The following is a 52,168-nucleotide window of genomic DNA, read 5'->3' as shown; positions in this document are numbered from 1 at the left end:
TTCGCGAAATTATTATATCACAAAGGGATGACTTATTTATTTTTTACAAATTCTGTTTATTCAACAACCTATTTATATTTAAAGATAGATATGAAATTTTACCCCAATTCCATTTTATAATAGCATCCATATTAGTAAAAAACAACTTTAAATCACTTTAATTGGATGATATAATGTACTTTGTTAACTACTAAACTTAAAATGATAGGGGTAAAAAATAATGAAGAAAAAAAGAATAATTAGTTTTTTAGTATTGGTGGCGTTACTATTTAGTTTTTTATTTAGTGGATGCTTTGATAGTAATGCAGCAAAAAATTCAGCTGACATTTACTGTTCACTAATATTTAAATCTGATGCTAAAGATCTTCAAAAGATAGGGGTATCTGACTCCGAGAAAGACAATATAGTAAAAGAATACGAAGATAAAATTAAGGATCAATTAAGAAAAAATGTTCTTTTGATGCAATATTCAGCTTCAGATGAACAGTTAAATTCTATATGCGAAGCATATAAAGAAGCACTTTCAAAGATTACCTATGAAACAAAGCAAATTTCTAAATCTGGTGACGAAGCCGAAGTAGAAATTTCAACTACTAATTTTGATATAAAAAAAATCGATGAACAAGCAGCAATGGATGCTTTAGACGAAACGGATAAGATGGAATTTACAAGTAATGAAGAGGAAAATAAAAAATTTGGTGAAATATATTTAAACAAGCTTACAGAAGGATTAAAAAATGCAGAAGTGAGCTCTGATAAATCTTCAAATACATTTAAATTTAAAAAAGTTAATAGATATTGGATTGCAGATGATCAAACTAATTTCGGGTACAAGTTAGTTGAATTAGCGGTAAATAAAGATAATCCTAATCTTAATATTGATGAAGAAAGTATCTCACCAAAAGAAAGTGCTGAAGTTCTTTGGAACTTAGTAATTAAGGAAGATAGTAGCGGCATGGAGAAACTTGGTTACAGCAAAGCTTTTGGCGAAAGAATAATTAAGAATATAAATAAGAATGATTTTAAAACTTTTAAGAAAGAATCTGAACAATCTGGTATTTCATTATCAGATGATCAACTTCAAGGAATGATAACTGCTCTAAGAAGTGCTATAAGTAAAAACTCAGTTAATTTTGAAGAAGTGTCTAAAACAGATAATTCTGCACAAGTTAAAGTATCATCAACATTTATAGATAGAGATCAAATCTCTAAAGATGCTGTAAATATTACTACATCTCAGGCACTATCAAATGGTATTAGAGATAAACAAAAACTTACAGAAGCTTACGTTGCAAACCTAATAGATTCAATTAATAAGGGCCAAATAAGCTCAACAACAACTGAAAATACATTCAGCTTCACCAAAGTCGGAAATATATGGTTGCCATCAGATACAACTAATTATACTGAAAGCATTTCTAAAATGGTTATGAAATAATAAAATTTATTGAGTGATCTATCAAGATTTTTAAATATAAATAGTCCTATTCATTAGGGCTATTTATATTTTGTATATGCATTATTTTCATATAATAAAGGAACACATATTTTTTCAATTAAAAATATATATTCCTTTTATTTTTTAACTAATCAATACAGTGATATATTTTTACTCTTTATTCTTACTAAAATAATTATAAAATAAAGTTCTTTCTTCTATATATTCCTCATATAGAACTTAGATTTGTATATCTATTTGCTCACCATTTTTGATTTTAACTCTAACATCTAATATTCATTTTCAATGCCTACTTCTTTAAACTCCACCACTTACATGAAATTCCGTTTTATATCCTTCAAAGCTTTCTAGCATATCAAATTTATGAATCATATTATTTATTACTTTTATTGGTACGCTTCTAGCTCTAGTCCTATTCCTAGAAATAAGTTCGTTATATGGCACTTCAATATAAATAAATTTGACTCTAGCTCCATAGGATGAAAATAAATCACATAGCTTCTTTCTAGTATCACTTAAAATATTTGTTGCATCCCATACAAAGGGCTCCTTTAATCGCAGATAATCCTTTGCTCTATCTTTTGCAACCATGGCAATCTTACTTGAATTATCCCTTGGTGATACATTAAATTCTTCTCTTATATCGTCTAAGGAAATCACATGCATATGACTCAAATTTTCTTTTATATAAGTATCCTTACCTGCAAGTGGCAATCCAACCATTACTACAACTTCAAAGCTTGTGATATCAAACACTTCATCACCATACCAAATATTTTTACTATTAAAATATTTGAACCTCGTATATTCATTTCTAAATTCTTTTTTAGAATAAAAACACCCTATTTCAATAGAATATTCCCTAAAATACTCTATCTTATTTAAAAGCTCTTGTTTATCGCCACATTCTCTTCCTAACAGATCTGCCTTTGACAAAAGATATAATAAATTCATATCTAAGCATTCACTGGCTTTAATCAAATTATATTCTAAATCTTCTTTCTCCATAAAGAGTAGTGGCAAGCCATGATATTTTATTAAGGCTGCAATTTGTTCTCTAGTTTGAAAGTCAATTTCATATTTTTGTGCATATTCCTTATAAACTAGTTCTCTAAACCTCTTTGCCCCTTTTATGGCATGCTTTGGAGATACTATTTCTTCATCTTCAATTTTGGTACAGCTTATTTTCCCTATATCATGGAACAAGGCAGCTAAATATAAAATCACCCTTTGCTTATTAGAAAGCTCCTTCCACTCATTTAACTTCAAAAGCTCACCACACACATTTTTAGTGTGGATATAAACATTCCCTTCACCATGATATTTTGGATTTTGAGGTATTTCAGTAAGGTTATTTATAACTTGAAAGCTATCGGCTATACTCTGAAAATCAAATTGTTTATTAATTATATTTTCAAATAAATTAATCTTCATTTCTTACACCTCTTCTCCTAGAGAAAATAAATCTAACCCCTCTTTAAGCTTATTAGGAATAATAGGTCTATTAATCCAATGAGTTTCAGAATCTAATATAGTATTCAAAAAAGAGTTTCTTACATATTTAAATCTATCTGTAACCTCATTTTCACTTTCAACCTTAATATATAATCCTTCCATTAAGTCTGATGCATCTGTTTGCTTTTTTGCAATTTCATAAGACAAATTTAATTCTTCACATTGCTTTTTAAAAACTTCTTGGCAGTTTTCAGATTTAAAATTGGATCTGCCTAAAAACGAAGTTAACTCTTTTAATTTGCTCGATTTTCCTTCATAGAGTACTAAAACTGAAGTGATAAATTTATGTCCTTGAAGCATTTCCTTCCTTCTTTTAGTACTTAAAAATTTGTTTTCTAACTTATCATAAATATCAAATTCCATAAAATAATGAGTGAGTTCATCATAGAAAACAGTGTGTTTTGCATATAACCATTCCCCATACATTACATATCTATTTCCTAGTATGCTTTCAAGTTCATTTTTATTAGAATTAGCCCACATTTTAAATAGTGAAAACTGCTTTTCACCATATCCTCCATTTAAAAAATGACCTCTACTCTGCAAAAGTAGATTTCCACTTTTGTCAAAGCTGATTCCTGTGTTCGCTCCATCAACTTTTTCTTCTACAACTATATATTTATCTTTAGTAACTTCAAATTTAACACTTTTTAAATCCTCATCGCCAGATTGGAGCCTCGATCCCTCAATGTGGCGAGTTCTTGGATATTTAAACATTCCGTCCATATTATCTCTTCTTTCTTAGCTTATTTATTTGATGTTTAGCCACTGTGGCACTCCCATCTTCTTTTAAGTTGGAGATAACTGTGGCTTAGGCCCTAGACATTGTGCCCATGATGATATAAGTTCAACTTATTATTTTCAATGAGAAATTTATATTGAACACCTACAATCACAAACTCTCTCTACGCACCAATATTTTTACAAAATAAAAAGTGCTGCGAATTTAACTTTTCACAACACAAATAAACTAAAAAAGATATTGCTTTTTTAGAGAATTAAGCCTTTAAAAGAAAGTAATAATAAAACATCCCCTCTTATAATTGCCTTTGCTATGTTATTGAAAAGTATATTCTAATTAGGCACATCCAAAAAAATAGCAAGTCCATCTGCCATTTTATTTTCATGCGACTTAAATAAGAGCATCTCAAAAAAGAAGTTTTCTTTAATATAAAAACTTTTATTTATCATACTTTTAATAAATCTCTTAATTTTATATCAAATATTCTTGATATAATCGACTACCTAATAAAATTAGATATAATCTATTAGAATATACACATTACATAGTTCTCTTCCTCTCAAAATTACAATTTATATAAATATAACATTTTAATATTTATATGTCAAATTAATCCATATCGTAACTTGTTTTGGCTTCTTTTATAACTTTTAATATGATATACATTTCCATGCATTTTAACAATTTGACAAAAATGAGGTTCCATCTATATTGAAAATTTTCAGAATTTGATACACATTTTAAATCTCAAAAGGTTCCACTGATACAACGTTCCATGATTTAGACGCTAAATTGCTGTGATTAACATAAACGCTAAAAATACATCTCTTAATAATAATGTTATTAAAATAAAATTCTACTACCATTTTTCACTTAATATTTCCTTTCTTTTTGCTTCATATTCTTCTTCACTTATAATTCCATCTTCTTTAAGACCTTTAATCTTTCTCAACTTTTCATCAAAGTTCTTATATTTTCCTTCATCAGATTCATTATCTTCAAAATCAATCTGAAATGATGCAACTCCATTTTCACTAAAAACATTGATAGCATTAGCTACTCCTATTCCGATAGCTACTAGCGTCCAAACAACACCAAATGCACCTGTATCTGGTATAGCCTTAGTTATTCCAATATACACCATACCAGCTCCCGCAACCATCCCAATAATTGATATACTTTTATTTGGTTTTACTCTTCCCCTCTTTGACATATTACATCCTCCTTAAACAATTTTGTTTAGACTTTATACATTTTCACAACTATATTTTGACTTATCATTTCTAGCTTACGCAACACTTATTAATACTACATTATTAAAATCTAAATTATCTATATATCGTAAATATAGCCTTTTGTATAATTATAAATATTTTTACTAATTTTTTCCACTGATCCTATAAATATTTTACTAAAAAAAACTCAATATTAACTGAAATATTAGTACCTATATCTTGAAATATATCTATTACAGAGTTATTCTCATCTTTTAAAAGTAATGAAATGTTTGAATCTTCATCTGCTCCTTCAACATAATTATCAATTCCAAATTCATAAAGTATTTTTCCTCATATTCTACTTCTTTACATAATAAAAGAGCATATATTTCTCCAACTTGAAATATACACTCCTTCATTTATTACAACATTTAACCAATAACTTATCATACTATCCTTATTTTTATTAATTTAATTCTCCCTTAATTTTTAAAACCTCATCAACACTTAACCCTGTTCCCTTAGCAACCATCTCAACATCTAATCCCATAACCAAAAAATTCTTAGCATTTTTTATTGTAGCTTCTTTTATCCCTTCTTCTCTAGCACTTTTAAGTCTTGTCATTTGATCATGAAGTTCTGCTTCTCTTGCTTCATATGCTGCTCTTGCATTATCATCTTTACTTATAACTTCAAGAATATTATATGCTTTTTTTATTTTTTCGTTTTTTTCTGCTAACATTTCAAACGCCTCCTTATTTCTTGACTGTAAGAACATCATCCATTGAACCAGTGGTTCAGATTCATCTTTTGGAATATTGTTATCAAACAATTTGGGTAATTCTAAATAATGAATCTCTAATACATCTGTTAACTTTTTATTTGTTTCATCTTCTGTAATATGAAAACTTGTATGAAGTTTATTTATTTCTATACAATTAAAATCAACTATATTTATTGTTATACATTTCTTTAGTTTATCATATGTATATCCTGATTTTATCTGACCATTATACATTTTACTCCAATAAAATAATGTTCTTTCAGCCATGTAATAGGTATATAAAACTTGGATTTCTATATCTATATGCTCACCACTTTTAGTTTTTGCTCTAACATCTAGAATTCCTTTTCTATCTTCAGCAAACTCTCTTAATAGTTCTGTATTAATTAGCTCTATATCTTCTAATTCATCATGTGGCATTTTTAATATTGAATTTAATAATTCTATTATTAAATCTTTATTTTTCTCATCTCCAAATAATAATTTAAAGACAAAATCATTTTTAGGTGAAATTATCAAACCTTATTTCAGTTAATAGCTTAACAAAAATAAGGTTTGATTTATAGTTAAAATTCTCCGAATTTGATACACTTTTTAAATTGCTAAAAATACTACTGATTTCAATAGTTTTATGATTTAGAAGCTAAACTTCTGTTCCCATCTATTTTACTTAGAATTCTTCCATAAGAATCATATGTGAATCTTTGAGTCTTCCAATTTCCAACTGAAATCTTTGTTTTCTTTTCTAATAAATTACCTTGGCTGTCATATATTTTTCAATTTTTGTCTTACAATATGTGTTTCTAAATCAGCTAACCTTGTTGGTATTGGAATTCTACTATCCATGCTCAGCAAATTTAATATTATATCTGTACTTGTATCCAAATCGATATAATTTCCACATGAAATAAATATTGGTTTGGTATTTTTTCTGCTTCTTAATGCTCTTCCATAAACTTCATTATCTATTACTATATCACTATATGCACCTACTTCATCTTTAGGCATTTCAAAGTCACTTCCTTTAATTTTAAGATAACTTTTTGCTACACCTATTGTTGGGCTGTTCAAGAAAAATGATGCGTGTGTTGCAACTCCCATATGATTAAAGTGTAAATATCCGTTCCCATCAAACATAAAGATATTAGGCTCAGTTTCTAGTTTTTCAACAGCTTTTATAATTAAAGGTAATTCCCTAAAGGCTAGATATCCTGGTATATATGGCTCATTAATCTTTCCATAGCTGTACACTTTTTCAATTACTTCCTTGGAAATATAATTAATTACTACTATACAACATGCTGCATATTCTTTTTCTTCTTCCATCCAATATGCAAGATCTACTCCTGCACATGTTTCTATATGCTTAGAATTAAAACTATTTTTTAGTATAATATTTTTTGCTAGATCACTTTGAATCCTAGAAAATTCTTCTTCGGTATTTATATTAAAATCATGAACTAAATTAATATTCATTTTATTTATTCCTGCCTTATATATTTATTCTTTTGCAAAACTTTAATTCTATTTTTTAGTAATTTTAATTCCTTGTAATTTTATTTATTTAGTGTTAATCCCATCCTGTCTCTCCATATTATCTCTACTTGCAAGATTCTTATATACTTCTTTAACTACTTCATTTTCAAAGACTCTACTCAACTCTGCTTTATATAAAAATATGCCTCAAATTAGGCTATCTCTTTTTCATGATGATGCTAGTTTTCTTTAAATTTAAACCTGAAATCTTTTGAATTTCCTTATACTTCTTATACTTTTCTATTTCTTCTAGATTAAAAATATTTTTCAACATATTAACATTCACTATAATTAAACATAGTAATTTTCCTTTGTAATGCTTATTCTTAAAATTAAAATATTTAGAACTATTATCATATTATACATTTAAATTAACCACCTGATATAAAAATTGTGTCATCTTGCAAATGACACAACCTATTTATATCAGATTTTCTTCATTCCACAAAAAATCCAAAACCATTTACTATGGCAATGCTTATCTAAAAAATTTATATAATAAACTGATTTTCTACAACTATTTGAACTTTTAATCTATTCTGTATTACTATACATTAATTTTCATTTATCACGTCATATAACCAACCATTCACTTTTTCCAATCAGCTTATTCATTCGCCTTATATCATCTCCTGTAGGTTCTTTTTTCTCATCGATTAAATTTCCATTTTCATCCCATATTTTATATTCCAAACAAACATCCCCATCATATTTCCCCATACATTTTAATATTCCATTTTCATAAAATTCTCTAGCTTCACCCTTTCCCATATCTCTTCTAAAATTATTCCATGATCTTACTTTTCCATTTCCGTAAAATTCCACCTGATCCCCATCCTCGTATCCATCTTTATAAAAACAATACGATGCCATATCACCATCATCATATTTTGAATATACTATTCCAGTATATGGTATATCAGTATCCATTATTACGTGAGTTCCATATACTATATCATACCCTATTTCTTCACTATCTTTACCATATTCATAAACATATTCTTTTGATAATATTTTCATTCTTTTATTCCCCTTTATTTATCAAATACTAAATTCGGAAAGTTATTCTTATAATGTTCCGTTTCTTGCTCAATAATTTCTGGTAATACATCCGCCTCTAATGTAACATATTTGCAATGAGGACACCTTGGCATTGGACTTCCAGGTGTAGCAAGATTCCTATTATTTAGCTTCCATGAATTAACGACATTTATTATTGTATCATTAGGCTTTTGATTAAATATTCCTGGATTTTTTTCATATAAATCATCCACTAAACTCTGAGTAATCTCTTCTCGATTTATATGGTTTTTTATACAAAATTCATCAAGCATTGATTCATTTAATGAAAGACATTCTGCATGTGTACCTGCTCCATTAGTGAATTTCTCATATGATTTAAATATTTCATCCTCATCCATTTTAAGTTTATTAATTCTTTCCTTGGTATATGGATGGTATACTGTTTCCATTTTCTTTACTTGATCTTTCGTTAAATTTGTAAAGTGATAATATTTATCTGTATTTACATTATACGATGTGGATAATGCAGGTTTAATATCGTTCTTTACCAAACTGTCCTTTTTATCATTTACTCTATCAGTCAATTCATCAAGCTTTCTTTGAGTTTCTGATCTAACATTTTCATAAATTTTAGTTCTGTCACTTCCTAAGTTCAATCTTTCATTATTGAAAGCTTGAGCCTTATTTTTACAATCCATATACCCACTAGGGTCATAATAAGCTACAGGATTATTCCCACAATAAGCATAAAGATTTAACCCATCGCCTCTATAAATATCTTCCTGAGTAAACCTACCAATAACAGGATTATAGAATCTAGCTCTTAAATAATATTGCCCTGTTATTCCATCAAATTGTTGTCCTGCATAGGTTATTCTATTATGAACTTGTTCTTGTGATTCCAGAACATTACCAAATGCATCATAATGGTATTCATTTTTGATATTCTGATATTTATCAGCAATAAATGTTGTACTACCATGTTCATCTACAGTATAGTAATACCTATTTAATTTAGATTCTATTTCTGAATCTTCACCTAAATCTGCAATATCAGCAGCAACAATCTCATATCCTCTAGTAAATCTAGAAATAGCATTCCAATCTTTATCAGCCTCAACTAAAACATTCTCTTTATGGAAAATAAACTTAGTTAGCTTTTCATTTTCTTCAATTTCTACTCTTAAACCTTCTGTATCATATCTACTAACTAAAGTATTTCCATCTTTAGTTATAGCCTTAACTTGCTGATTTAAAGTGTTGTACTCAAAGATATTATTTACATTTTAAGTCTCTTCTTTTATTGTATTTCCTTGTTTATCATATGTTAGATGATTTTATTTCACTATTATAAGTACTACGCGTCATTTTTTACGCTTAAGTATATTTATAATCTTCATAGAATAAAAACCATACAAATACCAATAATTCATAAAATCATGGTATTTATATGGCTAAATTATTTTTCTCTAAATACTCATTGAATCAATATCAAACATCTCTACATTACCATCAGAGAAAATAACAAATCCCCCTCCTTCGAATTCAAACCAATCACATTTACATGTTATTTGAATTGTATCTACAAGCACTCTCAATCTTATTAATTCTAGTGAAGCTAACTTTTCTTCTCTTGTTCTAGCCGCAAACAATCTTTTGGCTTTTTCCTTACCTACCATTTTAGAAAAAGTTTCCTCAGTTTCAGCTTCCATCAATTCTTCTCTTTTTTGTAATGCTGCTTCCTCTATGTTATAGATAGTTTTATCAATATTCTCTATTAAATGTTTTCTATATAATTCTTTTTGTTCTTTTTTTGTCTTCTCTGCCTTATCAGCATTAAGAAGTTGTGGATTATCTCTATGGAATTGCATTAACTCTTCACTTAATAATCCCATATTAAATTCTTCATAAATCATTGAATACACGCTTATCTCTGTTGCAATCGTCATTTCATTATTATTTATCTTCAATTTTATTCCATCCTTTAATTGCCAATATCCTCCCTTATACGTAATTTTCCCATATAACTCATCATTAATTGTTTTTTTTGCCATTGTACATATCTCCTTTTACTTAGTTTTGCACTTACTTTTCTCTAATTCTTGTCTTTTTGCTTCTGATGTTCCACCCAAATGTTTAAATTGAAGATTTATATCAGTATCAACCCATTGTGTTTTGTTTTTCTGCATTCCTTCTATTAAATTCTCTTCATGAATAGTCTGCTTAAAATCCCCTTGTTTTTCAATTATCATTCTATTCACAGCTTCTATTCGTGCACTTTCAGATAAAGCATTACTTCCAGCATATGGCTTGACAGATTCAATAACATTTTTTGCAATATCCTGAGATCTTTGTGACCCGCTAGCAATTCCCATTACATTTTCACTATACATCTTATTATAATCTCCATTATGCGCCACAATCTGCCTAGCAATTTCCTCATTAGTTTTAGGATGAGTTATTTTTCTATCAGAAGAAACTTCTACATCTACTGTAAATACAGCAAAATGATCAAAATCTACTTGCCCATCTTTATATGGAACATAAGTTGCATTATGTGCGTTCATTAATTTTTCTACACTATTGTGAAAAGCTTTATTATCAGTATTCGTAAATATAAAATTAGAATTACCTCTTTCTCCTGTCCAATGACCATAAGTTGCTTCCTCACTTGGCACTTTCTTTATACGTATATCAATATCATCCTGCGTATTATACAATAAATTATCTAAAAATGCATATCCACTAGGATCCCAATACCTAACAGGGTTATTCCCACAATAAGCATAAAGATTTAATCCATCACCACGATAAATATCTTCTTGCGCAAATCTCCCAATTACAGGATTATAGAATCTAGCTCTTAAATAATACTGTCTAGTAACACTATCATACTGTTGCCCAGTATAAGTTACTCTATTATGAACCTGCTCTTCACTATTAAGAACATTTCCAAAGGCATCGTAATAATATTCATTTCTAATATTGCAATACCCATCTGTAATTAATATTGTACTGCCTTGTTCATCAGTAGTATAGTAATATCTTTTTAAGTTAGATTTTACCTCCGAATCTGAAATATCAGCTGCAACAACCTCATATCCTCTAACAAACCTAGAAACAACATTCCAATCTTTATCAGCCTCAACCAAAACATTTTCCTTATGGAAAATGAACTTAGTTAACTTTTCATTTTCTTCAATTTCTGCTCTTAAACCTTCTGTGTCATATCTACTTACTAAAGTGTTTCCATCCTTAGTTATAGCCTTAACTTGTTGATTAAGAGTATTATACTTAAAGATATTATTTCCATTTTGAGTTTCTTCTTTTATTGTATTTCCTTGTTTATCATAAGTAAAGTAGTTTATTCCATTTTTGTTATGAAGTTCTTTTAAATGATTCTTTACATTATAAACATATTTTTCTGTGATATCATTTGTTGTCTTCGTTAATCTGTTTCCTACTTTATCGTATGTGAAGCTTTCGCGTCTATCATCATAACTTGCTTCTTTAAGCCTGTTCATGGAATCATAAGTATAGAAATTGTTATGCTTTGAACTTACTTTTTGAAGTCTGTTTCCATTTAAATCGTACGCATAATTATAATCTACTAATACTTCACCATTTGATGATATTGTTACTAAACTTTGAACATTGCCATCACCGTCGTAAGTATAATCTGTCTTTAAGCCATTTCCAACAGTTACTGATTTTATATTATCATTTTTATAATAGTCATAAATAGCAAGATTATTTTGATTATCATCTTGAATTAATTTAACCCTGTCATTTTCATCATAGCTATAAATACTGCTCTTTCCTGTGATATCTTTAATAGTTTTTATATTGTTATTTTTATCATAAGTATATTTTAAAAGATTTCTTCCAGAGGCACTCTTAGATTCAAGCATGCCTTCAATGTTATAAGAATACTCGTACTGCATATTTCCTGTATATGCGCTCTTTAAGGTTCCATCTGAGTTGTATTTAAATCTTTGATCTATTACATTTAGCTTATTTTTATTTGAATCCTCAGCTTTTTCTGTTGTATTTGTTTTATTTAATTTTTCTTCTTGTTCTTTTCTTTCCTTTTTATCTTTTAGTCTTTCAGTAAAGCTTCTTCTTCTACTATGAGTTTGGCTTAGTGGACTGCTTACAAAACCTTCTTTTCCTGATTTATTTTCAGCTTCTTCTATGGCTTTAATCCTATCTGCCTCAGCTCTTCTTGATTCTAAATCTATTGCTTCTTTATCAACCTGATATGCTTTTACTGAGACTATATTTCTATCTAAGTTATAAGTTCTATCTACATGATTTTCGTTTCTATCCACATGTTTTGTTAAGTTGCCTTCGTTATCATAATAGAAATATTCACTATTACCTTCTTGATCTTTAATTTCACATACTTGACCTAAACTGTTGTAAATATATTCTATAGTTCCACCATTTGCATCTGTAGTACTTGTTATATTTCCTGCATAATCGTAGGTATATTTTTCAACTCCGCCTTCTGGTGTTGTTATTTGAGTTATTCTGCCCCAATCATCTAAAAGGTAACTTGTTTCGTTTCCATTACCATCTGTAATTCCTGTAATGTTCCCTCTTGCATCATATTTGTAGCTTTGAGCTGGCTTATTTTCTTTCCTTGAGTTTGGAGTAACAATATCTTTAATTTGTCCAAGTAATGTATAAGTATATTCTACTTTATTATTTTCTCCATCTACACTACTTTTAAGATTGCCTCTAGGGTCATAAGTATTTTTAGTTACTGTTTCTCCTAAAGCATTCTTTACTTCAATAACTTGTCCTTTTAAATTGTAAGAATAAGTTGTTCCAACTCCATCGTCTTTAGCTTCATCGTATTGTTCTGGTAATACTTGTTTTATTATTCTATCGTTTTTATCATAGAATAATCTTGTTACATTACCTGAGAAATTTATAAAATGAGTAAGCCTGTTTTGAGAATCGTAAGTATATGCCTTTTTCTTTTGTTCTTCCTTAAATCCAATCTTCTCAAATAATTTCTCATTTTCTTTTCTATTTTCATATCTCTCAGACCAATGAACCATGTAGTTATTTTCACTAGTATATTTATTACTTATAAGCTTTGCTTCTTCTCCAGAATATTCGCTTATGCTGATTATATTATCTGATTTATCATAATTATAAACATAACTTCTAAAGATTCCATTAGCTTCATCTTTTTCATGCTGCTCTATGACTCTATCAGCTTTATCATAAACTCTCCCTATTTCATAGCCTTTTGGAGTTGTTATTTTTGTTATATTTCCGTTTTTATCATATTCATAACTTGTTATTGCCCAGACATTTCTGCCCTTTGTTTCTGGTGATACAAAACCTCCATTTATTTCTTCTTTCTTTTGAGTTAGGTTTCCTACCTTATCATAAATATAATGAATTGCTTTAGTTGTTGTATCATTAATCTTAAAGCTCTCATAGTTCTTTTTATTTAAGCAGTCATATTTATATCTTGCTTTTGCTCCATATTTGTCTTTAACTTCAATGAGCCTGTTTTCTTCATCATATTCAAAGTAGATTTCATGATAATAATTACAGATTTCATTTTCTGAGACTAAGTTTATACCATGTCTCTCTAAGATTTTATTGCTATTTTTATCATAAGCGTAGCAAGTCAAATTATATTTAACATTACCAATGTTATCTTTTTCTGCTGGAACTCTCTTTTCAATTAGGTTTCTTGCTAAATCATACTTAAATAATGTAGAATTTCCTTCAACATCTACTTCCTTAATAATATTTCCATGTAAGTCATATTCAAATCTTTTTTCAACTACACCATCTTCATTTATTATAGAACTCAATCTATTCATGGAATCATAAGTATAGCTGTATCCAAGACCATCATCAGTTTCTTCATTGTAATATTCTGGGCTTATGTGCTTAATGACATTTCCATTACTATCATAGAAGAATCTTTCTATACCTCCATCTGGATATATGGTTTTTATTTTTCTATTATCCTTATCATAAGCATATTCTACTCCAATTCCATCATAGGTTTCAGGATTATAATAATTCGGATTTATTTCTTTTATTATGTTTCCTTCGCTGTCTCTTATATTTTTTTCTATAATTCCAAGTGGATTTTTTATGCTTATAAGTCTATCCATATGGTCATAGGTGTATTTATACCCTTCATCAGAAATACTTCCTTTTATACATGCATTTGGAATATAGAGGCTTGTAAGATTTCCCATGTTATCGTAATTCTTTATTGTTACATTTCCATTGGCATCTTTAATACTTGCAACAAAGTTTAAGTTATTATAACCAAATTCTATTGTTCCATAATCTGTAGTTATTTCAGTATTTCTGCCCACTTTATCGTAAGTGTATTCATACTCATATCCACTATTTGTAATTACTCTTACTGGATCTTTTCCTTGTTTTCCTTCTAAGACACTTGCATTTTCATATTCATATTTTGATGCATTTCCATTCCCATCAGTTTTACTTAGAATTCTTCCATAGGAATCATATGTGAATCTTTCAGTAATCCAATTGGCTGCTGAAAGCTTTGTTTTCTTTTCCAATAAATTACCTTGGCTGTCATAAGCATAGATAATTTCTTTATCTTCATTATCTGTTTCTTTTACTAAATTTCCATTTTCATCATAAGTGTATTCTGTTATTAATCCATTTGGTAAAGTTTCTTTTAATAAGTTACCGAACTCATCATAGACCTTATGAGTCTCAAATCCATTTCTATCTTTTATATAAATCTTGTTTTGATAATCATCATATTTGTATTCTTCTATAGTTCCATCTTCGTAAAATAAATGTGTAATTAAGCCATCTTTATTAAATCTTGTTTTTTCTGTCCTTCGACTTTTAGTGTAATAAAAAGTCACTTCTTTTTCTGAATCATTATAAGTTATTTTGCAGGTATCATCATTTGGGAAGTCTTGACGCATCACTCTTCCCTTTTTATCAAAGAAGTTCTTAGTGTAAGTATGTCCATTTTGGTCTGTTATACTGCTTATATATCCCTTATCATTATAAGTGTATCTTGTTATTCCTTGATCCACATGTATAACATCTGTTAAACAATTTCCTTCATATTTATATTGAACTGTTCTTCCAAGCTCATCTTTTATTTCAATTACTTTTCCATCTTTATAGGTAAAGAATAATTTATAATTTGAGAAAGTAGTTAAAGTCTCAATATTTTCGCCTACATAAGTTACCGAAAGCTTATTTCCATGTTTGTCAGTTATATTTATTAATTTCCCTGAACTATTGTATTTATAAGTTTTCTTATCAAGTGAAGTTTTAAATATCCAATAATCCTTGTCTTGTTTTAGAGAATAAATCTTAGCTCCGCCTTTATCATTTACCCACTCATCATCACTTGAATAAAAGCTTTCAATATGTCCATCTGGGCAAAGTACATTTATTTTTTCCCCTTCAACTCCAAGGCAAGTTTCAAAATTTGTAGTCCAGCCAAGTCCAAGAAGTCCTATTCTGTTATTTACAGACTCATACTTTCTTTCTATCTTAAATTCTTCATGAATATCTGGAAGAACTATATCTGTTGCTGGAATATACAAACTTCCTGTTGCTCCATCTACAGGGTCAGAGAAACATAATTTATTACTAACATATTTTCTTATTAAAGTAGATGTTAGATTTGCATCTCCAGTTGTAGCCAATTGGCCTCCCATATCTACTGCCACATCTGTTGCTATTCTCAGCTTACTCATGGTTGGACATCCTAGCTCCAAGCCTTTCCCAATTTTTTCTACTCCTTTAAATGCAGTTGTACCTCCACCGCTTAAGCCACAACTTAAAGCAAAGGACTCTGCATAGCTTTCCCATCCATTATCAATTTTTCCATCATCCGCATAATCTGCAATTAATTCAAATCCTGTATTCATAGCTGAATCAAGCCCTATTTTTCCTAAGGTTTTAGTCATAGCCTCTATAGTTGCTCCACCTGTCAAAATTGCAGTACTTATTCCTGCAATCATAACTGATCCATATTTTACAACATTATAAAGAGTTTCATTTCCTCCACAGACAGTGTCCCTCATAAAATTATATGATTTTGAATAATCTCCACTTTGAGCCTTGCTATAATCTGACAAACCTTCACTGGTTTCAGATGCACCTACTGCCATAGCTGTAACACCAGATGCCACCGCAGCTCCAGCAACAGCAAGAGCTAATCCTCCAGTTGCAACTGTAGCTGCTGCAAGTACAGCAATTCCAACTCCAACTGCCACTGCTCCAATAACTGAAGCAACTACTCCAAAACCAATTTTACTCTTAGCTTCATCAACCTTTGCTTCCATATTAGCTTTAGCCTGGTTATTAATTTGCTCTATCGCCTCTGCATCTCCGTCATTTCTATGAGCTATTTCATCTGGTAGCTCTACTGGATCTTTAGCACTTCCTTCATATTTTATGGTAGATCCCTTTAAAAATGTGGCATCTTCCATTTGAATTCCAATACCGCCTTTAGCTATTTCTATTTTGCTCTTAGCAGAAATATTTATATTTTGTGGCCTAAACGGAGGTGCATCTCCACTTCCATCTCTAATACCGAGTTCTAAATTTTCAGTTGCTGTAAGATTTATATTTTGCCCGTTAAGAGATACATCTCCCGATTGGGCTAAGTTTAAACTTACACCTCCGCCACCTGGTGAAAAATTCATATCACTTGGAGTCAGCTTCATTTCACTTCCTCCTGTATGAGAAAATGACTTAATATCTGGATTTTGTGTTCTTGCAGAGCCTTCTCCAATTCTTACTGCATGAACTGCAATAGCTTCTTTCTCATCATTGGTTGGAAAATAAATATGCACCTGGCTTTCTTTTTCTGGCATGCAGTACCAAGCACTGCTTTCTATTGCATAAGTAAAATATTTTTGATTTGCGCACTCTTCATATTCTTGATCTATTTCAAAGTGAACTTTCATAGTATTCCCCTGTACGTCTTTAACTGTTGCAGGAATACTCATTCCAAAAATCTTATGATTTACCATATAGCTAGTTCTAAGTCCTCTTTCAAGACCTAATGTGTATATTGTTCTGATTTCTTCTTTATAGACCTCAGTATGAATTTTCTCTACTACACATTCAATTTGATTGAATAAAACTTTCTCACCAAGTATTAATTTAATTGGGCTTACAATATCCCATGTTGTATATTCTTGAAGATAATTTTCTTCAAACCCAATAGCTTCACGCTTATTGAAATTATCAATATCTTTTACTACTTCATAATCATCTATATTAATTTTATTATTATTGTTTAAATCTGGTATTCCAAAGTGAAATCTTCCATACTCTTCTGTGGTTTCAGCAAGTAATACACCATTAAAATGACTTGCTAACCTCTTTAAAAATTCCCAATCAGTTTCCTCATACTGAAGAATAAATTCCCCAATAGTCTTTCCATTTGTTATATTGTCTGTAAAAGCCTTATCAGCATAAGCATCTAAAACCTTTGTTATAACTTCCTGATAAGTCATATCTAAATTACAGAAGGTTCTGCTATTTTTCTTAATATCAAAATCCTTTGTATAAGACACAGCCCCTAATTCCATAACATGAACACTGCCTTCATAAGACATAAAAACTTCATTTATCTTTCCTACAAATAACTTAATTTCTTCACCAGTATCTTCAATTCTCGATACAGTTATTTTCTCATCACTTACATTTTTATTTAAATATTCTATTATTTTTCCTTCTTCTATTAACAATTTAATCTTTAAATATGCATGGTCATTTATAGGCTGTAATATATCTATGTCTTCTATTTGAATTGCTTCATAAGGTATTTCTACTTTTAAACTCTTATATGTCAGTATCATTTAATTCCCTCCTTTTCATTTATAAAGTGAAACTTAGCTTCAGGAAGAGTTTAATCTTCCTCTGAAGATTAGCTGAACTTATACCCTCAGGGGGCACAATGTCTAGAGCCGTTTCACTGTTATCTCCCACTTTAATAAAAGATGGGAGTGTTACAGTAGCTAGACATCAGATTAAAATCCAATTTTCTCCTATTCTCTCTGTCCACTTGTATATAATTTGATTTCTCCACCATATGCACACTGAAGTGTACACTTCCCTAACAACGCTGGTTTTCCATCAACAAGAACATCTTCTTTCCCATCTATCCATTCAGTCGCTATCATTGGAGTACATACACCTACACATTGAGCTAGTAAATCTTTTCCTATATCTTCAGCTGGTGGTTTTGAAAAGAAGTCCATAACTTTTTCTGTGAAACTTTTAGGCCTATTTTTAATCTCATCTGCTATTTTTTTAGCATTTGCTTGTACACTTGGATTTTGTGGACTATTACATATTCCAAAACTTCTTATATTTATTTCCGGTTTGCTATCTCCTATATTTAATTGTGGAATTCCATGTATAAATTCTCCATGACCAGTTGGAACTACCACATAACTTTCATGAAGTGCACAGCTGCAGGTAATAGCTGCCGTATGCACTATATAGCTTTTTTGAAGATCTTTTATTCTCTGTGCTTCAGCTTCAGCAGCTTTTGCTTCATCTGCTTTCTTCTGTTCCTCAGCCGCTTTAGCTTCTTCTGCCGCTTGCTTCTCCTTTTCCTTCTCAGCCGCTTTTTCTTCTGGAGATAGATTAAGCCATTTCCATTCGTTTGTAGCATCTCTCTTTAAAAAACCTCCAACTCTCTCAGCCATAGTACCAATTTGCTTTACTGTATTTACTGTATCTTTGGCACCTTTTTCAGCTTCATTTATTGCTGTTCCAGCTATAACACCATATTTCTCTTCATTTTCGCTTGCCATTTTTATTTCACCTCAACTTCCTCAAATTTAATTCCTACAAATAGCCCTCTTTTTAGCATGCTTTCAACTACATCAAGAGAAACTATAAAGTAATAATCTACACCAGCTTTAATTTGAAATATATTGTAATCACCTATTTTATCAGCATCTAAAACTATCTTATCAATCCAACCATTTTTAAAGAAAATAGCTTTATCACTTAATGCATCTAGTAATTCTGGCAGCACTAATCTATATACTTTCTGTTTCTTCCTTTCTAAATCTGAAAATACTGCTATTTTATAAACTACAGTGTTTTCATATAATTTAAAAAGTTTATGAAGATCATCTGAAATTAGTAATACAGGTGCTTGTATTAAATCTGGATAAATGCTATTCTCGTTTCCGTGGACAGGTACATTGGTGGAATCCTTATATTTGCCCTCATCTGCCTTAAGCAATGTCATTTTTTGACTATTATTAAAACCTTCTATTTTAATTGCATTTTCTAAATTTCTATCCTGCTTTAAAATGAAATACTTCATATTTCTTCGCCTCCATCTATATATATAGTTTGGAGCTGCTCTGATGTTAAATTAATAAACGGTATATCCTTAGCACTAAATATTGCATCTTCTAAGTCTGCTCCTTCAAAAGACACATTTTTAAGCTTTGCATTTATGAAATTAGAGTTTTTGAGATTTGAATTTGAAAAATCTACATATCTAAGATCCGCTTTTCTAAAATCCACTCCTGTGCAATCCCCACTACTAAAATCAGAATCTTCAATTTTAGAATTTTCAAAAGAACTTCCTATTAATCGGCATTTTTTAAATATACATTTTCTTATTTCTGTATCTTTAAACTGACCTCTTATTATGTCACTTTCTGATAAATTGATATTTTTAAGCTTACTTCCCTTAAAACTAATAAATAACATATTTTGTTTTGTTAAATCACCATCTTCTAAGGTGCTATCTTTCCAGACAGTATATACAAAAGGTAACTTTTCTTTAGGCTGCTTTTTAAATTCTAAAAGTTCTTTTATATTCTTTTCTCTGTTATCCATGGCAAATAGAGTTTCACTTCTTCCTTGATATTCACTCCACTTTACTAAATAAAAGTCCTCTAATGAACTTTCCTTAATCCACTTTTCTTCATCTAATTTCCAAAACCAATTCCTTACTGTCTTTGACATATCCTTATAACATTTCACTACAGATTCAAACATTATTTTTTGAATGTCATAGTCATTAACTTTACCCATATAAATTCTTTTTTCTTTAATTAACTTTTCCTTAAAGGTGATAAATGTTTCAAATAAAAATCTTAAATCTATTTCTTCGTATATGGATTTAGTATCTAAATACCAAGATGAGTTGTATCCATGAATTAATATCTTATAGGATTCATTTAAAATATTAATTCTAAGAAGCTCAAATTGGAAAACTGCTATTTTCTTTTCTTCTTTAATCTCATTTGCCTTGCTAATTAAGCTTTTCATTCCGTTTATTATTATCTCTTTAACTTTTTCTTCATCATCCTTAAATTTTTTTTCAAAAACTGATATACTTTCTTCTTCTAAGGTTTTAACTACTTTTTCTTTAAATTCTTTTAATGACTCTTCCCTATTCATAAAATCCCTTCTTTCTTACTAGGACTTATACCTCTTAGCTTATATACCTAAAAGTAAATAAAAACTTAATTATTATTTACTTTAGTACCTTTTTCTTTTATGTTTCCTGAATCATCAAACTCTAGACCTCCACCTTTATCACAAGCAAAATTTATCCCTTGCTTTGCACTTACTAAAAAGCTTTTTTGAGCTTGAATTTTGATGTTTTGCTCGGCACTAATATTTATATTATTTTGACTTGTTATACTAAGGGTTCCATCACTAGTAAGACTCATATCTGCCTGTCCGCTGTCACAGGAAATAAAAATACCACTTGATGTAAGCTTTACCTGTTTATCATGAGCTGTTCTTAAGTATTTGTCATCAGGATTTCCCATTCTATCTTCTGCCTCACCTGCTCCTTGCTGATAGCTGCTTACCGCACTAACTGCAAAAGCCTCATCTTCATCTTTTGTTGGGAAATACACTCTTACACTATCTCCTATTTCAGGCATACAATACCATCCACTGCCGTCACTTGATGCTGACATAGTAGAAAATTTAAACCAATAAGCTGTTCCTTGATCTTGCATTTCGTCTATTTCTAAATGAACTTTTACTTTATCAGCTTGAACTCCTATGATTTTTCCTTCAATTGAACTTCCTATAATTTTTGTATTAAAAATTCTTTCCTGTCTTAAACCATTTTTTATTCTTAGCTTATAAGTATTTGTTAATATTCCATTTTTCATTTCATAGATTCCCTTAAAAATGTAAAAATTCTGTTCTTGAAACTCTATATTATCTCCAAGCTTTAATACTTCATAATTATTTATTTCATAAGTTAAATAATCTATCTCATTGGCATCTTGTAGATAATTTTTAAGCATATATTTATATTCATCTAAATCTTTGTGTATTTTATAATTTATATTTTCTGATTTTAATTCTTTATGCTGATCTGGTATAGACATCACAAATTGTATTTCCTTACTATCCATAACTGGAAATAATCCTTGATTATATTTAGATGCTATTCTTTTTAAAAACTCCCAGTCAGTTTCTTCATATTGTATAAGTAATTCTTTTATTTCCTCATCAGGTATGTTTAAAATATAATTAGATTCACTATAATTCTTCATTATAGAATCTATAAGACCATGAACGGTTATGGATGTGTTTTGAAAAGATTTGGATTTTAACTTTATGTCCATTAGATAAGACATGCTTTTTGCTTCAATACTTAAAGTGTATACATCAAGTTCTACATTTATTTTTATATTTGTAACAATTCCATAAAATAATGTTATATTTTCATTTTCCCCATAACAAACTTCTATGGTTTTATTATTAGTTGTTGAAGTAATATCACTATCCTTAATTTCATTTTTTAATATTCCTGTCAGTTTCAAAACAGCATGCTTATTTATATCAGTTTCTATTTTTAAGCTTTTTATTGTTTCTAAACTATAGCCATTAACTTTTATTTCCTCATAATCAATAGCTTTAATGATTTGACTTTCTCCCACTTTAATTCCCTCCTTTTGAGTTTTATTCCATGTTAATTTAACTTGGACTTATTTTTATCAAATCTAAACTATAACTAAATTTTAGCTTTACCTAATTTTCATGAGCATCATAATTGCCTTCATTATAAGCTCCCAAGTCTTTATATCTCTTTCAAAGCAATTATAATTTCCAATTATCAATGTTCCTTTATGCTCTCTATAAAAAATCAAATTGTAAATATTTCCTCGTCCTGTAGGTGTCTTATAAGTTCCATAAAATATTTTTGAATGGCCTTCACCTAATTCTCCTTCTTCCATCCATTCTAGATAAAGATCCATATCTTTAAAATTCTTTTCCATGCCTTTCTTAAACTTAGCAAAACTTTGCTTTTGAGCTCCTTTATCTACATAAGCTAAAGTAAAACTCACTCCATCATTATCATTTACTAAGGCAGTATTTTTATCAGTATTTACTCTTTCTTCGAAATATGCTAGTGGTATTGGAATTTCTAACTTCTCACTTAAAAACATTTTTCTTTCAAATTTAAAGTTAGTATTATTTATATTTAAAGAGCCCTCATCTACTTGTTTCATTACTTCTTCAATAGTAAGCTTTCCTTCCTCTGAAATTAAATTTTCTTCTTCTGCTTCTTTTCTTTGCTGCTCTTCCTTTTCAAGCCTTTGCTGCATTTTTAATTTTGCTATTTTTTCATCTATGTTATCCATTGTTAATGCCTCCTTTTTTTAATAATTCTTCTTAAGCTTTTGATTTTCAAATTTCAAAACTCTCTGTTTCTATCCATTATTTTGAACTCTAGTTCCATTTACTAATATCTCATCCCCCTCTGATAATATAAGGTTACTTCCTGATTCAGATAAAATATCTACGCTTTGTGCAGCGCTGATTGTCATTTCATTTTCGGCTCTTAAAGAAAGGTTATTTGCACAAGCAATATTTATATTCTTCTGACCTACAACATCTACAGTTCCGTCATTATTTAAATTTATAGATGCTTGTCCTCCACTGCACGCTATAACTACTCCATTTGGAGTAAACTTAACTTCCTGTCCAGAACTAGTTTGCAAAGATTTATTATCAGGATTTGACATTCTATCATTCTCTGCTTCTGCTCCTGATTTTCCTTTATTAGTTCCTATTGCATTTACAACAAAGGCTTTGCTTTCATCTTTTGTTGGACAATTTAATCTTATTTTTTCTCCAACTTCAGGCATACAGTACCAGCCTCCACCATCAGGTGATGCCGCAACTGTAGCATATGGAAACCAATATGCAGTAGATATATCAGTATTGCTACTGATCTCAAGTTGAACTTTTACCTTATCTCTTTGAACTTCCAATATTGATCCATTAATTGAAATTCCTACTACATTCATATTATATAAGCGCTTTGATCTAAGACCACCTTTTGATCTTAATTCATATATATTTTCTAAATTACCGCCTTCCATTGAATACGTTGCTTTGCTTATATAAAATTGTCTACCATTAAAATCAAAATTTTCTCCAAGATTTAATATTTCTTGTGTTCTTATTTTATAAGTAATAAAATCTGTTTCTAATACTTCGGGTGCGTCATTATTTTTCACATCATTATATTCTTCAACTGCTTTAGAAACAGTGTAATTAATGATTTTTGTTTTTGGCTCCACATGTATTTCTGGTGCGCCAAAATATAAGTGAATATCCTTAAGTTCCATTTCACTTATAAGACTCTCATTATACCTGGACACTATACGCTTTAGAAATTCATAATCGGTTTCATTATATTGAAGTATAAATTCACCGATTGGCTCATTAGGAATATTGATGGTATAATTTGCATTAGGATATGATTTCATAACCTCATCTATAAGTTCATGCGTAGTCATATTTATATTTTGAAAATCTCTTTTTTTCTTCTCGATATCCATTGTATAATCAAGACTTTTAGCCTCAATAAACAATGTATAAACATAATTAATAACACTGATTTTTATGTTAGTTATAATGCCATTAAATAAAGAGAAATGTGAACCTTCCTTTTCATAAAATACTTCTATTGGTGTCCTCTCATCTGTGCTCTGAACACAGCTGTCCCTCATTTCATCATCTAGTATACACGTAAGACTTAATGTCACATGGTTATTTAAGCAATTTTGTATATACATCTCTTTTATAGATTTCACTTCATAAGTGGATATTCTTAAATTTTCATATGATATAAAATCATCTTTCATAAATACATACTTCCTCCTCTTTTTATTTTAATTATTATTACTTTTGCAGTTTGTATAAAAATGTTTGTTAAATTTTTTAATATATTATAACTTATAGTTAACTTGGATTATTTTTAATATTAGTTAACTTATAATTTTTATTTGAATGATATGTCGTAACATTCATTTTTTAACACCCCAAGGCAGATGATTTTTAATTTATCATCTGCCTTCTTCATTTGTATATTCATCTTTACTTATACTTAAAAATTCCTGTCTATGTTAGAAGTTCATTTGCGGTTTACTCCATAATATATATGGATAATTCATCTATCTGTATATACCAACAACTTTCAATAAAAACATTAGTAGCTAAGTAGTTGAAATTAATATCGCAAATATTTTTACATAAATATCTTTTTTTGCAACAAAAATAGCATGATATATAAACGCTATTAATATTCCAAATACTAGAAAATATTTAATTGTGCCAATCATTCTATCCAACTCTCTTTTCAAAATTCTGCCATTTTGTAAAAATACGTTCTCAAAACATAATTTTCAGAATAAAACCTAGAAATTTTTTAATTTTTTCTATTAGCATAATCTATTTGGGCTAGAGCATTTTCTACAAATGAATCTTTAAATTCAAAAATATCTTTTGAATTTATTGTATTGAATATTAATTTTTTTGTTGTCAACTTGTTGCTTTTGATCTTGGGGACTGCACATAAATTGCTTATCCTGCAATTTAATTTTATTTATTTTCCTTATATGAAATAATAACTTCAGCTATTAGGAAGAATAACATTAAGGCAGCAAAACTTCCACTCTCTAAATATATATCTAGTGTTTTATATTCCTTGTGCAATTGAGGATAACATTCCATTATTATGTATCCCACTGAAAGAGCACTACCTGCTACTAATAATAATATGACTCCAACTATACTTAATTTATTTCCCAATTTTTTTAGTTGCACTGTACATATAAACTGCTAATATAGTGCATAGCACTATAAGTATTATCCCTTGAATTATAACTGCCATGTTGCTATTTCCCATTAATTTAAAAATCACTTGTATGACTAAATGCAGACACAGCTATTATCCCCATATCTTTGCTTGTATTCTTATTCATACATACTACCTCACCTTCAATATTAGTGACCTTGAGCATGTCTCTAATAGCATTAACCAGTTGTAACTCTGCGTACCACTACAAAATAGTTCTATAAATTCATTATTTTTAATCACAAAATTTAATTCATTGAAACTTTTAATTCTAAGCCAAAACCCTAGAAAGACAATTGTTACAACCTTTACTGTGCCATACGTAGAATTCTTTCCTTAATTTGTTAACTTATTTAATCCATTTTCAATATGATAAACAGTCTTCATGTATTTTACTAATTTAGTAAAGCAATTTTTTCAATTATGAGACCTCATTTCGTTTGTTAGTTTGACAAAAATGAGGTTTTATAATGAAAATTTTCATAACTTGATACACTTTTAAAATTACTGCTGATATCAATAATGTATCATTTAGAGTCTACATCACTATTTATATTAATCTCTATTCATAACTACATAATAGATTTAATATTATACCTTAGTAAACTCCATAAATATTTTTACAATTAGATTAATAATAATTTTTTTATTATTTCTTAATATTATTCTTCATATATCTTAACAACATTAAATCCATTATTTTGAATTTCTTTTTCTTTTATATGCTTATCAAGATGCATACAATAAACCTTATTTCTAAGTTCTTGTGGAATTATCTCACAGAGTCTTCTCAATGATAAATGACTATTTCCTTCATAGTCTAATCCACACGTATCTTGATATATCCTATAAATTTGTCCGTTTTTCAGTTTCTCTAGTGCTATTTTACTTATGTCATTAGCATCACCGCTGTAATAAAATACTCTTCCATTTAATCTTATAGTAAATCCATATGCTGGTATTGTATCAACATGAGAAACTGGTAAAAATTCTATGCTGAACTCTCCAATTTGTGCATCATTCACCGCTATTCTCTCAAAACTATTAAGCTTATACATTTCAGCACTTATACCTATACTAGTAAGAAACCCTTCAATTAGTTGTTTTTTAGGAAAGAAAATAGTTACCCTACGTTTTAAAATATAATATGAATAAAATATTACCTCCCCAAGGCTTCCAACATGATCAGGATGTGTATGCGTTATGATAATATATAAATTTTCAAGTCCATCCAGCAAATTTAGTTCTTGCAACCTATGAAAAACAGTCCCTCCACAATCAATAAGAAGCAAACTATTATCCCTTTTTAAAAAAGCACTTGTATTTCCTTTTTCCGTATTAAAAGCACTCCCTATTCCAACAAATTTAAACATTTCCTCTCACTTTCTCCTAAATATATACTAGGTAAATAAAAAAGTTATATTATATTCTATAACACATATAATTAAGTTGTATATATACGTAAAAACTTATTTTTAAACTCTGAATTTTTGCTAAATCTTAAAAGCCATTGAAAAATATCAATATCCTCTTCTCTAGACCATGCATCAAAATCACTAAAAGGTTTTTTATATTCTAACTCTATCGCTTTTTTTCCATTAATATATGCCGTAAACTTCCCTTTGAGTCCCTCTTCCGACTGCTGAATAAAATCAAAATCATCATTTGTGATTACATATTGCTCACTATCCAAAAACAGAACTGGTCCTTCCTTACTCCCAACTAATCCCATAAACTTAACTGTACTATCCAATATTTCAGAGTATATTCCTTTTGACATAATTATACCATCTTTTTTTATCATTTCCTCAAATATGCCATTACACAAATCACATTTACACACTTTGTTATATTTCATTATATTCATAATATATTTTATATCTGACATATACTTACCTCCTATTGATTCTTCTTAATAAGCCACTCCTTAAAGTTTTGCAATAGTTTATCAACATTACCATTTGGTCTTTGAGATGATTTAATAATAGCTTCATAGACTTCATCCATGTTTTCACATTGTGAACTATACTTATTAACTAAAAAGTCAAATGATGCTCCTAGTTCATCTCCATATCGTTCCATATTAACTTCATATATATATTCCCTAAGAGCGTCTGGTGTCAAATTCTTATATTTTACCCCTAAATCTCTTCTTGCTTTATAAAGTGTTTCTGCAATCTCTTTCTGACTTAGTCCTTGAGCTCTAAGTTCTGCTTCATAATTACATAAGTTCTTAACAGCATTCTCATATTCTTGCCTTAATGGATGATTTTTGATTGAGCCACCTATTTCTTCTATTAACTCATCTATTTGATTCATAGAAAGTTTTCCAGCTTTAGCCGCCCCATTAGATACTGCTTCACTAGCAACTATTTTTGCTGAATTACTTCCAATAATATCAGCTGCTCCTGACATGCCAAGTGTTGCATTTGCCTGATCGTCCATTTCACGCTCAAATAACTTATCAAGTTCATCTGCACTTAATTCACTTACATCCTCGCCTTGTTCTGACATATATAATAGTTTATTTTGAAATGCAGCAACTGATATCGTAGAATATCTCGGATCATCTGCATACTTTTTTCCTGGTATTATTGTATCATACCACTTTGTAAAAGCTATATCTACATTTTTATCCCCTGTATCACAAGCCATTAATGTATCCGTTTCACCATCACTGTTCGCCAGAGAATCATCTTCTGCCTTATAATCCTTTATCCATTTACCATTATCATCTACATAATATTCATTAATCCAGGTAGCATGTGCCATAGACCCACCGCCATATAAATAGTACCAGTAACCTTTATCTTTCAACCAACCATTTACCACTTTATCATCCTTAAGAAAATACCAGTCATTATCTATATATCTCCAACCAGTCCCCGTAACCATTTTACCGCCATTATACACAAGATATCCTTTAACTTCTGTATCGCTAGCCATAGATCCTTGTGGATACAAATAGTACCAACCTTCACCATCATTTATCCAACCAGTTGCCATTTCTCCATCTGAATGTAAATAATACCAGAAGCCATTTACTTTTCTCCAGCCAGTTGCCATTTTCCCATCATCATCCATGTAATACCAGCTATCACCATACTTTACCCAGCCAGTTTTCATTTCCCCATCAGAATAATAATAATCTTCTCCTGAATAGTTATCTTTTAACCATCCTGTGCCACTAACTATTTTTCCATCATTATCTATATCAAAACCATTAATTGTATTATTATAAGTCATAGAACCGCCTGGATAATTAAAATAGTAAAAGTCATTTCCTATCTTATTCCATCCTGTTACGTTTCTTTCATGAGCCCCAACATAATACCAAGTACCGCTCTTGTCCTCTTCAGTATTTACCCATCTCTCATCCTTCACCTGTCTTCCATCTGGACCTAAATACTTCCCATCAACTTCCTTGCTCCATCCCATTGAGCCACCTGGCTTATTAAAATAGTATGTACTACCTTTTATATCTTTCCAACCTGTAGTAACTTCACCATCTTCATAATAATACCAGGTACCACTATTATCATCTTCAGTATTTACCCATCCATCTTGAGTATCACACATTATAATCCACCTCCCCTCATTCTTCAAAAGAAGCATAGGTTTCTCTGCTGCTTCCATTCATTATTACATTGTTTCCTTTAATGTAGAAATCACCTTCTATTGAAACTTTATGTGCTCCATTTCTTTTCATTAGTAATATCTGATTTTGGGCTTTTATTCTTACTCTCTTTTGTGTTTTGATTGTTATTTCTCCATCAGCATTTAATTTTAATTTCTTTGGGCTTTTAAGATGAATTCCTTTTTTATCATCAAAACTTATACTTGTATTTTTTATGCTTCCACTCTTTATACTTAATGTATCTGGAAGCATTGCTATTTCATTTCCACTTTCAGTCTGAAAGTATCTATTGGCTGGCTCTGCTGTTTGCGTGCATGAATCTCCATTTTTTCTTACGCATCCTGCGACTATTGGATTTTCAGTTTCTTCATTCGGAAAATAAAGTCTTGCACTTTCTCCAACTAGAGGCATTGAATACATTATGTTTACTGATAGCGGTGCATAATCAAACCAATGAGCTGTACCTTTATCTTGACTTTCGTCTATATTTAAATGAAGCTTCACCTTCTCATTCTTAACATCGATAACTTTTCCTTCTAACGTTAATCCTTTTATACTTTTATTGTAAATTATACTTTGCCATACTCCTTTGTCTCTGCATAGCTTGTACTTATAAAATATATCTTCCTTATTCTTATAAGCTTCGTATTCCCTTATATATAAATCCTTCTGTCTATAGTTAATTTTTGCACCTATTTCATAGATATCTTTTTTCTCTAGTTCATAATAGAAATAATCTGTATCATTATAGCCTGAGTCCTGCCCGCCTGCTTCGTAAAAGCTCTTAATATCTTTGTAAACATCATATTCTATATTATCATCTAATTCGTAGTTCTGATTATGAGAAATCCCAAAACTAAACATACAATTTAAATTTATTATGTCACAGTATAGTTCTGAATTTAATTCACTAGCTATTCTCTTTAGAAATTCCCAGTCACTTTCTTTATATTGAAATAGTGGTTTATCTATTTTTTTACCCTTCCCTACATTTTGATTGAAGGAAAAGCCTGAATAATCCTCTAATATTTCCTTTATAAGATCATCATAGGTCATTTTAACATTTTGAAATGATCTGCTCTTTTTCTTTATATCCAGTTTTGAACTTGATGTTAAAGCTTGAATCTCCAAATAATAAACAGAATTTACATTGGTTGTTTTAACTTTTTGAACTATTCCATAAAACAATCTTATACTATTACCTTCGTTAACTTCATTTATATCAACTGTTTCTTTATCTTTTGTATCTTTTTCTTCATAAACACATATTTCATCTTCTGCAGAGGCTTTTATAACAGAATCAAAATTTATACTTTCATCTATTAAACATTTTAAATATAGATACCCATGCTTATTAGGCTTATTTTCAATTTTTATATCTACTATCTTGATTAACTTATAAGGTGACTTTATTCTTAATTTATGAACTTCTCCCATCTGCTTTCCCCCTCTACACTTTTACTTAATCTTGTCCATCTGTAATGAATCTTATTATTCCTCCATATGCACATATTAAAATCGAAGCTGTAGTAAGTGCCGGTGCCCCTTCAATTAATGTGTCTTCCTTTGTATTCATCCACTTATTTAATACCATAACTTGACACCTTTTTGTTTTTTCATTACTACCATTAGACGGACAATTTCCTCTGCATATTCCAAACTCACTTATATTTGTGCCAATTACATTATCATTTTCAGTCATTATTGGGTTTCCTTTTGAATATGTACCATGACTCACAGGTAGATTTATTCTTTTTGTTTCAGTTCCCATATTGCATGCCATCATTGCTCCTCTGACTACATATGCAGTACCAATTTCCAACCTCATCATCTCCTATTTTAATTTTTCTCTTAATAATCAACTTCTAATCTTTTTAAGCACATTCCTCTAAATTCTCTTCTAAGTAGACTTTCTGCAAGATCTAGTCTTACCACTATTAAAGTCTTCTCACTTTCTTTTATCTTAAAGATTTTCTTTCCATTGATTTTCTCTTTATCTAATATGATTTTTTTTACTACCGTCCTATTTAAGTTTAATTCTGCTTTCTCACTTAAACATTCTATCTCTTGAAATATCGGCATATAATAGTTTTCCTGCTTCTTATGATATAAATTTATAAGAGGAATAGTTTTAAATAACATTTTCGGATCATATTTTTCAATTATTTTCTTCATTTTTTCAGAAATAAGAAATAAATTTCTATCAAGAATGTCTAAAAATTCGGTGTTTTCATTGCATTTAACATTAAATATACGAATATCCTCAATCTTATGTGCATTTAATAAATTTATATTTCTAACATCAATTCCTTTAAAAACATTTATTAACACTGGTGCATTTGTATATTCCTCATCCTGTTTTAATAAAAAATAATTCATATTCATTCCTTTCTACTATTCTTTAATTGTAACTACGGCCTAATTATGACTTTTTACTATTTATCTGAATTGCAGTATCCATATATTCACCTGCCATAATAACTATATCTTCTTTCTTCTCCATTTCTTTATATGAAGCACATTCTAAAAGCTCTTGTAACATACCTCTAATTATGTTTAATGCCAAACTATGATATTTATTTGCTTCTGCGAGCTTTATATCTTCTATATCCTTTTCTTTAATAGTTCTTAAATATTCTTTTTTCTTGTTCGAAAGCTCTTTCATATGTTTAAAAAGAGGTTCATAAATGAAATCCAATTCTATATTTATTGAACATTCTTCTTTATCTACAAACCACTTTTCATCATATAAATCAATTCTCCATTCTCCCTTATTTTCAAGAATACTTGTTCTAAGCATTGAAAAATAAATATATTTTATCTCTCCTTTTAAACCTTCTTTTTGAAGGAATACAGCTTCTTGGCATATAGAATTAAACTTTGAAGTCAATTTTTCTTTTATACTGTCTTTATTTTCATTATATTTTTCTAGAATATTTTTTAATTCTTCCTTATATCTATCAGCCACATATTTTTCCCGGAACTCTTTTAACACTTTATTTTTATCAGCTTTTATTATCATTTATTTAATCCTTGTGAAGTTTTTGTTAAACACGTGAAAATAAATAATATATGAAAATATATAAAACTTTTCTCTACTATTTTTTTCATTACGTCTTATTCTTGAACGTTCACTTTTCCTCCACTCATTGTTATATCATCTTTTATTAGCATACTTGCTCCAGCTTGGGTTAGCTTAATTCCTTTATGTCCTTTAATTTGTATATTAGCTCCGCCATTTATTTCTATGTCATCTTTAGCATCTAATATTATCTTTTTATTACTATTCACTTCTATTCCGCCATCATCGGTCATTCTCATTAGAAGATTTCCATTTCCAATTATTTCAACTGAACCTGGACTCATAACAATTTCCTTTCCATACTTCGTGCTTATACTCTTTACTGAAGGATCGCTTCGCTTACTATCATCGATTCCGTCATAGTGCATTGAACTCACTACGTATGCATTTTTTTCTTCGCTATCTTGGAAATACAATCTAACTACATCTTCAATTTCAGGCATACAGTACCAGCCTGTTCCATCTGGCTGTGAAAATATTGTTGCAAATTCGAACCACCGTGCACCTTTTCGTTCTTTTGGACTTCCATCTATCTCAAGTGAAATTTTGACTTTGTCCTTTTTAGTATCTAGAACTCTTCCTTGAAGAGAAATTCCTATCATTTTGTCATTATATACTCTTTTCACCTTCATGCCGTTTTCATCTCTTAATATATACTTATTGGTTATTACACCACTTTTCAATTCCGTTTCACAATTATAGACTAAAAGTTTTTTTCCTTTAAAATTCACTTGATTATATAATTTCATTAATTTATTAGTTTCTATTTCGTAACTTATCAAATCTAAGTCATCCAATCGATAGGCTTCATTAGCAGATTTATCACTATATTCTTTCAATCCCTTTTCTATAGAATAGTTAAATTCATCTATATTGTGGACTATTGCCTCTCCTGATCCACCTATTGAATATTTTATCCCTGACATCCTGCATTCTGGCACTAAAGCTACATTAAAATATGATGCTAATCTTTTTAAGAACTCCCAGTCAGTCTCTTTATATTGAACTATGAATTCATCTATTTTAGTTTGACTAGTAACATTATCGATCATCACTACATCGTTGTATCTATTATTTTTTTGCTTGAATATCTCTCTGTAAGTAAGCTTTTCATCTTGATATGAGCCACTAACTTTTCTTATATCCATTAAGAAGGTTTTACTTAATGCTTCTATCTCCAAATCTCTCACATCATTTTTCGCCTTTATTCCAATCTTGGTTAATAATCCATTAAATAAAATTATTGTATTTCCTTTATCATCCTTAAGTGATACATTAATAGTTTCCTGTGCTTCTGCTTCTTCAACATATTTATCTGCATTTTCATCACTTATGATTCCACTAATTAAAAGCTTTGAATGTTCATTTAATTCACTGATTATTTTAAGCTTTGTTATTTTCTGAAACTTATAAGGTTCTATTAAAATATCTCCTTGAGTATAAGTATATTCCTCACTCATTAGCTTTCGCCTCCTCATTCTCTTTCATTACTCTTATATTTCTAATAACTTGAAAAACGGTTTCTCTCCATTCACCATATTCCGCATACAGACACCTAAAATTCCCCATCAGTGTTTTTTCATCAAGTTCAAGAAAAAACATTAAATTGAATATAGGCCCGTCCATTGTATAACTTTTAAATTCAATAAAACCTATATTTTGGGAATCAACTTTTAATACTCCATCCTCGTAAAATACATCTATGGGATTAGTGTTTTTCATCCCCTCTTTCATTCCATCTTTTAATTCTTCAACCTTATTTTCATCTAAAATCCTGTCAATGATCTTTAGTGTTATGCAAATGTTTCCTTTTTCATCGCATTTTATTATGTCTGGTTCATTTTCTGATGGATACTTTAATTTTCTAGTTTCTAAAGGCATTTCTTCAAAGTCTTTTGGAATATATATTTTTAACTTATTATCAAAAAAGCACTTTTCTTCAAATTCATAATATCTATTTCCAATTTTGATAGGGTTACCATTGCAAATATTTCTTATCTCTTCTCTTCTTTCCATTTGATTTAAGAAGTCTAAAATCTTTTCGTCAACTCTCTCTAACATACTTCATCTCCCCCTATTCATTCCTATACTCAAATATTAACAATCCTTAATCTATAAGTATCTTTTTAAATCTTCCATTACCTCTGCGTCCATTACCTTTTGCTCCATCTTTAGCACTTCTTAATACTTCTAAAAGGTACAAGTATAAATCCTCATTATTATAATCTTTCACTTCAATATCTAGTTTGTTTACTAGATAACTTATTATTATTTCTTTTTGAATAGCGTCCTTGCTCTGAACACACATCATTGCAAATGATATATCCCAAGCTTCGCTTAAATTACACTCTAATAATTCTCTTCCAAATCTTCTTAAAATTTCAGGACTTAAGCTGCTATTTCCGTAAGCTGCATAAGGAGCATATATTGTATTTACTGTATCGTATTCTGTGCTTAAATCAATAAAATCTGTATGCTCTGCTCTAAGCTTTGCACCCGTTCTTAATTTAAACCTGCAAATTTCAATCTCATTTTCCTTAATATCTAACTTTTCATCTAGATAAATTTCCGTTGAATTTATTTTAAAATCACTATCTTGTATTTCAGGTAAGAATTTTATCTTTAAAAGCATAAGCTTATTATTACAGGTATATTCAACCTTTATATCTTCTTTTAAAAGATAAATTATATCTTGATATTTTATAATTCCTTCCAATATCTTTATGTAGTTATCAGAAACCTCTATCTCACACCCGCAGATTATTCCATTAGAATATCCCTTAATCCTCGCATCAAAAAATCCCCTCGGAAAATTTCTAAGCTCCTCCAGCATCTCTATCTTTAAAAGCCGTCCGATATTAAAAAGCGGATAATTATTTTGAAACACCTTTCTTCCCTCCTTTTCATACAACTCTCACAATCCATATCTTATAAGCAAATTCTTAAGCAAAGAACCCAAAAGTTATTATCTAAATTTTGTATTCGGTCAGCAGAACTTTCACTCAATGTACTTATGATTTGATGATGTTCGCTTACTCTATAAATATCCACCAAACACATTTGAGTCAAATTTTCTCAGATATTCTTATATTCTTATATTCTTAACTTCTAAAATTCTTAAGAATATATATGATAATATTCTTAAGAATATTTAAGACATCAAATATATTTTTCCGAAGTAGGCATTTGAAAATCTCGCTACTAAAAATATCTTCCTCTATAAAACCTCACCTATTCAGTACTAATTCCTACCCATCAAGTTCAGTCATATATCAGAAATATTGGTCATGCTTTTGTGTAGTGTTGCATCAGAAGATTTTAATGGCTGTGATTCCTGATTATAAGTTGTTCCAAAGATGCTTGTTCAAAGCTTGTCTTTGAAGCAAGCATTTTGGGTGCAACTTATAATCTTGGACTCACCCATTAAAATCTTCAGTAACCGGAATAAATGCCTGACCAATATTTCGGTATTTTCACCTGAACCTATTTAAGTCCATCAAAGAAGTTTCTCTCCCATTTATCATTTTCAAAGTAGAAGAACTTTTCTTTCCCTATATAAAGTTCTTCTTCTTTTCTTAAAATGGCTAACACATAAAATCCCCATAACTCTTCTTCTTCCCATACAAAGAATTTCACTTCATTATTTTCTATATTATCTGTTTCGTGCTGATTTATATTTGGATATCTTTCTCCTATTTTCCTTGCGTTTGTCTTTTCTAATTCTTCCTCATTAAATTGATAATTGTATTCGTATTTCACATTATCATTGCTGTCTTTTAAATATAATTTAAGTAGAATTCTATCCATGAACCTAGAAATAAACCCTTTATTTATTTCCCTGCCTTTAATTAATGTTTTTTGCTCTCCAGCATGAGTGTAGGCTGTTAATAAATATGGAAGAGTAGGCTTTTTACTTTCTATATTTATATCTGCATAGCCAAAGTTTTTATCATATAGATATTTTAGAGCTCCTTTAAGACAGGATAATTTTAATTCATACTCCTCTTTAACTTCCTTTTTGCTCTTATTTATTTCAATTATTCTTCCAGGTATAAATTCTTTTAGTGCATCTCTAAATATATCTACCTTACATGATTGTCCTGTTAGTTTGATTAAAGAATAATCGTATAACTCATCATTTTCATATAACTTTTCTAAAAACTTCTTTATTATGTTGTAAACATCACCTTTTATTAAGGTTTCAATTTCATATATACTAAGAGTTATACTTGGAGCTTCCTTTACCACCTGTAGAGTCCCTTTGTTCATGTAAGATAATTTCCATTTATCAAAATTTATTATATTTTCATCTAAACTTGTCTCTTCCTTAGACGTTAATAAAACCTTTAAAATGTCTGGATTAGAGAAGAATAATTTCTTTACCTCTTCTGCTAGATCAAATAAGAAATAGTAATTACTTCTCACCTTACAGTAATCTTCTTTGCTTCTTGTTTCATATAGCTGAAATTTTGTTGGAATTACTGCTTCTGCCTTTTCGTATTCTTCATTTAAAGTTTCGTATAACTCATTAATTCCAGATTTATCTATGAATCTAAATATATCTATGTTAAATTCATCTATTATTGCTTTTTTTAATTCACTCTTAGAATTACTTAAAGCATTTGCCATTAATATTTTTATTAACTGCAATATTCTAAAAGTAAGATTATTTCCTCCAAAGTCCGTATCTCCATTTTCATAGGAGGTTTCTATATCTAATCTATAAGAGACTCTGCTATTTGATATGCTAAAGCTACAGCCAGTAAGATCAGTAGTTCCCCCTCCACAATCTATAATTAAAGCTTTATACCATTCGCCTTGAACGTATTTCTTCTTTTCAATCAAATCTGAAATAGTGTTATACAGTACAGCTGCACTTTCTTCTAATATATTTGAACTTTCAACGGTATAGTCACTTAAAACATCTTTAAATAATGTATGGAATTTATATTTTTGCTTTGATGGGCAGGATATATAGATATTTTTAAACTTACATTTAAATCTCTGCTGTGCTAAAGATATAATGTATTCTAGATATGCTTTTATAATGTCTTTTCTTTTTATAAAGGTAGTTTTATTCTTTACATCAATTACTTTTTCACTTTTTTCAAAGTCACTTATCCACCTCTTTATGTCATAAAAAAGACTCATCCCATCATCTACATATCTTCTTCTTGCCTCAAGCATTGCATCATGCCCAAAAGCGTATTCTATTTCATCTTCTTTTATATGCTTAACACCTACAATACTTGGTATAAGTGGTGTTATTTCTAAATCTTCTTTGCTCTCATTTATTATTTTTACGAATTTTACTTTATCATTTTCGTAATCTGCGTATTCCCGATTATCAGTTAAATTTTCATTTAAGCCTGGAAATATCTCTTTATCTATATAAATACCAGCAGTTGTATTTGATGTTCCAAAATCAATTGCAAGCGGCATTTTTGTCTCTTTTAATGGTTTTACTTCAAATTGTAATATAGGCAGCGAAGTAAACTTTATATTATAATCAACTTCTATATTATCTCCTTCATAAGTATCATAAATAGTCTCTGAATCCTTTTCCGAAAAAAATAGAAGACTATAATGCTTACTTTCAGATTCTCTTGCCTCTATATATTCACCTTTAGTTAGGAAGTATTCCTCTTTATTATTCTGTATCAATTTTTTAATGTTAAATATAGTGCAAACCTTATAATTACTGTCAACTAATAAAACATTACTCTCTTCTAACTTTTCACTGCTTCTTAAAATGTAATTATCATAAATTTCAAGAGCTAAGTTTTCATAAATAGTGATCTTACCTGGATAATCTATATACCTATTACTAATCACTTCTTTATTGCTTCTGCTTAAAAATCTTTCAACTCTTTCAATTCCTCCAACTAAGTAATTCTTTATGAGTTTACTTTCCTTTTCTCCTCTATATTTCATTATGAGTCTTATAAGTTCTTCTTTATCAAGAGGATTAATTATACTCTTTACTAACTTTTCTTTATTACATATTTCTCTTAATTGAAAAGTTGTCATGAGCCTTAGATTTTTTTCTTTATACTTACTTTTTTTAATATGCTCTTCATTTCCTTTATGCAACTTGTATGAATATAAACTCATCTTTATCCTCCTAAACTGTTAAAACATATGAAACTAGGATGTACTAAAATCAATGTCTTTATATTGATATGCCTTATTCAACCATAACTGCCTCATTGATTTTCATAGTGTCATTAAGTCCAATAATCCCAAAATGCTTATCCCAAAATATTAATGGCTTCATATTTATTGGTAAAAATGTATCTACTATAGAACTAACTTTATTTTCAAGTTCTACTTTTTTTATTTCATCTAGATAAATATAAATATTTTTAGGCTTTTCCTTGCTGGAATAAATTATGCTTTTTTTGAATATTTCCTTAAAAATCTTTTTAAACAATTGGATTGAAGTTCCTGTTTTATACAAGGTCATAAAGCCATTCAGCAATACATCTACTTCATCTTTGTTGAAATAAATTATATTTTTCTTTAATTTTTCTCCAAACACATTATCTAATATATCCTTATATAAAAACTTCTTATATATTTCTGTTTTACATAGTCCGCTTTTTAAGTCTAGTTCTCCTAAATAATGCAATAATATATCTAAAAGTGCTTCTCTTAACTCTTTGCTCTCTTGAAAATTTATATTAAACAAATCCTTAAAAATCTCGTAAAATCTATAATATTCATTTACTTCGATAACATTATCTTCTGGAAGAGAATTTGAATTTAAATTATCAAGAGCAATTTCCATATATGGACTGCATACATCAGCTTGAACAAACTTAATATCTTCTCTAGGAATGGTTTCTTCATCTGCTTTTAGAAGCACTTCCCAAATATAATTCATATCAATCTTCCTTCACACTTATATTCTGGATATATAAATTGAACTTCAGATACTAAGAAACTTAAAATATCTTTGTTTAAATAATTTTCCTTATCGGCTGGCTCAAAGTATAGAATAAGAGATTTTTTTATATTATCTTCCCTTATTTCATCAATAATAAAATCATTTACTTCATAAGTGTGCTTCTGCTCTTCTTTTGAACTTTCCATAAGTGAAATATCATGAAACTTTAAGTATTTTGAAGCCTTAAATGAATTTATAAGTCTTGCGAGCTCAGTCTTTGTTTTTATTGTGTATGATTTATCAAAAGCTAATTTATTAGAGAAGTTTATACTAACTTGATTAGTCATAAGTTCATACTCATATTTTTTTTGGTCGTTTTTATCAGGGTTAATAATACTCCACAAATTCCACTCTATAGAATCCTTAATGTTAGAAGATATTATTACTGATTCTTTTGTAAACATAGCCCAATTAATATCTGGATTCTTACTATCTATTAGATATCCGTTATCTTTTCCTTCTTTTTCAATTGAGATATCATGTTCGTACCCTACTTTATCGATACACGGCATTGGAAAACCGCTACATTTTATGCTTAATTCCTTTACGTTCCAAAGTGGAACCATATTATATTTAATGAACTTGCTATAATCCCCGAAATCTACCTCAATTTCAATTATCTCTTCATCCTCTTGAATTTTATCTTCGCAGCCAATTAAAAATAAATCTGCTATCTTATTAATATATGGATTATTAATTGTTGTCCATGCAATATTGCTGTTTATAAAGCTTTTATATAATCTCTCTATTTTGCTTTTATACTCATTATTTTCCTGAACTTTAAAGTGAGCTTCATAAGTTTTCTTATCTGTTTTTATTACTCCCTTTATATTAAAATTTCTACTGATAAATTCTTTAAAAATCAAATAATCACATTTAAGAAAAACCTTGAACAGCTTCTTGCTTTCTTTGGCTTCAAGCACTTTTAAAATTTCTTTAGTATCGTATACTTTTTCTTCTGTATCTTCTAATGACATAGGAAATAGAAATTCATCAGTTATATCAAGCCTGTCTCTTTTAACTATAGTTGAATAGATATTGTATTTTTCTTTTATATAATGTAATTCGTTAAACACTCTTTTTTCTAATCCATTAATTCTATTGTTTGAATGTTCCTCTAGCTCTTCAAATACACTATTCATTATTTTTTTAAGCATGATTCTGTCATTTAGATCTTTTATTTCACTTAATTTCTCATAAATTCTATTCTCCATATTTCCACCTACATTTACCTATTAGTTTATTTAGATATATCTATCTCAAAACTTAGCATTTTTTAATTATAATTATGACTTAGTAGAAGCCTTGTCTATAGCTGTGATTTTTTCCGTTACTTTAGCTACATTATCTGTATCTCCCAGGCTGTTATATGCATCCTTAGCTAAAAGATATAATACTTTTGCTGAAGCACTATCACCAGCTGCATATTTTGCATCAGCCGCCTGTGCATATTTATCAGCTTCACTTTTTTTATCTGAAGTTTCACTGATTTTTTTATCCATAAGAGCTATTTTGTCAACTAATTCATCAGCTAAACTAGTTTCATTAAGATCCTCAAATGATTTCTTAGCCAATTCATAATACATTTTTGCACTTACATAATCACCTGCTGTATATTTTAAATCTCCATTTTTTCTAAGATCTATAGCTTTATTTTCCTTATCTTCTGCAGCTTTTTTATCATCTTCTGCCTTCTTAGCTGCATCATCAGCTGCTTTTTTACTATCATCATCAGCTTGTTTCTTATCTGCTGCCGCCTTATCATCGTCAGCCTTTTTTTGTTTTGCATCGGCTGCTTTTTGATCATAAATTTTTTGAATTTTATCCATTGCTTCTTTTTTTTCATCTTTTAAGTAATAATCTACTGCTAAATCTTTTACATCTAGATAGTTTTTTAATGCACCGTCTAAATCATTATCATCGTACTGCTTATCTGCTAAAGTTAATAAATCAGCTACTTTTACACATTCTTTTGCAATATCTATTTTCTTTAATACATAGTCACTTCCAGCCTCTTCCGCTTCTCCTGACTTTTCTAAAGCTAGTACATATTTATCTAACGCATCATCATATTTTTTTCCTTCTAAATCTTTATCTCCATCTAATACTATTTCTGTGTACTTATAATCTTCAGTTAAATTATCAATATCATCTTTAAGTTTATATTTCTTCGCTGTATCTAAAGCTTTCTTATATTCCTCATCTGCTTTTTCCATATTACCGTTCTTTATATATTCTTCTGCATTTTGTTTACCTTCGTTAACAGACGCAATAGCATCCTGTTTTCTATTTTTATGAATTATAAATGCCCCTACTCCTATTGCTATAACTAAGAGTAAGAGTATTGCAACTATTATAGCTATTTTTATTTTCTTGCTTCTTTTTGGATCTATGTATGACTTTTCTACAAATGTTAATGCTAATGTATAGTTCTCAATTTCCTTTAGCTGCTTTGACAAAATCATTTCTTCAATATTATCAGTAACCTCTTTAGGTTCCTTTGCACCTTCTAGTGAATCCTCTATCTCCTTAGCATCGCAATTCTCCCATATTCCTTTTGTAAGAATTGCAAATGCATCTCCATCAGAAAGTTTAATTTTTTTTGATATATAAAGTTTATTTAAATTATCTTGTCCTAAATACGAAGAAAGATTATTTCTCTCAAAATGTTTTGACATTGCATCTGATGGAATCATTTCATCATCTACTAAATTTTGAGCTAACGACTGATCCTTACTCTTATACTTTAAATATCCATCCTTAAAGTAGTAAAATCTAGTATTTCCTATAACTGAATATATTAATTTACTATAATTAGTTACAACTACTGTAATTGATGCTTTTAATCTAACATTCCTACTGCTTCTTATTAACTCACTATTTGCATCCTTTAAGTATTTTCTTAGAATGAATCTATTCATAGTTGGCTTAGCTGTGAAATCTCTAATAAATGTAGTCACTGCAATTTTTGCGCTTTCTAATTCCTTATCTTCATCGATTCCATCAGCTACTACATAACATGCATAATTATCTAATTCAGCGAATGCAAAGTAATCTTTATTTTGTAGAAAAGTTCCTTCTTCTGATATAAAGCTTGTCTTAAACTTCGAGTTTAACTTTCTCATTATCGTCCACCCTAACTTAGTTTTATTAGTTTAAATAAATTTGGTTTTATCCTTAAAAGTTTTTATTTTTTACCGCAATATTTCATAAGCATAATGCTGCCATTGCAATTATTTTTATTATTATCTTTAACGTTCTCCATTATTTGCCCACAAATTTCATTTATATTAGCTTTTTTATTTCCTAAAATTCTTTCAATTTCTATCCATCTTAACCCTTCATATACTCCTCTGCTCATGAGTATTATTATGTCATTTTTTTGAATTTCAATTGGGGTTTCAGAAATTTCTATATCTCTAAACGATTCTTGTCCAATATAATATAGGAGTTTCTTCTCCTTTAGTGCATATAAAGCTTGGTCTTTTTGAATTTTCCCATTATAATATTGTTTTTTTGCTACTTCACTTATAGAATGACCGTTACTTAGTTTTACAAGTTCCTTATTTCTAAAAATGGCTAGCATAACGTCTCCAACTAGAGCGTAAGATAATAAATTATCATATATTATTACACTAAGTACACTTGCTCCGCCCTTATCCTTTTCGACTCTTTTTATAATTTCACGGCTGGCTTTATTAAACGCTTTCTTAAAAAAGTATGTTATCTTTTCCTTGTTTCCTTCCTCTTTAAATAACTTACTTATTGTTTTTACAGCCACAATGCTTGAAATTCTTCCTGCCTCATTTTTTCCTAACCCATCTGCCAAAACTGCCATGGTTCCATTTGATTTATTTACTACTTCTAAATAATCCTCTTGTATTTCTTCATTTCCAATAAATATTTCATTTGCTATCTCTAATTCTTGCTTATAAATTCTTCTTATTAGAAAATTTCGTGCTATTAGTAACAGGATTAATACTGCTAATAGTAAAAATATAAATTTCAAATTTGAGTAATCATTAATATTAATCATATTATATATACCTACTTATTATCTCCCCATTCAAAATGCTCTCCACAAAATGGTACAAAAAGAAATTTACTTTTACCAAGCTCAATTACATCATATGGTGACAATTCAGATGGCATATAAGCAGGTTCTTCATTTAAATAAGCAATACCTGATGAATCCCCAGGTAATAAGACATTATTATTTTTCTTAGGATCATATACGATTATTGCATGATTTCTAGTAGCAATGCCATTATCCCCTATTATTTGAATATCCATATCATCTGATCTACCGATAAAGTTTTTCCCACTTTTTATCTTATAATCCTTACCAACCCTTGTACCTTCAATACATACAAGCCATCCACAAACTGGTTCAATTTCTTGGTATAAAAGATTAGTTTCTATATCCATTTTTTCTTGAACTGGTTCTGGTCTTTCCTTTGTTGAAGTATCTATATTACAATATGGACATATAGTTCCATAACGCCTTTCACTAAACATATGACCATTGGGACATCTAATAAGACCCATTTACCTCACTCCATTTCATTTAAGTAAAAGTTAACATTTCAATGTATTTCCTATTAATTAAGTAACTTTTATTTTCCTTGGCTCATCTAAGTAAAAGTTTAACCTTAGAAATAAATAGAATATCTCCTCTTTTTAATTCACAAGGAGCATCTTTTACAATTCTATATTTTATATCATCAGCAGCTTTCTGGATTACAACTCCGGCATTTTCTGATAAATCTTCTACATACCATCTTCCTGACGCATAATTTAACACTGCATGCTCATTTTCTATAAATTTAGAGTAAATTGAAGTACTTAAATCTATAAGCATTTCATCACTCCTGCCATTCTTACCAATAAGAAATGATATTCGCTCTCCTATATCCCAATTTCTTATAATTTCATTTTCTTCGTTAACCAACTCAATTTTGCTTATATTACTTTCATCTTGCACTATTTCTTCTTTGTGCAGTTTCTTATATAGATTGGTAAATCCCCATATTCCAAATCCAATCACAATAATAATAATCAGTGTTCTTATATAAATTGATTGTATTGTGATATATGCAACTACGCATATTAGTGCAATTATTACGCCTATAAATACATTAATTATCTGTATTGTCACTAACAGCTTATTATTAAAATTCATATTATTTTCTTCTTTCAAAGTAATTCACTCCATTACTTCTTATTTATCTAATAGCTAGCATCTGTAACCATTCTCTTTTAAATTGAGAATTTAAGCTGCATGCTCTCAGACGATATCCCCTTTGAGGGTATCAGTTAAACTAATTTCAGAAAGAGTATAAAACTCTACCCGAAAAGCTTCACTTTATATTAAAAAAGCTATCAAACATTTTGCTTGTGTCTATTGGATTCTTTTCCTTTTTTAACTTTTCTTTATTAATATCATTGCTGTTTGCGTTAAACCCAAAAAAACTTTCAAAATATTTATTTAAGTTTTCTATACTTTCACCTTTATCTTGATATGTCCTTGTCTTATCTTCTCTATTTGATTTATTTTTTTTATTTTTTGTTTCTTGATTATTCTTTTCTTTAAATATTTCTTGATCATATTTTTTTCTTGATTCTTCTTTGCTTAAAACTTCATAAGCTTCATTTACTTCTTGAAATTTTCTTAAGGCATCCTTATCATCTTTATTTCTATCAGGATGATATTTCTTAGCCAAACTTCTAAATGCTTTTTTTATTTCATCATTACTAGCATTTACTGATACATTTAATACTTTATAATAATCTTTCACCTTACACCCCATCTTTTCAGAATGATTTTAGTGCTTCTACGTTATAGTAAAAGATTTTTCTTTTGGAACTTAACTCCAAAAGAAAAATCAATTTAATTTTAAGATTAAGCGCTATATCCGCCCTCTATTGTAACAGTACTTAGCTTGTCTTTCTTTTGTCTTACAACAAGTTCAAAAGTACCTATACCTTCAGTATCTCCAAATGTTTCTTTATAATCTACTACAAAGGCATTAGGATAAGTTATTTTTCTTATAATTTGATCTGCTGAAATTACTTCTACAGTTACTTTTCTATAACAGTCAGCTTTTTCAGCTGGTACTAATGACCATGTACCCATTTTTCTTGTGCTATCAAATGGATCTCCATCAACTGCTGTTAATATCTTACCTTTAATAACCATTGTACTTCCTACATCTTTTGATCTTGCATTTGAATCTTCTGGAGTATCTGTAATAAGCTTTACTGTTTGAACACTTTCTATGCTAAGATCTATTGTTTCTGCGCCTTCAATTTTAACTTTAAATCCCATTTGTCAAAGTCCTCCTTATTTTAATTTTTATTCAGCAAAACCGCCTTCAAATTTAACGCTAGCAGTTTTGTCCTTCTTTTGTTTAACATACAATCTAAATGTACCAACACCTTCTACATCACCAAAATCTTCTTCGTACTTAACTACAAATGCATTAGGTAAAGTAAATTGTCTTACAATTTGAGAAGCAGAAATAACATCTACTTTAACGTTTCTATAACAATCAGCCTTTTCTGCTGGTACTAATGACCATTGTGCTAGCTTGATTGTAGTATCTGCTGCCTCCCCATTTACTGGTGTCAAAATTTTACCAGCGATTTCTAATGTTGTTCCTAAGTCTGTTGAACGTGCATTAGAATCATCTGGTGTATCTGTTTTAAACTCTACAGTTTCAATACTTTCGATGTTTAAATCAATACTTTCTGCGCCCTCAACTTTTACTCTAAATCCCATTTTTGAGCCTCCCTTTATTTTTATTTATAATTAAAATAGATTTTTAATCTATTATAATTAGCCAACTTGACTGTGTGCATCATTACGTGTAATCTCAACTTCTAAGTTCTTAACGTTACCGTTAAATACTAAGTCAATATTACATGTTCCATTCTTTTCATTTATTACAAAGTTAATATCATCACCATCTTTTACTATGGCATTAGTATATTCTTTATGAGCCACCCACTTACTCTTAACACTAGTAGGATTATTGCTAAAGAATTTAATAATATTATCTTCTTTGAAATCATTAGTATAGAATCTTAATATTCTTTCTATATATGTTGTTACTAGTGTTTTATATATTGATTCAAAATCATTTTCAGTAGCTTGTAAGCTTCTAGCTTTATAAACAGTAATTTGTTTTATATCTTTACCTTCAAGCTTTGCATTTTCAGATGAAAAGACAAAACCGAAATTTTTTCTATTTATTGAATTTTTAATTTCATTTGTAAAACCAGATATTTCCTTTGCCAAAGTAGTTGTTATCTTTAAGGCATTAGAACCTGATTCTATATCAAATCTAACTCCTGGATATTCGCTATATATATCTCTAAAATGCTCTCTTAAATACTCTGGGCATTGGTATGCAGCCACAATTCCAGCTGCTATATATGAACTTCCAATATAGACTCCTTCAATCCAAAGTTTTAGAATATCTTCTTTTTCTTTAGATAACTCTGCAGAGCCTTCTTCAGAAAGTACCATTCTTTTATCTAATACAACTCCAGACTTTTCCTTTGGAATAACTGTGAAATTAGGTACACATGGAATTGCAAATTCACTATAAGTGTTATGCATAAGTGGCTCACATTTATCCACAAACTTTTCAATTCCGGCTGTTGCTACATGGTTAAAAGTAGTATCTTCTCTTGGTTCAAAACTAAAGAATATTTGTACGCGATACTTTTGAACTGTATCTAAAAGCATTGCTAAATCTTCCATAGAGTTTGAATCTGTCTTCTCCACTTGCTTATTGGCTTTAAATCTTTCTCTTCTAACCTTATTTTTACTTTGACCTTCAAGCTCAATTGATGGAACTACTCCAAACCAAATTGTGTTGTCAAAGTCATTTTTATCATTTACTGAGCTTAAATAAGTATTTAATCTTGGTAAATTTTGAGCATTTACTAATCTGCTAAGCTTTGTATTTGTAACTAACAAACTTGGCTTCATTCCTTTGTTCTTTGTCTTGTATTGATCAAAAAACATTTTTACACCTAATATCTTTTCTATTAATGGCTTAACTGTCTTTATAAAATCATCCTTAGATGTTTTGTAGAAATCTAAATATGTGTTATAATTGCTTACTTCTACCCCTAAATCAACAGAGCTTTCCATAGTAGATGCTAAAGGACAGAAAGTTCTTACTACTAAACTTTTTACATACTCTGACTTCACTTCATTTACTTCATCATAATCATCTTCAAAAGCTTCAATAAGTCCCATATTGGCTTTATCATCTATAGCAATCAATGATGTTTCTTCTACCTTTGGAGCTTCTAATACTTTTAACTCTCCATCTTCTCCCATGCTTAAGACGCCTAGTTTAAGAGGTTCGTTTGAATTATTCTTATCATCTCCTCCAAGAAGTAACCTTGTTTTTATATCTTCAATAGCAAGTGGCAACATTGCCATTATGTTATTATAGTTTGAGCTAGCTTCTTCAAACATGACATTAAGCTTGTCCCCTAGATCAAGTTTACTTGGATCTTCATCATCTAAAGCTTCATATTGGCTATATGTATATTGAATTTCCTTTCTGGTTTGTTTTATATCATCCATTACTTTTTTAGGTGATATCATATCCAATAGATTTTCAAATTTAAAATCTACATTAGCAATCCCTTGAGCTCTCTTTGTGTCAATTAATGTGAATAACATTTTTAAGAAATCATTAGACTTATTAATTGGAATTTCTGTTATTAGTTCACTTGGAAAGTTCTCAGGCTTTTTTAACGTATACATTACTTTTTGATTAGTCGCATTATAGAAAGAATATACAACTGGTGAGAACTTATCCAAAAATTCATCAAAACTATTAACTAAAAGAAGTTCATTAATTTCTTTTATCTTATCGTCGTTTAAGCTGTTTAACCCTTTTGTATCACCTACTATAGTAATCAAATCTAATTTTTCAGGGTTTATTTCCTCAAATAATATTGTTCTATTTGTTTGATTTATGACATCCACTTTATAATCCTCCTATATTGTAAAATTACTTTTTAATCGAATTCGTTTAATATGATCCCTCTTACCCCACTATCAGTAGTTTTGCATTATTATTTATCCCTAATAATATTTTTACATATTAACGAAATTATGTAAATTAACCCAGAACAAAACGTACATATTTAGGAATAAAACGCCAATATTCAGGAACAAAACGCATTTTGCCCTCTTTTCAGCTTAAATATTCTTTTAATTCTATGATATGTACGTTTTATTCTTTTTCTATTGTATTTTAAGTTAATATAATATATAATTTATTATTAAAAAAACAGCTGTCTAAAAGCAGGAATAAAATCCTATTTTTAGACAGCTAATTTATGTTTATTTTTAATTATATTTTTAAAACTTTAACCAAATTATAATTTATAATCTAGCTTTAAAATCTTCATATCCAAATTCTTTTATTACTTCAATACCTTTTTCTTCACTATATTTTACAATTGCAGGAAGATTAACTCCATTAAAGGTATTATTTTTAACCATTGAGTAAATAGCCATATCGCAAAATACAAGTTTATCTCCTGGCTTTAAAGGTTTTTTAAATGAATAATCTCCTATAATATCACCTGCAAGGCAAGTAGGTCCACCAAATCTATAAGTAAATTCGAATTCATTTGGCTTTCCGGCACCTATTATGTTAGGTCTGTATGGCATTGCAAGTACATCTGGCATATGACATTCCGCTGAAGTATCTAGTATAGCTATATTCATTCCATTTTTCATAGTATCTAATACTGTTGATACAAGGAATCCTGTATTTAAAGCAATAGCTTCACCTGGCTCAAGATATACTTGTAGTCCATATTTATCTTTTATAAATTTAATAGATCTTATTAGTGTTTCTATATCATAATCTTCCCTAGTAATATGATGACCACCACCAAAGTTAATCCACTTCATTTTCTTGATGTACTTTCCGAATTTTTCATCCACCACTTTTATTGTACGTTCAAGGGTATCTGAATTCTGTTCACACATTGTATGAAAATGCAATCCATCTATACCTTCAAGATTTTCTTCTTCAAAGTTAGCCAAAATAACTCCCATTCTTGAATTTTCAAAACATGGATTATATATATCTGTTTCTATCTCTGAATACTCAGGGTTAATACGAATAGCACATTCGATTTTCTTTCCTTTAAAGTTTTTGACTTTATCCTTATATTTTCTCCATTGACTAAATGAATTAAATACTATATGATCGCTATATTTCATTATCTCATCAAATTCATCTTCTCTATATGCAGGAGAATAAATATGTACTTCCTTCCCCATCTCTTCGTATCCAAGTCTAGCTTCATGAAGAGAACTTGAAGTAACTCCTTTTAGATATCTTCCAATCAGTGGGAAAGTTGAGTACATAGAGAACGCTTTAGTTGCCAGAATAATATTGGCACCTGTTTCCTTTTGTACATAATCTAAAGTCTCCAAATTCTTCTTAAGAAGTCTCTCATCAACCAAATAACATGGTGATGGTAATTTGCTTAAATCTATATCTTTCATTAAATCACCAAACCTTTTTCTAGTTATAAAATTACAGTAAAAAGTAAGAATGAAAGCCACAGCTTTTCGTGAAAATAAACTAGTTCCAAGAAACTCTACTTAAGACTTTATTCTTATTTTTTCGTTCATATAATAATTTACTAATTTAGTTTAATAAATTAGTATCTAAATCATTCTTAATCTCAGAAAGGGCAGGTACTCTTTTGTGCAGTGTTGCATTTAGAAGATGGCTGTAGGTATTTCTTAATTAGAAGTTGTTCCAAATATGCTAGTTCAAAGCTTGCCTTTGAAACCAGCATTTTGGGATGCAACTTCTAATGTTAGAAATCCGCAGCCATCTTCTATAGCAACCGAAACAACAGAGTACCTGCCCTTTCAGTCCGTTATTACATAATTAAAATACTCACAATTTATTCAACTAAAGTTGGATCAAAACTTTCTTTCCATGGTAATCCCCATTTATTTAATTCTTCCATAAATGGATCTGGATCAAATTCTTCTATATTATATACTCCTGGTTTCTTCCATAGACCTCTTAATACTAAACTTGCGCCTATCATAGCTGGAACTCCAGTTGTGTAAGAAATTGCTTGAGATCCAACTTCTTTATAACATTCTTCATGATCACAAACATTATATACATAATAAGTTTTATCTTTTCCATCTTTCTTACCTTGGAAGATACATCCTATATTAGTCTTTCCTTTAGTTCTTGGACCTAATGATGCAGGATCTGGTAATACTGCTTTAAGGAATTGTAATGGTACTATTTGCTTTCCTTCAAATTCAATTGGTTCAATTGAAGTCATACCAACATTCTCAAGTACATTTAAATGTGTTATATACTTTTGTGAGAATGTCATCCAGAATCTTATTCTCTTAATTCCTTTAATATTTATACCTAAAGATTCTAATTCTTCATGATGTAATAAATACATATCTTTTGGTCCGATTTCTGGGAAATCATAAACTCTCTTTATTTCAAGAGGTTCTGTTTCTATCCATTTCCCCTCTTCCCAATAACTTCCTGGAGCTGTAATTTCACGAATATTGATTTCTGGGTTAAAGTTAGTTGCAAATGGATAACCATGGTCACCAGCATTAGCATCTAATATATCTATATAATTTATTTCATCAAAATAATGCTTTTGAGCATAAGCACTAAATACACCAGTAACCCCTGGATCAAATCCACTTCCAAGTAATGCAGTTAAACCTGCCTTTTCAAATTTTTCTCTATATGCCCATTGCCACTTATATTCAAATTTTGCTGTATCAAGTGGTTCATAGTTAGCCGTATCTACATAATGAACTTTTGTTTCTAAACAAGCATCCATAATTGTTAAGTCTTGATAAGGAAGTGCAAGATTTATAACAACTTCTGGTTTAAATTTATTAATAAGTGCTACTAATTCTGGGACATTATCAGCATCGACCTTTGCTGTTTGTATTTTTGTCTTAGTTTTTCCTTCTAATGAAGCTTTTATTGCATCACACTTTGATAAAGTTCTACTAGCGATACAAATTTCCTCGAACACCTCTGAATTTTGACAACATTTATGAATAGCAACGCTAGCAACACCACCAGCGCCAATAATTAAAGCTTTTCCCATTCCAATTCCTCCAATTTCTTTATAAAATGAAACTTTTCAGACGGAGCTTTATGCTCCAGCTGAATTTAGACTATTGACTTATTATTTTTTGATTATCTTCAAGTCATGAACAAAAAATTTAATTGTATTATCTGATAATTTTTCTAATCAGTAAGTCCATTTAACATATCTCTAACGTAAGTTGGAAGTGCAAAGCACCCTACATGAAGATCTGTATTATAATATTTTGTTTTTATCCCTAACTTATTCCAAGCTTCTGCATCAAAATCCTTTATAGGGTGATACTTTTTTGAAGCAAATCCAAATAACCAATGTCCTGATGGATATGTTGGAATATGTGCTTGATAGACCCTAATGATTGGAAAAAATTTCGTTATTTTTTCATGAGCTTCTTTCATTGCAGCTGCATCATTATCATAGTATGGACTTTCATGTTGATTAACTAAAATTCCATCTTCTTTTAACGCTTTATAGCAATTTCCATAAAACTCCTTAGTAAATAATCCTTCTCCTGGTCCAAACGGATCTGTTGAATCAACTATGATTAAATCATATTCATTCTCTTTATCTCTTATAAATTTCAAACCATCTTCATAGAATAAATTAACCCTTTTATCATTAAGCTTACATGATGTTACTGGAAAGTATTCTCTGCAAATATCAACAACTCTTTTATCAATTTCAACCATATCTATCTTTTCAACTGTACTGTATCTTGTAAGTTCTCTTATTGTTCCACCGTCACCAGCGCCTATAACTAAAACATTCTTAATATTTGGATTAGTTGCCATTGGTACATGAACTATCATATCATGGTAAATAAATTCATCTTTTTCAGTTACCATCATTAATCCATCTAATGTAAAAAACCTTCCGAATTCCTTAGCTTCAAGTA

The 52,168-nt window shown here is 29.4% G+C and carries 42 protein-coding genes and 1 pseudogene (1 of these 43 running past the window's edge); 2 read left to right on the top strand and 41 right to left on the bottom strand.

The window, feature by feature from the left end; genetic code table 11:
• The first annotated feature begins 220 nt into the window (after nucleotides 1-220).
• Entirely contained in the window at nucleotides 221-1,438 is a 1,218-nt protein-coding gene (locus tag L1S46_RS16660; RefSeq protein ID WP_236896181.1) for a DUF5105 domain-containing protein, read from the top strand.
• Nucleotides 1,439-1,756: 318 nt separating this feature from the next.
• On the opposite strand, the gene L1S46_RS16655 is transcribed toward L1S46_RS16660, so the two are convergent.
• The 39 genes and pseudogenes from L1S46_RS16655 to nspC form a co-directional block, all read right to left on the bottom strand.
• Nucleotides 1,757-2,893 carry an AAA family ATPase gene (locus L1S46_RS16655; RefSeq protein ID WP_238900460.1) on the bottom strand — a complete coding sequence of 379 codons (1,137 nt, stop codon included), beginning with the start codon at nucleotides 2,891-2,893 and terminating at the stop codon, nucleotides 1,757-1,759.
• Between the two features lie 3 nt (nucleotides 2,894-2,896).
• Entirely contained in the window at nucleotides 2,897-3,700 is an 804-nt protein-coding gene (locus tag L1S46_RS16650) for an RNA ligase family protein (protein WP_238900459.1), read from the bottom strand.
• A gap of 875 nt (nucleotides 3,701-4,575) precedes the next feature.
• Complete coding sequence (locus L1S46_RS16645) at nucleotides 4,576-4,929, bottom strand: SHOCT domain-containing protein (protein ID WP_238900458.1); 354 nt, start codon at nucleotides 4,927-4,929, stop codon at nucleotides 4,576-4,578.
• Between the two features lie 470 nt (nucleotides 4,930-5,399).
• Complete coding sequence (locus L1S46_RS16640) at nucleotides 5,400-6,236, bottom strand: Rpn family recombination-promoting nuclease/putative transposase (RefSeq protein ID WP_012060526.1); 837 nt, start codon at nucleotides 6,234-6,236, stop codon at nucleotides 5,400-5,402.
• A 246-nt stretch (nucleotides 6,237-6,482) separates the two neighbouring features.
• The gene (locus L1S46_RS16635) at nucleotides 6,483-7,193 is read right to left on the bottom strand and encodes an endonuclease V (protein WP_238900457.1); all 711 of its coding nucleotides are present in this window, start codon (nucleotides 7,191-7,193) and stop codon (nucleotides 6,483-6,485) included.
• Nucleotides 7,194-7,826: 633 nt separating this feature from the next.
• A complete protein-coding gene (locus L1S46_RS16630; protein ID WP_171787530.1) occupies nucleotides 7,827-8,273 on the bottom strand; it encodes a hypothetical protein in 447 nt (148 codons plus the stop codon).
• 14 nt (nucleotides 8,274-8,287) lie between these two features.
• Complete coding sequence (locus L1S46_RS16625; protein ID WP_171787529.1) at nucleotides 8,288-8,974, bottom strand: YwqJ-related putative deaminase; 687 nt, start codon at nucleotides 8,972-8,974, stop codon at nucleotides 8,288-8,290.
• A gap of 15 nt (nucleotides 8,975-8,989) precedes the next feature.
• Nucleotides 8,990-9,220, bottom strand: a pseudogene (locus L1S46_RS26375) (RHS repeat-associated core domain-containing protein); the annotation flags it as partial.
• 525 nt (nucleotides 9,221-9,745) lie between these two features.
• Complete coding sequence (locus tag L1S46_RS16615; RefSeq protein WP_238900456.1) at nucleotides 9,746-10,330, bottom strand: hypothetical protein; 585 nt, start codon at nucleotides 10,328-10,330, stop codon at nucleotides 9,746-9,748.
• A gap of 15 nt (nucleotides 10,331-10,345) precedes the next feature.
• Nucleotides 10,346-18,139 (bottom strand): RHS repeat-associated core domain-containing protein, encoded by a 7,794-nt coding sequence (locus L1S46_RS16610; protein WP_238900455.1) that lies wholly within the window; start codon nucleotides 18,137-18,139, stop codon nucleotides 10,346-10,348.
• Between the two features lie 189 nt (nucleotides 18,140-18,328).
• Complete coding sequence (locus tag L1S46_RS16605) at nucleotides 18,329-19,102, bottom strand: DUF4280 domain-containing protein (protein ID WP_012060533.1); 774 nt, start codon at nucleotides 19,100-19,102, stop codon at nucleotides 18,329-18,331.
• A 2-nt stretch (nucleotides 19,103-19,104) separates the two neighbouring features.
• Nucleotides 19,105-19,626: a hypothetical protein gene (locus tag L1S46_RS16600; protein ID WP_012060534.1), complete on the bottom strand. Its 522-nt coding sequence runs from the start codon at nucleotides 19,624-19,626 to the stop codon at nucleotides 19,105-19,107.
• Complete coding sequence (locus L1S46_RS16595; RefSeq protein ID WP_238900454.1) at nucleotides 19,623-20,717, bottom strand: pentapeptide repeat-containing protein; 1,095 nt, start codon at nucleotides 20,715-20,717, stop codon at nucleotides 19,623-19,625. Before L1S46_RS16595 ends, L1S46_RS16600 begins: the two co-directional genes overlap by 4 nt.
• Nucleotides 20,718-20,782: 65 nt before the next feature.
• A complete protein-coding gene (locus L1S46_RS26555; protein WP_238900453.1) occupies nucleotides 20,783-22,225 on the bottom strand; it encodes a phage baseplate assembly protein V in 1,443 nt (480 codons plus the stop codon).
• 87 nt (nucleotides 22,226-22,312) lie between these two features.
• On the bottom strand, nucleotides 22,313-22,930 hold the full coding sequence (locus L1S46_RS16585) for a hypothetical protein (RefSeq protein ID WP_171787523.1): 618 nt from the start codon (nucleotides 22,928-22,930) through the stop codon (nucleotides 22,313-22,315).
• A gap of 69 nt (nucleotides 22,931-22,999) precedes the next feature.
• Nucleotides 23,000-24,442 (bottom strand): contractile injection system protein, VgrG/Pvc8 family, encoded by a 1,443-nt coding sequence (locus L1S46_RS16580; protein ID WP_236896163.1) that lies wholly within the window; start codon nucleotides 24,440-24,442, stop codon nucleotides 23,000-23,002.
• Nucleotides 24,443-25,178: 736 nt separating this feature from the next.
• Entirely contained in the window at nucleotides 25,179-25,388 is a 210-nt protein-coding gene (locus tag L1S46_RS16575) for a hypothetical protein (protein ID WP_139355862.1), read from the bottom strand.
• Nucleotides 25,389-26,096: 708 nt separating this feature from the next.
• A complete protein-coding gene (locus L1S46_RS16570) occupies nucleotides 26,097-26,807 on the bottom strand; it encodes an MBL fold metallo-hydrolase (RefSeq protein ID WP_012060539.1) in 711 nt (236 codons plus the stop codon).
• Between the two features lie 71 nt (nucleotides 26,808-26,878).
• Complete coding sequence (locus tag L1S46_RS16565; RefSeq protein WP_012060540.1) at nucleotides 26,879-27,322, bottom strand: hypothetical protein; 444 nt, start codon at nucleotides 27,320-27,322, stop codon at nucleotides 26,879-26,881.
• Nucleotides 27,323-27,333: 11 nt separating this feature from the next.
• Entirely contained in the window at nucleotides 27,334-29,013 is a 1,680-nt protein-coding gene (locus tag L1S46_RS16560) for a hypothetical protein (RefSeq protein ID WP_238900452.1), read from the bottom strand.
• 16 nt (nucleotides 29,014-29,029) lie between these two features.
• The gene (locus tag L1S46_RS16555) at nucleotides 29,030-30,508 is read right to left on the bottom strand and encodes a phage late control D family protein (RefSeq protein ID WP_238900451.1); all 1,479 of its coding nucleotides are present in this window, start codon (nucleotides 30,506-30,508) and stop codon (nucleotides 29,030-29,032) included.
• 25 nt (nucleotides 30,509-30,533) lie between these two features.
• A complete protein-coding gene (locus L1S46_RS16550) occupies nucleotides 30,534-30,899 on the bottom strand; it encodes a DUF4280 domain-containing protein (RefSeq protein ID WP_238900462.1) in 366 nt (121 codons plus the stop codon).
• Between the two features lie 23 nt (nucleotides 30,900-30,922).
• Nucleotides 30,923-31,450, bottom strand: a complete 528-nt coding sequence (locus L1S46_RS16545; protein ID WP_238900450.1) for a DUF1629 domain-containing protein — start codon at nucleotides 31,448-31,450, stop codon at nucleotides 30,923-30,925.
• 43 nt (nucleotides 31,451-31,493) lie between these two features.
• Nucleotides 31,494-32,093 carry a hypothetical protein gene (locus L1S46_RS16540; RefSeq protein WP_238900449.1) on the bottom strand — a complete coding sequence of 200 codons (600 nt, stop codon included), beginning with the start codon at nucleotides 32,091-32,093 and terminating at the stop codon, nucleotides 31,494-31,496.
• A gap of 95 nt (nucleotides 32,094-32,188) precedes the next feature.
• Nucleotides 32,189-33,613, bottom strand: coding sequence for a phage tail protein (locus L1S46_RS16535; protein WP_238900448.1), 1,425 nt, complete (start codon nucleotides 33,611-33,613; stop codon nucleotides 32,189-32,191).
• Nucleotides 33,606-34,214: a hypothetical protein gene (locus L1S46_RS16530; protein ID WP_236896144.1), complete on the bottom strand. Its 609-nt coding sequence runs from the start codon at nucleotides 34,212-34,214 to the stop codon at nucleotides 33,606-33,608. Before L1S46_RS16530 ends, L1S46_RS16535 begins: the two co-directional genes overlap by 8 nt.
• Before the next feature lie 46 nt (nucleotides 34,215-34,260).
• Entirely contained in the window at nucleotides 34,261-35,040 is a 780-nt protein-coding gene (locus L1S46_RS16525; protein WP_238900447.1) for a hypothetical protein, read from the bottom strand.
• Nucleotides 35,041-35,636: 596 nt separating this feature from the next.
• Complete coding sequence (locus L1S46_RS16520) at nucleotides 35,637-38,267, bottom strand: molecular chaperone (RefSeq protein ID WP_238900446.1); 2,631 nt, start codon at nucleotides 38,265-38,267, stop codon at nucleotides 35,637-35,639.
• Nucleotides 38,268-38,340: 73 nt separating this feature from the next.
• Nucleotides 38,341-39,039, bottom strand: a complete 699-nt coding sequence (locus L1S46_RS16515; protein ID WP_012060554.1) for a hypothetical protein — start codon at nucleotides 39,037-39,039, stop codon at nucleotides 38,341-38,343.
• Complete coding sequence (locus tag L1S46_RS16510) at nucleotides 39,036-40,316, bottom strand: normocyte-binding protein (RefSeq protein WP_173714304.1); 1,281 nt, start codon at nucleotides 40,314-40,316, stop codon at nucleotides 39,036-39,038. The genes L1S46_RS16515 and L1S46_RS16510 overlap by 4 nt, the downstream gene beginning before the upstream one ends.
• A 72-nt stretch (nucleotides 40,317-40,388) precedes the next feature.
• The gene (locus L1S46_RS16505) at nucleotides 40,389-42,227 is read right to left on the bottom strand and encodes a PP2C family serine/threonine-protein phosphatase (protein WP_171787519.1); all 1,839 of its coding nucleotides are present in this window, start codon (nucleotides 42,225-42,227) and stop codon (nucleotides 40,389-40,391) included.
• A gap of 62 nt (nucleotides 42,228-42,289) precedes the next feature.
• A complete protein-coding gene (locus L1S46_RS16500; protein WP_012060557.1) occupies nucleotides 42,290-43,138 on the bottom strand; it encodes a protein phosphatase 2C domain-containing protein in 849 nt (282 codons plus the stop codon).
• 11 nt (nucleotides 43,139-43,149) lie between these two features.
• On the bottom strand, nucleotides 43,150-43,650 hold the full coding sequence (locus tag L1S46_RS16495; protein ID WP_012060558.1) for an FHA domain-containing protein: 501 nt from the start codon (nucleotides 43,648-43,650) through the stop codon (nucleotides 43,150-43,152).
• A gap of 82 nt (nucleotides 43,651-43,732) precedes the next feature.
• Entirely contained in the window at nucleotides 43,733-44,302 is a 570-nt protein-coding gene (locus L1S46_RS16490) for an FHA domain-containing protein (RefSeq protein ID WP_012060559.1), read from the bottom strand.
• A gap of 160 nt (nucleotides 44,303-44,462) precedes the next feature.
• A complete protein-coding gene (locus L1S46_RS16485; protein WP_012060560.1) occupies nucleotides 44,463-44,900 on the bottom strand; it encodes a DnaJ domain-containing protein in 438 nt (145 codons plus the stop codon).
• Nucleotides 44,901-45,004: 104 nt separating this feature from the next.
• Nucleotides 45,005-45,430 (bottom strand): hypothetical protein, encoded by a 426-nt coding sequence (locus L1S46_RS16480; protein ID WP_012060561.1) that lies wholly within the window; start codon nucleotides 45,428-45,430, stop codon nucleotides 45,005-45,007.
• Nucleotides 45,431-45,457: 27 nt separating this feature from the next.
• The gene (locus tag L1S46_RS16475) at nucleotides 45,458-45,883 is read right to left on the bottom strand and encodes a hypothetical protein (RefSeq protein ID WP_012060562.1); all 426 of its coding nucleotides are present in this window, start codon (nucleotides 45,881-45,883) and stop codon (nucleotides 45,458-45,460) included.
• Nucleotides 45,884-45,940: 57 nt separating this feature from the next.
• Complete coding sequence (locus tag L1S46_RS16470) at nucleotides 45,941-48,118, bottom strand: hypothetical protein (protein ID WP_012060563.1); 2,178 nt, start codon at nucleotides 48,116-48,118, stop codon at nucleotides 45,941-45,943.
• Between the two features lie 402 nt (nucleotides 48,119-48,520).
• Nucleotides 48,521-49,660 carry a carboxynorspermidine decarboxylase gene (gene nspC / locus L1S46_RS16465; RefSeq protein WP_238900461.1) on the bottom strand — a complete coding sequence of 380 codons (1,140 nt, stop codon included), beginning with the start codon at nucleotides 49,658-49,660 and terminating at the stop codon, nucleotides 48,521-48,523.
• A gap of 265 nt (nucleotides 49,661-49,925) precedes the next feature.
• On the opposite strand from nspC, the gene L1S46_RS26365 reads away from it, so the two are divergent.
• On the top strand, nucleotides 49,926-50,054 hold the full coding sequence (locus L1S46_RS26365; protein WP_275297085.1) for a hypothetical protein: 129 nt from the start codon (nucleotides 49,926-49,928) through the stop codon (nucleotides 50,052-50,054).
• A 16-nt stretch (nucleotides 50,055-50,070) separates the two neighbouring features.
• Here the strand turns inward: L1S46_RS26365 and L1S46_RS16460 are convergent, their stop codons facing one another.
• Both L1S46_RS16460 and speE read right to left on the bottom strand, forming a co-directional pair.
• On the bottom strand, nucleotides 50,071-51,273 hold the full coding sequence (locus L1S46_RS16460; RefSeq protein ID WP_026888155.1) for a saccharopine dehydrogenase family protein: 1,203 nt from the start codon (nucleotides 51,271-51,273) through the stop codon (nucleotides 50,071-50,073).
• A 143-nt stretch (nucleotides 51,274-51,416) separates the two neighbouring features.
• Nucleotides 51,417-52,168, bottom strand: the 3' portion of a protein-coding gene (gene speE, locus L1S46_RS16455) for a polyamine aminopropyltransferase (RefSeq protein ID WP_238858918.1). It continues 103 nt past the right edge of the window; only the last 752 of its 855 coding nucleotides appear in the window; the start codon falls outside the window, past its right edge — the gene reads right to left on this strand; the stop codon is at nucleotides 51,417-51,419.

The organism is Clostridium sp. YIM B02500 (assembly GCF_022324665.1).
In the GTDB taxonomy this organism is placed as follows: domain Bacteria; phylum Bacillota; class Clostridia; order Clostridiales; family Clostridiaceae; genus Clostridium; species Clostridium beijerinckii.
Note: the sequence above shows the minus strand (reverse complement) of the source record. Positions and strands in the feature narration are given on the sequence as shown.

What these genes read in the sequence shown, in the direction of transcription:
- L1S46_RS16660 (WP_236896181.1), top strand. Translation starts at nt 221, where the DNA reads ATGAAGAAAAAAAGAATAATTAGTTTTTTAGTATTGGTGGCGTTACTA.
- L1S46_RS16655 (WP_238900460.1), bottom strand. Translation starts at nt 2,893, where the DNA reads ATGAAGATTAATTTATTTGAAAATATAATTAATAAACAATTTGATTTT.
- L1S46_RS16650 (WP_238900459.1), bottom strand. Translation starts at nt 3,700, where the DNA reads ATGGACGGAATGTTTAAATATCCAAGAACTCGCCACATTGAGGGATCG.
- L1S46_RS16645 (WP_238900458.1), bottom strand. Translation starts at nt 4,929, where the DNA reads ATGTCAAAGAGGGGAAGAGTAAAACCAAATAAAAGTATATCAATTATT.
- L1S46_RS16635 (WP_238900457.1), bottom strand. Translation starts at nt 7,193, where the DNA reads ATGAATATTAATTTAGTTCATGATTTTAATATAAATACCGAAGAAGAA.
- L1S46_RS16630 (WP_171787530.1), bottom strand. Translation starts at nt 8,273, where the DNA reads ATGAAAATATTATCAAAAGAATATGTTTATGAATATGGTAAAGATAGT.
- L1S46_RS16625 (WP_171787529.1), bottom strand. Translation starts at nt 8,974, where the DNA reads ATGGATTGTAAAAATAAGGCTCAAGCTTTCAATAATGAAAGATTGAAC.
- L1S46_RS16615 (WP_238900456.1), bottom strand. Translation starts at nt 10,330, where the DNA reads ATGGCAAAAAAAACAATTAATGATGAGTTATATGGGAAAATTACGTAT.
- L1S46_RS16610 (WP_238900455.1), bottom strand. Translation starts at nt 18,139, where the DNA reads ATGATACTGACATATAAGAGTTTAAAAGTAGAAATACCTTATGAAGCA.
- L1S46_RS16605 (WP_012060533.1), bottom strand. Translation starts at nt 19,102, where the DNA reads ATGGCAAGCGAAAATGAAGAGAAATATGGTGTTATAGCTGGAACAGCA.
- L1S46_RS16600 (WP_012060534.1), bottom strand. Translation starts at nt 19,626, where the DNA reads ATGAAGTATTTCATTTTAAAGCAGGATAGAAATTTAGAAAATGCAATT.
- L1S46_RS16595 (WP_238900454.1), bottom strand. Translation starts at nt 20,717, where the DNA reads ATGAATAGGGAAGAGTCATTAAAAGAATTTAAAGAAAAAGTAGTTAAA.
- L1S46_RS16585 (WP_171787523.1), bottom strand. Translation starts at nt 22,930, where the DNA reads ATGGATAACATAGATGAAAAAATAGCAAAATTAAAAATGCAGCAAAGG.
- L1S46_RS16580 (WP_236896163.1), bottom strand. Translation starts at nt 24,442, where the DNA reads ATGAAAGATGATTTTATATCATATGAAAATTTAAGAATATCCACTTAT.
- L1S46_RS16570 (WP_012060539.1), bottom strand. Translation starts at nt 26,807, where the DNA reads ATGTTTAAATTTGTTGGAATAGGGAGTGCTTTTAATACGGAAAAAGGA.
- L1S46_RS16565 (WP_012060540.1), bottom strand. Translation starts at nt 27,322, where the DNA reads ATGTCAGATATAAAATATATTATGAATATAATGAAATATAACAAAGTG.
- L1S46_RS16560 (WP_238900452.1), bottom strand. Translation starts at nt 29,013, where the DNA reads ATGTGTGATACTCAAGATGGATGGGTAAATACTGAAGATGATAATAGT.
- L1S46_RS16555 (WP_238900451.1), bottom strand. Translation starts at nt 30,508, where the DNA reads ATGGGAGAAGTTCATAAATTAAGAATAAAGTCACCTTATAAGTTAATC.
- L1S46_RS16550 (WP_238900462.1), bottom strand. Translation starts at nt 30,899, where the DNA reads ATGAGGTTGGAAATTGGTACTGCATATGTAGTCAGAGGAGCAATGATG.
- L1S46_RS16545 (WP_238900450.1), bottom strand. Translation starts at nt 31,450, where the DNA reads ATGAATTATTTTTTATTAAAACAGGATGAGGAATATACAAATGCACCA.
- L1S46_RS16540 (WP_238900449.1), bottom strand. Translation starts at nt 32,093, where the DNA reads ATGATAATAAAAGCTGATAAAAATAAAGTGTTAAAAGAGTTCCGGGAA.
- L1S46_RS16535 (WP_238900448.1), bottom strand. Translation starts at nt 33,613, where the DNA reads ATGAGTGAGGAATATACTTATACTCAAGGAGATATTTTAATAGAACCT.
- L1S46_RS16530 (WP_236896144.1), bottom strand. Translation starts at nt 34,214, where the DNA reads ATGTTAGAGAGAGTTGACGAAAAGATTTTAGACTTCTTAAATCAAATG.
- L1S46_RS16520 (WP_238900446.1), bottom strand. Translation starts at nt 38,267, where the DNA reads ATGAGTTTATATTCATACAAGTTGCATAAAGGAAATGAAGAGCATATT.
- L1S46_RS16515 (WP_012060554.1), bottom strand. Translation starts at nt 39,039, where the DNA reads ATGAATTATATTTGGGAAGTGCTTCTAAAAGCAGATGAAGAAACCATT.
- L1S46_RS16510 (WP_173714304.1), bottom strand. Translation starts at nt 40,316, where the DNA reads ATGGAGAATAGAATTTATGAGAAATTAAGTGAAATAAAAGATCTAAAT.
- L1S46_RS16505 (WP_171787519.1), bottom strand. Translation starts at nt 42,227, where the DNA reads ATGAGAAAGTTAAACTCGAAGTTTAAGACAAGCTTTATATCAGAAGAA.
- L1S46_RS16500 (WP_012060557.1), bottom strand. Translation starts at nt 43,138, where the DNA reads ATGATTAATATTAATGATTACTCAAATTTGAAATTTATATTTTTACTA.
- L1S46_RS16495 (WP_012060558.1), bottom strand. Translation starts at nt 43,650, where the DNA reads ATGGGTCTTATTAGATGTCCCAATGGTCATATGTTTAGTGAAAGGCGT.
- L1S46_RS16480 (WP_012060561.1), bottom strand. Translation starts at nt 45,430, where the DNA reads ATGGGATTTAAAGTTAAAATTGAAGGCGCAGAAACAATAGATCTTAGC.
- L1S46_RS16475 (WP_012060562.1), bottom strand. Translation starts at nt 45,883, where the DNA reads ATGGGATTTAGAGTAAAAGTTGAGGGCGCAGAAAGTATTGATTTAAAC.
- nspC (WP_238900461.1), bottom strand. Translation starts at nt 49,660, where the DNA reads ATGAAAGATATAGATTTAAGCAAATTACCATCACCATGTTATTTGGTT.
- L1S46_RS26365 (WP_275297085.1), top strand. Translation starts at nt 49,926, where the DNA reads ATGCTAGTTCAAAGCTTGCCTTTGAAACCAGCATTTTGGGATGCAACT.
- L1S46_RS16460 (WP_026888155.1), bottom strand. Translation starts at nt 51,273, where the DNA reads ATGGGAAAAGCTTTAATTATTGGCGCTGGTGGTGTTGCTAGCGTTGCT.